General features: G+C 72.5%; 48 protein-coding genes (1 of these 48 running past the window's edge). 23 read left to right on the forward strand and 25 right to left on the reverse strand.

All coding sequences use genetic code 11. The annotated features are described in order from the left end of the window. Together AB0H64_RS19745 and AB0H64_RS19750 are read right to left on the reverse strand one after the other, a co-directional pair. A partial coding sequence (locus AB0H64_RS19745; RefSeq protein ID WP_357626223.1) for an FtsX-like permease family protein occupies positions 1–2,353 on the reverse strand: 2,353 nt, incomplete at its 3' end. Between the two features lie 17 nt (positions 2,354–2,370). Beyond that, on the reverse strand, positions 2,371–3,102 hold the full coding sequence (locus tag AB0H64_RS19750) for an ABC transporter ATP-binding protein (RefSeq protein WP_357626226.1): 732 nt from the start codon (positions 3,100–3,102) through the stop codon (positions 2,371–2,373). 98 nt (positions 3,103–3,200) lie between these two features. Here AB0H64_RS19750 and AB0H64_RS19755 point away from each other — a divergent pair, with 98 nt between their 5' ends. Then, on the forward strand, positions 3,201–3,809 hold the full coding sequence (locus AB0H64_RS19755; protein ID WP_357626227.1) for a response regulator transcription factor: 609 nt from the start codon (positions 3,201–3,203) through the stop codon (positions 3,807–3,809). Positions 3,810–3,816: 7 nt separating this feature from the next. On the opposite strand, the gene AB0H64_RS19760 is transcribed toward AB0H64_RS19755, so the two are convergent. Together AB0H64_RS19760 and AB0H64_RS19765 are read right to left on the reverse strand one after the other, a co-directional pair. Then, complete coding sequence (locus AB0H64_RS19760; protein WP_357626229.1) at positions 3,817–5,889, reverse strand: histidine kinase; 2,073 nt, start codon at positions 5,887–5,889, stop codon at positions 3,817–3,819. 65 nt (positions 5,890–5,954) lie between these two features. Then, entirely contained in the window at positions 5,955–6,749 is a 795-nt protein-coding gene (locus AB0H64_RS19765; protein ID WP_357626230.1) for a universal stress protein, read from the reverse strand. Between the two features lie 190 nt (positions 6,750–6,939). Here AB0H64_RS19765 and AB0H64_RS19770 point away from each other — a divergent pair, with 190 nt between their 5' ends. Beyond that, positions 6,940–7,488: a phosphatase PAP2 family protein gene (locus tag AB0H64_RS19770; RefSeq protein WP_357626232.1), complete on the forward strand. Its 549-nt coding sequence runs from the start codon at positions 6,940–6,942 to the stop codon at positions 7,486–7,488. Here the strand turns inward: AB0H64_RS19770 and pip are convergent. From pip to mscL, 3 genes are all read right to left on the reverse strand, one after another. After that, a complete protein-coding gene (gene pip / locus AB0H64_RS19775; protein ID WP_357626235.1) occupies positions 7,442–8,413 on the reverse strand; it encodes a prolyl aminopeptidase in 972 nt (323 codons plus the stop codon). The two genes, AB0H64_RS19770 and pip, sit on opposite strands and share 47 nt — an antisense overlap. Before the next feature lie 19 nt (positions 8,414–8,432). Then, a complete protein-coding gene (locus tag AB0H64_RS19780; protein WP_357626238.1) occupies positions 8,433–9,023 on the reverse strand; it encodes a hypothetical protein in 591 nt (196 codons plus the stop codon). A gap of 159 nt (positions 9,024–9,182) precedes the next feature. Then, the gene (mscL, locus tag AB0H64_RS19785; protein ID WP_357626239.1) at positions 9,183–9,617 is read right to left on the reverse strand and encodes a large conductance mechanosensitive channel protein MscL; all 435 of its coding nucleotides are present in this window, start codon (positions 9,615–9,617) and stop codon (positions 9,183–9,185) included. A gap of 157 nt (positions 9,618–9,774) precedes the next feature. Between mscL and glgX the strand changes: the two genes are divergently transcribed. From glgX to AB0H64_RS19805, 4 genes are all read left to right on the forward strand, one after another. Then, entirely contained in the window at positions 9,775–11,868 is a 2,094-nt protein-coding gene (gene glgX, locus AB0H64_RS19790) for a glycogen debranching protein GlgX (RefSeq protein ID WP_357626242.1), read from the forward strand. After that, entirely contained in the window at positions 11,861–14,083 is a 2,223-nt protein-coding gene (treY, locus tag AB0H64_RS19795; RefSeq protein ID WP_357626245.1) for a malto-oligosyltrehalose synthase, read from the forward strand. Before glgX ends, treY begins: the two co-directional genes overlap by 8 nt. Continuing rightward, complete coding sequence (gene treZ / locus AB0H64_RS19800) at positions 14,073–15,815, forward strand: malto-oligosyltrehalose trehalohydrolase (protein ID WP_357626247.1); 1,743 nt, start codon at positions 14,073–14,075, stop codon at positions 15,813–15,815. Before treY ends, treZ begins: the two co-directional genes overlap by 11 nt. A 293-nt stretch (positions 15,816–16,108) precedes the next feature. Beyond that, on the forward strand, positions 16,109–17,203 hold the full coding sequence (locus AB0H64_RS19805) for a hypothetical protein (protein ID WP_357626250.1): 1,095 nt from the start codon (positions 16,109–16,111) through the stop codon (positions 17,201–17,203). Between the two features lie 268 nt (positions 17,204–17,471). Here AB0H64_RS19805 and AB0H64_RS19810 read toward each other — a convergent pair whose 3' ends face one another. Then, positions 17,472–18,461 (reverse strand): winged helix-turn-helix transcriptional regulator, encoded by a 990-nt coding sequence (locus tag AB0H64_RS19810; protein ID WP_357626252.1) that lies wholly within the window; start codon positions 18,459–18,461, stop codon positions 17,472–17,474. A gap of 68 nt (positions 18,462–18,529) precedes the next feature. On the opposite strand from AB0H64_RS19810, the gene AB0H64_RS19815 reads away from it, so the two are divergent. The 3 genes from AB0H64_RS19815 to AB0H64_RS19825 are packed head-to-tail and all read left to right on the forward strand — an operon-like array spanning position 18,530 to position 21,162. After that, positions 18,530–19,321, forward strand: a complete 792-nt coding sequence (locus tag AB0H64_RS19815) for an ABC transporter permease (protein WP_357626255.1) — start codon at positions 18,530–18,532, stop codon at positions 19,319–19,321. Then, positions 19,322–20,266, forward strand: a complete 945-nt coding sequence (locus tag AB0H64_RS19820; RefSeq protein ID WP_357626258.1) for an ABC transporter ATP-binding protein — start codon at positions 19,322–19,324, stop codon at positions 20,264–20,266. It abuts the gene before it with no gap. After that, positions 20,263–21,162: an ABC transporter permease gene (locus AB0H64_RS19825; protein ID WP_357626260.1), complete on the forward strand. Its 900-nt coding sequence runs from the start codon at positions 20,263–20,265 to the stop codon at positions 21,160–21,162. Before AB0H64_RS19820 ends, AB0H64_RS19825 begins: the two co-directional genes overlap by 4 nt. A gap of 179 nt (positions 21,163–21,341) precedes the next feature. Here AB0H64_RS19825 and AB0H64_RS19830 read toward each other — a convergent pair whose 3' ends face one another. The 8 genes from AB0H64_RS19830 to AB0H64_RS19865 form a co-directional block, all read right to left on the reverse strand. Next, complete coding sequence (locus AB0H64_RS19830; RefSeq protein ID WP_357626262.1) at positions 21,342–22,940, reverse strand: FAD-dependent monooxygenase; 1,599 nt, start codon at positions 22,938–22,940, stop codon at positions 21,342–21,344. Between the two features lie 157 nt (positions 22,941–23,097). Then, complete coding sequence (locus AB0H64_RS19835) at positions 23,098–23,388, reverse strand: MTH1187 family thiamine-binding protein (protein ID WP_357626264.1); 291 nt, start codon at positions 23,386–23,388, stop codon at positions 23,098–23,100. An 80-nt stretch (positions 23,389–23,468) separates the two neighbouring features. Further along, a complete protein-coding gene (locus tag AB0H64_RS19840; protein ID WP_310710546.1) occupies positions 23,469–23,792 on the reverse strand; it encodes a hypothetical protein in 324 nt (107 codons plus the stop codon). Positions 23,793–23,802: 10 nt separating this feature from the next. Further along, on the reverse strand, positions 23,803–24,480 hold the full coding sequence (locus AB0H64_RS19845) for a uracil-DNA glycosylase (protein WP_357626268.1): 678 nt from the start codon (positions 24,478–24,480) through the stop codon (positions 23,803–23,805). A gap of 131 nt (positions 24,481–24,611) precedes the next feature. Beyond that, on the reverse strand, positions 24,612–25,514 hold the full coding sequence (locus AB0H64_RS19850) for a carbohydrate ABC transporter permease (RefSeq protein WP_357626271.1): 903 nt from the start codon (positions 25,512–25,514) through the stop codon (positions 24,612–24,614). Next, positions 25,511–26,896, reverse strand: coding sequence for an ABC transporter permease subunit (locus AB0H64_RS19855; protein WP_357626274.1), 1,386 nt, complete (start codon positions 26,894–26,896; stop codon positions 25,511–25,513). The genes AB0H64_RS19850 and AB0H64_RS19855 overlap by 4 nt, the downstream gene beginning before the upstream one ends. A gap of 12 nt (positions 26,897–26,908) precedes the next feature. Further along, a complete protein-coding gene (locus AB0H64_RS19860; protein WP_357626276.1) occupies positions 26,909–28,234 on the reverse strand; it encodes an ABC transporter substrate-binding protein in 1,326 nt (441 codons plus the stop codon). Positions 28,235–28,242: 8 nt separating this feature from the next. Further along, positions 28,243–29,490, reverse strand: a complete 1,248-nt coding sequence (locus AB0H64_RS19865; RefSeq protein WP_357626280.1) for an ABC transporter substrate-binding protein — start codon at positions 29,488–29,490, stop codon at positions 28,243–28,245. 130 nt (positions 29,491–29,620) lie between these two features. Between AB0H64_RS19865 and AB0H64_RS19870 the strand changes: the two genes are divergently transcribed. From AB0H64_RS19870 to AB0H64_RS19880, 3 genes are read left to right on the forward strand one after another with little or no spacing between them, the layout of a single operon-like run. Then, on the forward strand, positions 29,621–30,127 hold the full coding sequence (locus tag AB0H64_RS19870; RefSeq protein ID WP_175594099.1) for a PadR family transcriptional regulator: 507 nt from the start codon (positions 29,621–29,623) through the stop codon (positions 30,125–30,127). Further along, a complete protein-coding gene (locus tag AB0H64_RS19875; RefSeq protein ID WP_357626283.1) occupies positions 30,124–30,852 on the forward strand; it encodes an ABC transporter ATP-binding protein in 729 nt (242 codons plus the stop codon). The genes AB0H64_RS19870 and AB0H64_RS19875 overlap by 4 nt, the downstream gene beginning before the upstream one ends. Then, complete coding sequence (locus tag AB0H64_RS19880) at positions 30,849–33,164, forward strand: FtsX-like permease family protein (RefSeq protein ID WP_357626285.1); 2,316 nt, start codon at positions 30,849–30,851, stop codon at positions 33,162–33,164. The genes AB0H64_RS19875 and AB0H64_RS19880 overlap by 4 nt, the downstream gene beginning before the upstream one ends. Before the next feature lie 66 nt (positions 33,165–33,230). On the opposite strand, the gene treS is transcribed toward AB0H64_RS19880, so the two are convergent. Beyond that, a complete protein-coding gene (treS, locus tag AB0H64_RS19885; RefSeq protein ID WP_357626287.1) occupies positions 33,231–34,919 on the reverse strand; it encodes a maltose alpha-D-glucosyltransferase in 1,689 nt (562 codons plus the stop codon). Positions 34,920–35,180: 261 nt separating this feature from the next. Continuing rightward, positions 35,181–36,821 carry an asparagine synthetase B family protein gene (locus AB0H64_RS19890; RefSeq protein ID WP_357626289.1) on the reverse strand — a complete coding sequence of 547 codons (1,641 nt, stop codon included), beginning with the start codon at positions 36,819–36,821 and terminating at the stop codon, positions 35,181–35,183. A 68-nt stretch (positions 36,822–36,889) separates the two neighbouring features. On the opposite strand from AB0H64_RS19890, the gene AB0H64_RS19895 reads away from it, so the two are divergent. The 6 genes from AB0H64_RS19895 to AB0H64_RS19920 all read left to right on the forward strand — a co-directional run bounded on the left by AB0H64_RS19895 (position 36,890) and on the right by AB0H64_RS19920 (position 43,061). Next, the gene (locus AB0H64_RS19895; RefSeq protein ID WP_357626292.1) at positions 36,890–38,737 is read left to right on the forward strand and encodes a hypothetical protein; all 1,848 of its coding nucleotides are present in this window, start codon (positions 36,890–36,892) and stop codon (positions 38,735–38,737) included. Between the two features lie 31 nt (positions 38,738–38,768). After that, entirely contained in the window at positions 38,769–39,401 is a 633-nt protein-coding gene (locus tag AB0H64_RS19900; protein ID WP_357626295.1) for an anticodon-binding protein, read from the forward strand. Between the two features lie 121 nt (positions 39,402–39,522). Then, positions 39,523–40,905 (forward strand): diaminopimelate decarboxylase, encoded by a 1,383-nt coding sequence (lysA, locus tag AB0H64_RS19905; RefSeq protein WP_357626297.1) that lies wholly within the window; start codon positions 39,523–39,525, stop codon positions 40,903–40,905. Then, positions 40,902–42,191: a homoserine dehydrogenase gene (locus AB0H64_RS19910; RefSeq protein ID WP_357626300.1), complete on the forward strand. Its 1,290-nt coding sequence runs from the start codon at positions 40,902–40,904 to the stop codon at positions 42,189–42,191. The genes lysA and AB0H64_RS19910 overlap by 4 nt, the downstream gene beginning before the upstream one ends. A gap of 290 nt (positions 42,192–42,481) precedes the next feature. After that, entirely contained in the window at positions 42,482–42,814 is a 333-nt protein-coding gene (locus tag AB0H64_RS19915) for a DUF6247 family protein (RefSeq protein ID WP_357626302.1), read from the forward strand. Position 42,815: 1 nt separating this feature from the next. Beyond that, the gene (locus AB0H64_RS19920) at positions 42,816–43,061 is read left to right on the forward strand and encodes a hypothetical protein (protein ID WP_357626305.1); all 246 of its coding nucleotides are present in this window, start codon (positions 42,816–42,818) and stop codon (positions 43,059–43,061) included. Between the two features lie 119 nt (positions 43,062–43,180). Here the strand turns inward: AB0H64_RS19920 and AB0H64_RS19925 are convergent, their stop codons facing one another. The 6 genes from AB0H64_RS19925 to AB0H64_RS19950 all read right to left on the reverse strand — a co-directional run bounded on the left by AB0H64_RS19925 (position 43,181) and on the right by AB0H64_RS19950 (position 50,344). Next, positions 43,181–43,528 (reverse strand): VOC family protein, encoded by a 348-nt coding sequence (locus tag AB0H64_RS19925; RefSeq protein WP_357626308.1) that lies wholly within the window; start codon positions 43,526–43,528, stop codon positions 43,181–43,183. A gap of 39 nt (positions 43,529–43,567) precedes the next feature. Then, the gene (locus AB0H64_RS19930; protein WP_357626311.1) at positions 43,568–44,479 is read right to left on the reverse strand and encodes a helix-turn-helix domain-containing protein; all 912 of its coding nucleotides are present in this window, start codon (positions 44,477–44,479) and stop codon (positions 43,568–43,570) included. Between the two features lie 121 nt (positions 44,480–44,600). Next, positions 44,601–46,427 carry a glycosyltransferase gene (locus AB0H64_RS19935; RefSeq protein ID WP_357626313.1) on the reverse strand — a complete coding sequence of 609 codons (1,827 nt, stop codon included), beginning with the start codon at positions 46,425–46,427 and terminating at the stop codon, positions 44,601–44,603. A gap of 31 nt (positions 46,428–46,458) precedes the next feature. After that, complete coding sequence (locus AB0H64_RS19940) at positions 46,459–48,405, reverse strand: glycosyltransferase (RefSeq protein WP_357626316.1); 1,947 nt, start codon at positions 48,403–48,405, stop codon at positions 46,459–46,461. Continuing rightward, positions 48,402–49,910, reverse strand: coding sequence for a glycosyltransferase (locus AB0H64_RS19945; RefSeq protein WP_357626318.1), 1,509 nt, complete (start codon positions 49,908–49,910; stop codon positions 48,402–48,404). The genes AB0H64_RS19940 and AB0H64_RS19945 overlap by 4 nt, the downstream gene beginning before the upstream one ends. Then, the gene (locus AB0H64_RS19950; protein ID WP_357626321.1) at positions 49,907–50,344 is read right to left on the reverse strand and encodes a hypothetical protein; all 438 of its coding nucleotides are present in this window, start codon (positions 50,342–50,344) and stop codon (positions 49,907–49,909) included. The genes AB0H64_RS19945 and AB0H64_RS19950 overlap by 4 nt, the downstream gene beginning before the upstream one ends. A gap of 260 nt (positions 50,345–50,604) precedes the next feature. Between AB0H64_RS19950 and AB0H64_RS19955 the strand changes: the two genes are divergently transcribed. Continuing rightward, positions 50,605–51,762: a glycosyltransferase family 2 protein gene (locus AB0H64_RS19955; protein WP_357626323.1), complete on the forward strand. Its 1,158-nt coding sequence runs from the start codon at positions 50,605–50,607 to the stop codon at positions 51,760–51,762. Beyond that, positions 51,759–53,378: a glycosyltransferase gene (locus AB0H64_RS19960; RefSeq protein WP_357626326.1), complete on the forward strand. Its 1,620-nt coding sequence runs from the start codon at positions 51,759–51,761 to the stop codon at positions 53,376–53,378. The genes AB0H64_RS19955 and AB0H64_RS19960 overlap by 4 nt, the downstream gene beginning before the upstream one ends. 36 nt (positions 53,379–53,414) lie before the next feature. Here the strand turns inward: AB0H64_RS19960 and AB0H64_RS19965 are convergent, their stop codons facing one another. After that, entirely contained in the window at positions 53,415–54,932 is a 1,518-nt protein-coding gene (locus tag AB0H64_RS19965; protein WP_357626329.1) for a glycosyltransferase, read from the reverse strand. A gap of 157 nt (positions 54,933–55,089) precedes the next feature. Here AB0H64_RS19965 and thrC point away from each other — a divergent pair, with 157 nt between their 5' ends. The 3 genes from thrC to rho form a co-directional block, all read left to right on the forward strand. Then, on the forward strand, positions 55,090–56,148 hold the full coding sequence (gene thrC / locus AB0H64_RS19970; RefSeq protein ID WP_357626331.1) for a threonine synthase: 1,059 nt from the start codon (positions 55,090–55,092) through the stop codon (positions 56,146–56,148). Between the two features lie 30 nt (positions 56,149–56,178). After that, positions 56,179–57,192, forward strand: coding sequence for a homoserine kinase (locus AB0H64_RS19975; protein WP_357626334.1), 1,014 nt, complete (start codon positions 56,179–56,181; stop codon positions 57,190–57,192). A gap of 457 nt (positions 57,193–57,649) precedes the next feature. Further along, positions 57,650–57,671, forward strand: partial view of a transcription termination factor Rho gene (gene rho, locus AB0H64_RS19980; protein WP_357626336.1) — the 5' end (the start) only. 2,033 nt of this gene lie beyond the right edge of the window; only the first 22 of its 2,055 coding nucleotides appear in the window; the start codon lies at positions 57,650–57,652; its stop codon lies beyond the right edge, outside the window.

Genomic DNA, 57,671 nt, shown 5'->3' on the forward strand with positions numbered 1-57,671 from the left:
CCGCCACCGCGCCGGCCACGGCCAGGTACACCGGCACGGGCACGGACGGCGCCGCCGAGCCCGTCATGCCCGCGGCGAACGCCGTCAGCGTCACCAGCGCGATCACCGTGCCCGCCCCGACCGACACGAGCACCGCGGTCAGCGTCTCCAGCCGCAGCACGCGCAGCACCTGCCGCCTGGTCGTGCCCACCAGCCGCAGCAGCGCCAGCTCGCCGGCGCGGTCCGAGGTGGACATGGCCAGCGTGTTGACCACGGCGATCGCGGTGAAGGCGATGACCAGTCCCATGGCCACGTAGTTCACCTCGGCGTCGGGGGCGCCCACCTCGGCCGCCTCGGCGCGGTCGAGCACCCGCAGCCCGGGCAGGGCCGCGGCGAGCCGGTCCCGGGTCAGCGTGGGTGCCGACACCAGCAGCGTGCCCGACGGGTCGTCGACGTGCGCGGCGACGAGCGCGTGGTCCAGAGTCATATCGCCGAACCCGAGGCCGCGGGCGTAGAGGGCGGCGACCCGCGGCGCGACCGGCGTGCCGTCGCCGAGCGTCAGCTCCAGCCGGTCGCCCACCCCCACGCCGAGCCGGGAGGCCGCGGTCCGGCTCAGCGCGACCGAGCCGGGGCCGAACCCGTCCAGGGACCCGGCCACGACTCCCAGGTCCACGGTACGGGCGTCCGGCGTGAGGCCCTGCGCGCCGTACCGGTCGAGCCCGGCCCTGACGGAGGTGCGCACCACCTCGGTGACGGCCTCCACCCCGGGCACCCGGCGCACCCGGGCGGCGGGCGTGCCCTCCCGGAGCGCCGGGCCCGTCACGGCGGGCAGTTCGCGGCCGGACAGGACGAACCCGGCGTGGATCCCGGCGTCGGCCTGCTCGCGGGCCGCCTGGCCGAGGGTGACGGGGACGAACAGGATCGTGCACGTCATGGCGACCATGAGGGTGAGCGGCGCGATGACCGAAGCCGTCCGCCCGGCGCGGGAGCGCAGGTTGCGCGCCGCGAGGTGGCCGGCGGCGCCGAGTGCGCCCAGGGGCGCCCCGAGCGCCGTGACCGCCGCCCGCGCCAGCAGCGGACCGAGCAGCGCCACGGCCGCCGCCCACACCAGCGCGGTGAGCATCGTCACCGGGCTCGCCGCCGCCTCCGTCTCCAGCCCGGACAGCACCACCGCGAGCGCCGCGCCGCCGGCGGCCAGCACCGCTCCCGCCACGATCCGGCCCGTCGCCGGCCGGCCGCTCTCCAGCGCCGCCTCGCCCAGGGCCTCCACCGGCCTGATCCGGGTCGCGCGCCGCGCCGACACCAGGGCCGCCACCCAGGCCGCCGCCACGGTCGCGACGAGCGCGGCCAGCGCCGGGAACGGGCTCACGACCAGCTCCAGGTTCTCCGGCATCGCGCCGAGCGCCACGAACCTCGACCGCAGCCAGAACCCCAGTCCCATCCCCGCCGCCGAGCCGAGCGTCCCGGCGGCCAGCCCGAGCAGCACCGCCTCGCCGCCCAGCAGCCGGCGCACCTGCCGGGGCGTGGCGGCCACGGCGCGCAGCAGCGCGATCTCCCGCTGCCGCTGCTGGACCGACAGGGCGAACGTGCCGGCCACGACGAGGATCGCCACCAGCAGCGAGGTGCCGCCGAGCGCGCCGCCCAGGCTCACCAGCCGGGTCCGCGCCTTCTCCGCGTCCAGGAACTCGACCGCCCCGCGCTCGTCCCCGGTGTAGGCGACAGGAGCGGCGTTCCGCTTGTCGCCCGCGTGCGCGGCCAGCACGGCGGAGACGTCCACCCGGGGGAACACCCCGATCGCGCTCACCAGCCCCGCGTGGCCGGCCAGCCGGCGCGCCTCCGCCGTGGAGAGGAACACCGTGTCCTGCCCCGGCAGCGCCTGCGCGGTCACGCCGACGACCCGATGACGGCCCAGCCGCGCGCCGACGGCCAGCCCGGCGCGGGCGTCGACCACCACCTCGCCCGCCGTCCGCGGCTGCCGTCCCGACGCGATCGTGAACGGCGTGAGCGCGGCCGACTCCCACCCGTGCCCCAGCGCCTCGCCGAACGGGAACGTCACCTCCGGGACCACCCGCGACACCCCGGGCGCGGCCCGCAGCTCGCCCGCCAGCCCGGCGGGGATCCACGCCCGCTCCGCTAGCGGCTTGGCCTTGGTCTTCACCTTGTCGCCCGAGGCCACCGTCTGCCGCACGAAGCGGTCACCGGCCACGATCAGCGGCGCCCCCGCGTAGCGCTGCGGCGCGACCGTGCCGCGCAGGCCCGTGTCCAGCAGCATCAGGCAGGCGCACACCAGCGCCGCGGCGCAGAGCAGCGCCACGAAGGCCCCCGCCACCCCGGCCTTGCGATGCCGCAGCGAGCGGACCGCGAACCCCGTCATCCCCTGGGACCTCGCCATCACGTCCACGCCCCCAGCCGCGTCATGCGCTCGGCCACCTTCTCGGCCGACGGCGCGCCCATCTCGTCCACGATCCGCCCGTCGGCCAGGAACAGCACGGTGTCGGCGTACGAGGCGGCCACCGGGTCGTGGGTGACCATCACCACGGTCTGGCCCATGCCCTCCACCACCTCGCGCAGCAACGTCAGCACACCCCGGGCCGTCATCGTGTCCAGCGCCCCGGTCGGCTCGTCGCCGAAGAGCACCTCCGGCTTCGTCACCAGTGCCCGGGCGATCGCCGCCCGCTGCTGCTGGCCGCCCGACAACTCCGCCGGCCGCCGCCCGGCCCGACCGTCCATGCCGACCCGGCGCAGCAGCTCCGCCGCCCAGAACGCGTCCACGCGGGCCCCGGCCAGCCGCAGGGGCAGCGCCACGTTCTCCGTCACCGTCAGCGACGGGACCAGGTTGAACGACTGGAACACGAACCCGACCCGCCGCCTGCGCAGCTCGGTCAGCCGGGTCTCGTCCATGCCGGCCAGCTCCGTGCCGCCCAGCCGGACCGAGCCCGAGGTCGGGACGTCCAGCCCGGCCGCGCAGTGCAGGAACGTGCTCTTGCCCGATCCGGACGGCCCCATCACCGCCGTGAAGCTCCCGCGCGGGATCGCCACGGACACCTCGCGCAGGGCGGCCACGGCCCCCTGCCCCTTCCCGTACACCTTGCTCACGGCGTCGAGCCGCACCACGTCCGTCATGCCCTCAAGCCTGCTCAGCGGGCCGCCCCCGGACCAGAGACGCGATCACCGGTCGACCATGACGCCATCATGAACCGGACACTGATAGACATGTCCCCGTGATTCGCGTACTGCTGGCAGAAGATCAGCACGTGGTCAGGGGCGCGCTGGCGGCGCTGCTGGGCCTGGAGGCCGACCTGGAGGTCGTGGCGGCCGTGGACTCGGGCGACGCCGCCGTGGCCGCCGCCCCGGCCCACCGGCCGGACGTGGCCGTCATGGACATCGACATGCCGGGCCGGCTCGACGGCCTCGACGCGGCGAGCGAGATCCGCGCCCGCGTCCCGTCGTGCCGCATGCTCATGCTCACCGGGTACGGCAAGCCGGGGCACCTGCGCCGGGCGCTGGCGGCCCAGGTGGACGGTTTCCTGCTGAAGACGGCGCCGCCGGAGGACCTGGTGGCGGCCATCCGCAAGGTCGCGGCGGGGGAGCGGGTGCTGGACCCCTCGCTCGCGGTGGCCGCCTGGGGGCTGGCGGAGAACCCGCTGACCGGCCGCGAGGCGGACGTGCTGCGCCTGGCAGCCGGCGGCGGCGACGCCACGGACATCGCCGCCGAGCTGCACCTGACGGCGGGCACGGTCCGCAACTACCTGACGGGCATCGTGGCCAAGCTCAACGCCCGCAACCGCACGGACGCGGTCCGGATCGCCACGGAGGCCGGCTGGATCTGACGCCCGCTCACGCCGCCGGGCTCGGGCAGGGCGTGGCGAGGAGGGGGGTCACGGCCTCCAGCTCGAACCAGCCGTCCTCCGCGGCGGTGGTCAGGCGGCCGTCGAGGGCGGCCAGCCGGGTGGTGAGGTTGCCGATGCCGGACGAGCCGTGCCGGGCCCGCGCGCCCCGGGCGCCGTCGTTGCGGACGCGCAGCCGTACCGCGCCGTCCTCCAGCGCCGTGGAGACGGCGCAGGTGCGTGCGGAGCTGTGGCGCAGCACGTTCGTCACGGCCTCGCGCAGGACGGCGCTCAGCACGGTCTCGGCCTCGGCGGGCAGCGGCGGGTGGTCGAGGTCCACGGTGACCTCCACCCCCGCGGCCGACAGCACCGAGCGCGCCGAGGCCGCCTCGGAGGCCAGCGACAGCTCGCGGTGCTCGCCGGAGACCGAGCGCAGGTCCGCCTCCGCCTGCTCGGCCAGGGCGATGACTCCCGTCAGCTCCGCACGGGCCCGCGCGGGGTCGAGCCGCCGGGCCAGCTCGCACTTCAGCAGGATGGCGGCCAGGCTGTGGCCGAGGAGGTCGTGCAGGTCACGGGCGGCCCGCAGGCGCTCCTCGACGACGGCCGCGCGGGCCAGCTCCTCGCGGGCGGCCTGGAGCTCCTTCACCTGCCGGGCCAGCCGCACCAGGCCGTACACGACGAGACCGGTGACGAGGGTGCTGACGGTGAAGTTCGCTGTGACGGCGGAGGGCAGCCCGAAGGCCGTCCCCGCGACGGCCACCGCGGCGAGCACGCCCGCCACGAGCGGCCAGGCCACCCGCCACCGGAACGCCAGCAGCACCGGCCCCGCCACGAACCCGGCCACGCCCAGCCAGATCGGCCCGAACACCGGCACGGGCGCGACCGCCAGCACGGTCATCACGCCCAGCGCCGCCATGTGCCGGCCGTTGACGGACCGCAGCTGCATCGCGACGATCACGGCCAGGACCGCCGCCGCGGGCGCCACCATGCCCGCGGGCAGCGCCAGCAGGGCCTTCACGCTGAACCCCACCAGCACGGCCGCGAGCAGCCCGAGGACCACGCCGTACGACTCGCCGTACGTCGCCCTGCCCGTCTCCGCCTCGCCTGCGCCGGCGGCCTGGTGGGGCAGCGCGGCCTCGACGACGTAGCGGCCGTCCGGGGCGAGCCCCGCAGACAGGACGCCGCCCGCCGCCTCCACCTGCGCGGCCGTCGCGCCCGGCCCGCCGTCCTCGGCGGTCCGCCGGCCGTCGTCCGTGACGCGCAGCCGCACCGTCCCGTCCGTCTCCAGGGTCTCGATCAGGCACGTACGGGCGGCGCCGCGCCGGACGACGTCCGTCACCGCCTCCCGCAGCACGGCGGCGAGCACGGCGCCCGCCGGTCCCAGCGGCTCGGCGTGCCCTTCGCGCACCTCGGCGCCGATCCCGGCGGCGGCCAGCAGGGCGCGGGCGGTCGTCAGCTCGGGGCCGAGGGACATGGCCCGGTAGCCGGCGGCCGCCTCCCGGGCCGTGGCCAGCGACTCCCGCGCCGTCCGCACCACCTCGCCCAGCATGTCGGCGCCCGCGAGGGCCCGCCGCACGCCCTCGACGATCACCGCCAGGCCCCGGCCCAGGCCGTCGTTCAGCTCCGCCGCGATCCGCAGCCGCTCGTCGGCCGCCGCGCCCGCCGCCAGCGCCGCCCGGCTCGCGTGCAGCTCGCCGGCCCGGTCCACCAGCCGTCCCATGCCGTAGATGAGCAGTGACAGCAGCGCCGTCGTGATCGTGGCGTCCAGGGTGGTCCGCACGTCGCCGTGCCGGGCGTGCTCGATCACCGCCGCCTCCAGCACCGCCATGGGCGTCAGCGCCCACCACCGCGACAGCAGCAGCGCTCCGCCCAGGAACCCGATCACCCCCACGGAGGACCCGAGCCCGGCCGACAGCCCGGTCACCAGCGCGGCCTGCGCGGTGAGCAGCCATCCGGCGCGCCGCCACAACACGTACGCGACCTGGACGCCGAAGACCGCCAGCGCCCCGGGGAAACCCGCGATCACGTACACGCCGGCGAATCCGGCCAGCACCACGACCACGATCAGCCGCGCCTGACGCACCCTTGCCCCCCTGTGACCTGTGAGGGCACCAGCCTAGGAGGGGCGGCGCGGCGGTCGAACTCGCGTCAGCCGAACCCGCGCGGCAGCACCGTGACCGGGCACGGCGCCGCCCGCAGCACCTTCATGGCCAGCTCCCCGAGGAAGACCCGGTGCGGCTGCGCGTCCTCGCTGGCCGCGCACACCAGCAGCTCGCCGGGCGTCCACTCCAGCGTCTCCAGGGCCGAGGCCACGTCGTGCCCTTCGGCGATCTCCGCCTCGGCCTCGATGCCGGTCGACTCCCACGCCAGCCGTACGGCGAGGGCCAGGTCGTCGCCGAGCCGGCCCGGGTCGTCCGTACGGAGGTCGAGCGTGATGAGCCGCAGCGGCACGCCCAGCCGCAGGGCCGTCTGCGCCACCCGCTCCACGGCGGCGTCGCACTGGGGCCGGTGGACGTAGGCGAGCGTGAGCCGCCCCGCCTCCTCGGACGGGCGGTACCCGGCGGGCGCCAGCATCACCGCCTCCGGCGACAGGTGCAGCAGGTGGTCCGAGGTGGACCCGATCGCGATGCGCCCCCGCTGTCCGCCGTCCGCCGAGCCGGCCACGACCAGGTCGGCCCGGATCCGGCTGGCCAGGACGGACAGCCCGCGCCCCACGCCCCGGCTCTCGTAGGTGATGTACTCGGCGGGCATGCCGTCCAGCTCCTCGGCGGCGTGCGCCAGGTTCGCCTGCGCCTCCACGGCCTCGCCGGGACTCCCGGGCGGGTAGACCGTCGCCACGGTCAGCTCGCCGCCGGTGACCCGCGTGATGGCGGCGCCGAGGGCGAGAGCGTCACGTCCACCCGCGTCGGCGGTGTAGCCGACGATCACGTGCTCTCCGATCACGCATGCCTCTCTACCCGGCCAGAACTCCGCCTACGCCGCCGATCCGGCGTGCCGCGCCCTGACCTTCGTCGAGTGCGGCCCTCGGCCGATCGGCCGATCGGCGACACTCCGGGATCGGCCGGGAGTCCGACGCGAAAGCGGGTGATCTTCCGTAAAGTCGTGTCACTGCTCGTTCACCGATTGGACACGTGTGTACCGCGACATCGTCGACTTCGCCCTCGGCACGCCCGCATGGCTCCACACCCTCGCGGAGGTGGGCACCGACGCCGGCTTGTTCCTGTTCGCCGCGTTGTTCGTGCTGTGCTGGTGGCGGACCCGCAACGGGGCCGCGCGCGACCTGGCGATCGCGATCGCCGGCCCCGCCGGAGTGGTGTGCGCGTACGTCGTCAGCGAGGTCGTCAAGACCGTCGTCAGGGAGGACCGGCCGTGCCGGGGCGGCGTGGCGACGATCACCGCGTGCCCGCCCCCGGACGACTGGTCGTTCCCCAGCAACCACGCCGTGATCGCCGCCGGCGCGGCGGGCGCGCTGGTGCTGGCCTGGCGCGCCCTGGCCTGGGTGGTGCTGCCGCTGGCGGCGGTCATGGCGTTCTCGCGGGTGTTCGTCGGCGTCCACTACCCGCACGACGTGGCGGCGGGCTTCCTCATCGGCGTGACGCTGGCGCCGCTGTGCACGCTGCTGCTGGTCGGCGCGGTCACGCCGGTGGTACGGCTGGCGCGAAGCCGTCTGTCGCCGCGATGAGCCGGTCCACGATGCCCGGCTCGGTGGCGGCGTGCCCCGCGTCGGCCACCACGTGGAACTCCGCCTCGGGCCAGGCCCGGTGCAGGTCCCAGGCCGTGACCATGGGCGTGCAGGCGTCGTAGCGGCCCTGCACGATGACGGCCGGGATGTGGCGGACCTTGCCGACGTCGCGGATGAGCTGCTCGGGCTCGAACCAGCCCAGGTGGGTGAAGTAGTGGTTCTCGATCCGGGAGAAGGCCACCGCCATGCGCTCCTCGCCGAACTCCGCGACCAGCTCCTCGTCCGGCAGCAGCGTGATCGTGGAGGCCTCCCACTGCGCCCACGCCCGCGCCGCCGCCAGCCGCGCCTCGGGGTCGTCGCCCTCCAGCCGACGGCGGAAGGCGGCGATCAGGTCGCCGCGCTCCTCCTCGGGGATCGGCGCCAGGTACGCCTCCCACCCGTCGGGGAACAGGTACGAGGCGCCCTCCTGGTACATCCAGCGCAGCTCATGCGGCCGCAGCGTGAAGATCCCGCGCAGCACCAGCTCGGTCGTGCGCTCCGGGTGGGTCTGCGCGTACGCCAGGGCGAGCGAGCTGCCCCACGACCCGCCGAACACCTGCCACGTCTCGATGCCGAGATGCTCGCGCAGGCGCTCCATGTCGGCGACGAGGTGCCAGGTGGTGTTGTGCTCCAGCGACGTGGCGGGGTCGCTCGCGTGGGGGCGGCTGCGCCCGCAGTTGCGCTGGTCGAACAGCACGACCTTGTACAGGTCGGGGTTCCACTGCCGGCGGTGCTTGTCCGTGCAGCCACCGCCCGGGCCGCCGTGCAGCATCACGGCGGGCTTGCCGGCGGGGTTGCCGCACAGCTCCCAGTAGATCTCGTTGCCGTCCCCCACGTCCAGGAAGCCGGAGTCGTAGGGCTCGACGGGCGGGTAATGGGTTCTCATCCCGCCGATCCTGCCACCGTCAGGACCACTCGTGCCGGCTCAGGAAGGACCGGTCGCCGGTGGCGTACTCGTGGAACGCCTGCCGCACCTCGTCGAGGCGCGGCATCAGCGTCCGCACCATGCGTCCTTCCTTGTACTCCACCTCGTACGCGGGCTCGGCCTGCTCGGCGGGGGACACCTGGATGAAGTGGTGCCCGAAGGTCACCAGGGCCGCGAACGGGTTCTGCGCCGACAGGGTGGCCAGCACGTCGTGGACCAGTCCGAGGTCCGGGTCGTGCACCACCATGCCGTCGCCCGTGTGGAGCTGCATGCCCTGGTGGACGCCGAGCGGGCCGACGTTGTGGACGAGGTCGCGCTGCGGGTCGTAGCAGACCAGCCCGTGCGCCCGCGCGACGGTGAACACCTGGCCGGACATCTCGTCCATCGAGTCCAGGTCCATCGTCACCAGCACGTGCCCGGGGAACACCGTGACGAGCCCCGGCAACTCCTTGGCGACCTCCGGCAGCGCGCCCTGGACCGGCTTGCCCTTCTTCGCGGCCAGGTACGCGGCCCGCGCCTGATCCCTGGAGATCGGCACGGGCTCGTCCCAGACCATCAACTCAACGCTCACCCGCCCATCCTGCCCAACCCTCGGCCCCTTTGAAGCCCACAACCTGCCAAAACCCCACACCCCATGCGTACGGGGCACCTCGGCGGCTTCCGTCGGCCGCTGCCCCTTCCACCCCAAGCCTGGCCCAATGCCGGGGATGCTCTTGCCCGTCCCGGCCGCTTACCGGGGTTCGGTGACGGTGGGCTTCTCGGAGTCGGGGACCAGCGGCGAGGTGCAGTGTGCGCACCGGCGCGCCTCCGTCGGGACGTCGCTCAGGCACTCCGGGCACTGCCGGGTCGTGGCCTGCTGGTCCCGGTCGAACAGGCTGACCAGCCGCGTCATCGGCAGGACGACCAGCCAGTACACGACGGCCGCGATGATCAGGAAGGTGATGAGATGGTTGAGGAAGTCGCCGTACTTGAACTGGCTGCCGTTGACGGTGAAGGAGTACTGAGCGAAGTCCGGCTTCCGCCCGCCGGTCACGGCACCGATCAACGGGGTGATGAGATCGGCCACGAGCGCCTGTACGAGCCCGCTGAACGTCGCCCCCACGATCACCGCGACGGCCAGCTCCACGATGTTGCCCCGTAAGAGGAACTTCTTGAATCCACCCATGGAACGCCTACGTGACCGGGGAACGGCCGGTCAAACGCGACGCGGGGACAGGCTAAGGGGCCGATCTGGGGGAAGGACCTGATCCGTCCACGGGGAGCCGGCCTTGTCCGGTGGAGCGGGGGAACGGAACATGGGGAAGAGCCGTAAGGGAGCCTTGATGATCGAAGTCTGGCCGGGAGACCCCTATCCGCTCGGGGCGACCTATGACGGCGCGGGCACCAACTTCGCGTTGTACACCGAGGCCGCCGACAAGGTGGAGCTGTGCCTGTTCGACGAGAAGAACAAAGAGACACGGGTGGCTCTGACCGAGGTGGACGGGTTCATCTGGCACGGCTACCTGCCCGGTGTGAACCCCGGCCAGCGTTACGGCTACCGCGTCCATGGCCCGTACGACCCGGCGAAGGGCATGCGGTGCAATCCGAACAAGCTGTTGCTCGACCCGTACGCGACGGCGATCGAGGGTGACGTCAAGTGGCACGAGGCGGTGTACGGCTACCGGTTCGGCCAGCCCGACTCGCGCAACGACATGGACTCCGCCCCGTACATGCCGCGGTCCATAGTGATCAACCCGTTCTTCGGCTGGGGCCACGACCGGCCGCCGGCCACGCCGTACCACGACACCGTGATCTACGAGGCGCACGTGCGCGGGCTCACCATCGCGCACCCGAAGATCCCCGAGCACCTGCGCGGCACGTACGCGGCGCTGGGCCACCCGGAGATCCTCGACCACCTGACCAAGCTCGGCGTCACCGCCATCGAGCTGATGCCGGTGCACCAGTTCGTCACCGACCACATCCTGGAGGAGCGGGGGCTGGCGAACTACTGGGGCTACAACTCGATCGGCTTCTTCGCCCCGCACAACCGCTACTCCAGCCAGGGGCAGCGCGGCGGGCAGGTGCCGGAGTTCAAGGCCATGGTGCGCGCCCTGCACGAGGCGGGCATCGAGGTCATCCTGGACGTCGTCTACAACCACACGGCCGAGGGCAACCACCTGGGGCCCACGCTCGGGTTCAAGGGCATCGACAACGCCAACTACTACCGGCTGGTCGACGGCGACCCGCGCTACTACATGGACACCACCGGCACCGGCAACAGCCTGCTGATGCGCTCGCCGCATGTGCTCCAGCTCATCATGGACTCGCTCCGGTACTGGGTGACCGAGATGCACGTCGACGGCTTCCGCTTCGACCTCGCCTCCACCCTGGCGCGCGAGCTGCACGAGGTCGACCGGCTGAGCGCCTTCTTCGACCTGGTGCAGCAGGACCCGGTGCTGTCGCAGGTCAAGCTCATCGCCGAGCCGTGGGACGTCGGCCCGGGCGGCTACCAGGTGGGCAACTTCCCCTCGCGCTGGACCGAGTGGAACGGCCGCTACCGCGACACCATCCGCGACCTGTGGCGGGGGCAGGCGGCGACGCTGCCGGAGTTCGGCTCCCGGCTCACCGGCTCCAGCGACCTCTACCAGGACGACAGCCGCCGCCCCGCCGCCTCGATCAACTTCGTCACCTGCCACGACGGCTTCACCCTGCAGGACCTCGTCTCGTACGACCACAAGCACAACGAGGCCAACAAGGAGGGCAACCGCGACGGCAGCGACGACAACCGGTCCTGGAACTGCGGCGCCGAGGGCCCGGCCGACCTGGCCATCGAGTCGCTGCGCGAGCAGCAGAAGCGCAACTTCCTGACCACGCTGTTCCTGTCGCAGGGCGTGCCGATGCTCTCGCACGGCGACGAGCTGGGCCGCACCCAGCGCGGCAACAACAACGGCTACTGCCAGGACAACGAGCTGACCTGGGTCGACTGGTCCGACGTGCGCGAGAACTGGCTGCTGCTGGAGTTCACGCAGAGCCTGGCCGCGCTGCGCAAGAAGCACCCGGTGTTCCGGCGCAGGAGGTTCTTCTACGGCCGGCCGGTGCGCGGTCTGAGCGACATCGCCTGGCTCACCCCGGCCGGGGATGAGATGACCGACGCCGACTGGAACGTCGGATACGCCAGGTCGCTGGCCGTGTTCCTGAACGGCGACGCCATCACCGAGCCGGACCGGCGCGGCCGGCCCATCCGCGACGACTCGTTCCTGCTGCTGTTCAACGCCCACCACGACACCATCAAGTTCACGATCCCCAAGGACTACGGAGAGATGTGGCAGACCGAGATCGACACGGCGATGCCGATCAGCCTGGACATCCGGATCTGCCGGGCCGGTGAGAAGGTGGCCGTCCCCGGCCGTAGCGTGAGAGTGCTGCGCCGTGTCTAGGCCCCTGTCGACCTACCGCGTCCAGCTCACCCCCGACTTCGGCTTCGCCCAGGTGGCTCAGATCGCCGGCCACCTGCGCGACCTGGGGGTCACCCACGTCTACCTGTCGCCGATCCTCCAGGCGACCCCCGGCTCGCTGCACGGCTACGACGTCACCGACCACTCGCGCATCCGCGAGGAGTTCGGCGGCGCCAAGGGCTTCAGGGAGATGGCCGAGCAGCTCGCCGCCCACGACCTCGGCATCGTGGTCGACATCGTGCCGAACCACATGAACACCACCAACGCCCAGTTCTGGTCGGTGCTGCGCGACGGGACCGCCTCGCCGTACGCCCGCTGGTTCGACATCGAGTGGGAGGACGGGAAGGTGGCGCTGCCCGTGCTGGGCGACGACACCGAGCCCGTCGTGGACGGCGACGTGCTGCGCTACCACGAGCACGAGTTCCCGTACCCGGGGCACTACCGGCTCGTGGACTGGCGCGAGGGGCCCGGCTACCGGCGCTTCTTCGACGTCTCCACGCTGATCGGGCTGCGGGTCGAGGACCCCGAGGTGCTCTTCGCCACCCACGAGGTGATCTTCTGGCTGCTCGACGAGGGGCTCGTCGACGGGCTGCGGATCGACCACCCCGACGGCCTCGCCGAGCCGCGCGGCTACCTCGAACGGCTGCGCGCCAGGACCGGCGACACGTGGACCGTCGTGGAGAAGATCCTCATCGGCGGCGAGCGGCTGCCGGAGGACTGGCCGTGCGACGGCACCACCGGCTACGAGGTGCTCAACCGCGTCAACGGCCTGTTCGTCGACCCGGCGGGCGCGCCGCCGCTGCTGGAGCTGTTCACCCGCCTGACCGGACAGCCCGCCGACTACCGGGAGGTGGTGGCGCGCTCGAAGAGCGAGGTCCTGGACCTGTTCTTCGGCGCCGAGGTCAGGCGCCTGGCCAGGGCGACCGGCACCGAGCCGGAGACGGTGGCCGAGCTGCTGGCCGCGATGCCGGTGTACCGGGCGTACGTCGTGCCGGGGGAGCCGCCGCCGCCCCTGTCGATCGAGATCGTCGAGCGGGCCGCCGCGGCCTGCTCCCCGGCCGCGCAGCGGCTCGCCCAGCAGGTCCTGTACGGCCCGCCGGAGGTCGTCACCCGCTTCCAGCAGGCGTGCGGGCCCGTCATGGCCAAGGGCGTCGAGGACACGGCGCTGTACCGGTGGTTCCCGCTGTCCTGCCTCAACGAGGTGGGCGGCGAGCCGGACGTGTTCGGTATCCCGGTCGAGGAGTTCCACGCGTTCTGCGCGGAGATGCCGCCCCACTCGATGACCACGCTGTCCACGCACGACACCAAGCGGTCGGAGGACGTGCGCGCCCGGCTGTCGGTGCTGTCGGAGCTGCCCGAGGAGTGGGAGGAGGCCGTCACCGCCTGGTCGTCGGCGGTCTCCCACGACCCCCACCTCGACTACCTGGCCTGGCAGAACCTCATGGCGGCCTGGCCGATCTCCGCCGACCGGTTCGCCGGCTACCTGCTCAAGGCGGCGCGGGAGGCCAAGACCGCCATCTCCTGGGTCAACCCGGACCCCGGCTACGAGCAGCGGCTGCGCGACTTCGCCGAGGCCGCCGTCAAGCTGCCCGTCGGGGAGTTCACCTCGCGGATCGACCGCCACGCCATGTCCAACTCCCTGGGCGCCAAGCTGGTGCAGCTCATGATGCCGGGCGTCCCGGACGTCTACCAGGGCAACGAGACGACCGACTTCTCCCTGGTGGACCCGGACAACCGGCGGCCCGTCAGCTACCCGCGCATCCCCGAGTCGGAGTGGGACGCGGCCAAGCTGCTGGTCACCACCCAGGCGCTCCGGCTGCGCCGCCGCCTGGGCGCCGACGCCGCGTACACGCCGCTGGCGGCGGACGGCGAGGCAGCCGAGCACGTGATCGCCTTCGCGCGGGGCGGCGGCGCGTTCGCCGGCCCCGTCACGGACGGCGCGCTCACCACCGGCGGCCCGGCGGCCGCGGGCGGCACCGGCGCCCCGGGCGACGAAGGGCGGGCGCGGGCCGTCGCCGTCGCCACCCGCCTCCCGGTGCGCCTGGCCCGCCGCGGCGGCTGGGGCGCCACCACGCTCACGCTGCCGCCCGGCTCCTGGCGCGACCTGCTCACCGGCGCCGTCCACACCGGCCGAGTCCCGCTCGCACACCTGCTCAACCGGCATCCCGTCGCACTTCTGGAGAGACATGACCTTTAGCGACAAGACCTTCGAGGTCTGGGCACCGAAGGCCACGGCTGTCGAGATCGACGTCCTCGGCGGCAGGCGACCCATGCGGCAGCGGCCGGACGGCTGGTGGACTGCCGACGTGCCGGAGGCCACCCACGGGACGCGGTACGCGTACGTGGTGGACGGCGGCGGGCCGTACCCCGACCCGCGCTCGCGGCGGCAGCCCGACGGCATCTTCGGCCCGAGCGCCGTCTACGACCACGGCCGCTTCACCTGGTCCGACGACGAGTGGACCGGCCGCGACCTGCGCGGGTCGGTCATCTACGAGATGCACGTCGGCACGTTCACCCAGGAGGGGACGTTCGAGGCGGCCGTCGAGCGCCTCGACCACCTGTCGGAGCTGTGCGTCGACTTCGTGGAGGTCATGCCGGTCGCACCCGTGCCGGGCGGGCGCAACTGGGGCTACGACGGGGTGGACCTGTACGCGGTCAACGAGACGTACGGGGGGCCCGACGGGCTCAAGTCCTTCGTGGACGCCTGCCACCGCAAGGGCATCGGCGTCATCCTCGACGTGGTCTACAACCACCTCGGCCCGTCGGGCAACTTCCTGCACCCGTTCGGCCCGTACTTCTCGGGCTTCGCCGGGAGCTACTGGGGCGAGGCGGTCAACCTCGACGGGCCCGGCTCCGACGAGGTGCGCCGCTACTTCATCGAGAACGCGTTGCAGTGGCTGCGCGACTACCACATCGACGGGCTGCGGCTCGACGCCGTCCACGCGCTGCACGACAAGCGCGCCACGCACCTGCTGGCCGAGCTGTCGGCCGAGGTGGACGCGCTGGCCTGCGCCGTCGGCCGGCCGCTGTCGCTCATCGCCGAGTCGGACCTGAACGACCCGCGCATGGTGCGCTCACTGGACGCCGGCGGCCTCGGCATGACCGCGCAGTGGAACGACGACGTCCACCACGCCCTGCACACCGCGGTCATCGGCGAGACCCACGGCTACTACGCGGACTTCGCCGGCCTGGACGCCCTGGCCAAGGCGCTGACCTCTGGCGTCGTCCACGACGGCGGCTACTCCACGTTCCGGGGCCGCACGCACGGCAGCCCGTACACGGGGGTGCCCGGCCACCGGCTCGTCGCCTGCCTGCAGAACCACGACCAGATCGGCAACCGGCCGGCGGGCGACCGGCTGCCCGTTCCCGCGCTCAAGCTGGGGGCGGGGCTGCTGCTGACGTCGCCGTTCACGCCCATGCTGTTCATGGGGGAGGAGTGGGGGGCGCGCACGCCGTTCCCGTTCTTCTCCGACCACGTGGAGCCGGAGCTGCGCGAGTCGGAGGACGACCGCAGGGAGCGGGAGTTCGAGGGCTTCGGCTACGCGTGGGAGGCGCCGCACCCGTCGGACGAGCAGACGTTCCTCAACGCCAAGCTCGACTGGGGGGAGCTGAAGGAGGAGGCGCACTGGTCGCTGCTGTGCTGGTACCGCGACCTGATCGCCCTGCGCAAGGCGCTGCCGGAGCTGTCGGACCCGCGCCTCGACCGGGTCCGCGTCGAGCACGACCCGGGAGGTGACTGGCTGGTCATGTGGCGCGGCGAGTCGGTGTGCGTGGCGGTGAACTTCGGCGCGGACGCGGTGACGCTGCCGGTGCGGGTCGCGACGGTGCTGCTGGCGGCGGACGACAACGTGACGGCGGGCGAGGACGGCCTCCGCCTCCCGTCCCAGAGCCTCGCCATCTGCCGCACAACGCAGGTCCCGGCCGCCTGACCCGCCCTGCCGGTGCGCCCTCGCCCGTACGTACCGGCAGTGCGTACCGTCCTGATCCGCAGGATGCCGCCCACGGAGCCTGTACGTCAGCTTGCCCAGCCCCTCCCCTGCCGTCCACGGAGCCGCCCGCCCAGCCTCTGCCGTCCACGGAGCCTTGTGCGTCAGCCTGCCCCGGCCCCGTCATCCACAGTCGCCCTGTGCCCCACCCCACCATCCACAGAACCGCATTCGGCCGCACCCCCCACCCACCTTCTTCGCCAACCTGAGGGCCTCACCCCATCCCGGAGGCCCCCATGAAGATCACCCTGCCGCTCCCCACCGCCCTGACGTGCCTGTTCGTCGTCGCCATCGAGCGCCTGCCACGCCCGGTCCCGGAGCTGGTGCCCTGGCGCGTCGGCCGCCCGTTCCGCAAGGCCGCGATGACCGCCTACGGCACACCCGGCCTCGAAGTGACCGCCCAGACTCCCCTCCCCTCACACCTCGCGCCATGGAGAGATCCCCACCCCAACCCCTGGAGACCGGTGGCCGCCACGCTGCACCACGACGAGCGGCAGCTGCTACGCCGAGCGAAACAACACCTCGTCGTCTCCTCGACCGCGCCACCGCACGCACTCCCCGGCAACGCGCAGGTCGCCCGCGCCACGGCCAGGGCCCTGGCCCGCCAGTGCGGCGGTCTGGTCATCGACCCGCTGACGGGCACGACGGTGCCCCACTGCGACCGGTGCCCCGACGAGCCCGCCGAGTTCCGGCCGGCCGACGACTGGCTGGGCTGGGACATCCAGGTCCACGACGACGCGACGTGCCCGCCGTGGGACCCGGCCGACACGGCGGCGTGCGACTGCCTGCGGGTGACCTCCCGGGGCCTGCGCCGCTTCGCCCTGCCGGAGATCACCATCGACGGTGCGGCTTGCGCGCACACGCTGTGCGCCACCAACCTGCTCCGCACGGTGGCCCATCGCCTGATGGCGGACCACCTGACGTTCCTGGCCGCGCATCCCCGGGCCGACGTCCGGCTGATCGACGATCACCTCCACATCGACGCCCCCGCCGACGCGGCCTACCCGCCCCACCACGCCGGAGCCGCCCCACCAGCCGCCCTCGCGCCCTCCACCACGCCTTCCGCCTCCCCTGCCATCACCGGCAGCCCTTCCTTCGGCGTACGCCTGACACCCTGCGAGCCGGAGCCCTCGGCCACGGGCCGGCCAGGCAGCATCCGCCGCCTCAAGGTCGCCCCGGTCCCCGGCACAGGGCAGGCGACGTGCCTCAAGGTCGGCCCGCCCTCCGGCTTCACCGGCTCCCTCAACGCCTGGCTCTGCGCCACCCAGGAAATACGCCCCACCCAACCGGCCTGCTTCACCACCACCCGACCCCACCCCCTCGCAGCCTGATCATCGGCCCCATGGGTTGTCACCTCGGGGTTGCGACCACAACACCACGTGCCGTCCCCGCGCCTACGGACCGAGCAACTGCCACGAACAGGGGGTATCCAGCACGGTCAGCCGACCACCATGCACTCGGGCACGCAACAGGTCATCTCAGAACATCGTCGGCTGCCCTTGTGACATGGCGGGCGCTTCCCCTCAGACGGCATGGCTCTCGCCAGAGGCATGGCGTCATGGCCCGATGCCGGTCCGGTCAGGTGGTCTACGTGGTGGTCTACGTGGTGCTCTCCGCGACGGAGACGGCGACCTTGAGGGACTCGGCCACGGACTCGGGGATGTCCAGTATCGGGAAGATGGCATGGCGTACGACCCGTTGGCGGTCGATCACGAGGATCACCCGCTTGAGCCGCAGCGCCTGGCCGGCCCGGAACGTCGGCAGCCGGAGGGCCGCCGCGAGCCGTAGGTCCATGTCCGAGAGCAGCGGGAACGGGATGTCCTCGGCGGCGGCGAAGGCGGCCTGCTCGTCGGGGCGCTGGGTGCTCACCCCACGCACGGCGATCCCGTGCGCGGTGAACTCCGGCAGGTGGTCCCTGAACAGCCGGTTCTCCAGCGTGCAGCCCGCCGCGCCCGGCACGTTGTCCCAGCCGGGCGGCAGGGGCGCGGGCATGCCGGTCGCCGGGTAACCGAACACGACGGTGGCCGCCGCGTCCGCCACGACGTCGATCTGCCGCGTCACTGGAGCCGGCGTGCCCTCCGGCAGTGGGGCGTGCGCCGGAGGTGAGGCCGCGGTGGGCGGTAGAGGGAGGGATGAGCGGAGAGGAAGGCCGGGGGAGAGGAGGGTGGCGGGGAGAGTCAAGGGCGACGGCAGGCGGGTGGACAGGAGGGCTTGGACGCGGGCCGCCTCCGGGCCGGCCGGGCCTGCCGTACCCGTGAGTGACCCGTCCCCCAGGAGCCAGCGGTCCGCCCAGTCCTGCATGGTGATCAGCATCGGCGTCAGCGCCCATCCCGCGTCCGTCAGCACGTACTCGTGCCGCACCGGCCCCGTCCGGTACGGCTCCCGGGCCAGCACCCCGTGCTCCACCAGGTGCTTGAGCCGTTCGGTCAGGACCTTGCGTGAGATGCCCAGCTCGCCCAGCAGCTCGTCGAAGCGGCGGTGGCCGCGTGCCACCTCACGAATGACGAGCAGGCTCCACCAGTCGCCGACGACCGCGGCCGCCTGGGCGATCGAGCAGTGGGCGTCCTGTGCGCGCAGCTCCCTGACCATGACGTGACTTTACCCCCGAGTGAGTCTCTGATAGAAACCAACTCAGTTCCCAAAGGAGACTTATGTTGGTGGCATGGGCGACCCTGAGACGGTCGTGGCTGGTGACCAGGCGGGCCTACCCCTGGTCGTACTTCGTCGGCACCCTCTTGACGGGCGTCCTCACGATGGGCCTGGCCTATTTGGGGCTGCGGGCCGTGGGCGGTGACCAGGTGTCGGCCGAGTTCGCCGGCAGGGCGGGCACCGGCGACTACCTCGGCTACGTCGCCGTGGGGGCGGCGGCGTTCATGTTCGTGGTCCACGGCATCCTCTGGACCGGCAAGGCGATGATCCAGGAGCAGCGCGAGGGCACCATGGGTGCGCTGGTCGTGGCGCCCGCGCGGCGGCTGCCGTACCTGCTGGGCTTCGCGATGTTCGCCTTCACGGCCGTCGCCGCCGAGGTGGCGGTCCTGCTCGGGTGCGCCGCGCTGCTGGGGGTACGGCCCGCGGCGACGGGCGTGGTGGACGCCGTGCTGGCCGTGGCGGGGCTGGCCCTGGCCGTGTTCGGGATGTCCGTGGTGCTGAGTGACGTGATGATCGTCGCCGGTGAGGCGCACATCACGCAGAACACGGTGTTCTCCGCCGTCGCCCTGCTGTCGGGGTTCACGTTCCCGAGGGACTACCTGCCGGAGGCGTTCCAGTGGCTCGGCGAGCTGGTGCCGGTGACGCCCGCCATGGACGTGGTCCGCGGCGTCTTCACCGGCGGCGCCGGCCTGCCGCTCGACCGCCTCGGCGTGACCGTGCTCGTCAGCCTCGCCTACACCGCCGCCGGACTGCTCGCGATGCCCTGGGCGGAGCGCAGGGCCATGGAACGGAGCTACTAGATGATCGAGACCAAGCGCCTGCGCAAGGAGTTCGGCGGCAAGGTGGCCGTCGAGGACCTGAGCCTGACCATCCCGCGCGGCGCCGTCACCGGGCTGCTCGGCCTCAACGGCGCGGGCAAGACCACCACCATCAAGATCCTGGCCACCCTTCTCAGGCAGACCTCCGGCTCTGTCACCGTGGGCGGCCTCGACCCGCTCACGAACCCGCACGCCGTACGCAGGAGGATCAACCTCATCGCGGGCGGCGAGCGCATGGTCTACGCGCGGATGACCGGCCGCGAGAATCTGTGGTACTTCGGCCAGCTCTACGACGTCCCCGGCAAGGTGCTCAAGGCCCGCATCGGCGAGCTCCTGGAGCTCGTCGGCCTGACCCACGCCGCCGGCACCCGGGTCGAGCAGTACTCGCGCGGCATGACGCAGCGCCTGTCGATCGCCCGAGGCCTCGTCAACGATCCCGACTACCTGCTCCTCGACGAGCCCACCCTGGGCCTGGACGCGCCCATCGCCCGCGACCTGCGCAAGGTGGTGGCCGAGCTGGCCGGGCGCGGCAAGGGCGTGCTCCTCACCAGCCATTACCTGGCCGAGGTGGAGCAGCTCTGCGAGCACGTGTACGTGATCGGCGACGGCCGGCACCTGGCCGAGGGCACGCCCGCCGAGCTGATGGCCCAGACCGGCTGCCACCGCAGGGTGCGGATCACGGTCGCCGAGCTGACGCCCCAGGTGCGGGCCGCGGCGGTGGCGTTCGACGACCGGGTACGCCTCACGCCCGCGCCCGAGGGGGCCGGCGGCGTGGTCGAGCTGAGCCACCCCGGCGACGTCGCCGGGGCGCTGACCACGGCGGTCATCGGGGCGGGCGGCGCGCTCGCCGGCCTGGAGATCGCGGAGCCGTCCCTGGAGGACGCCATCCTCGCGCTGAGCGACCGGTCCGTGGCGGTGGTCGCGTGACGTGGCCGGCGTCCCGGCGGAGCGGCGCGGCGGGCGCGCCGAGCAGGGCGGACCGGCGTACGGGAAGGGACGCGGTGCGGCACGCGGTGAAGGTCTTCCGGGCCGAGGCGCTCAAGCAGCACCGGCAGATCTTCGGCAGCAAGCTGGTCATGTTCTCGATGCTGATCTGGCCGTTGCTGACCCTTGCCCAGACGTACTACACGCTGCACCCGCTGGCGGCGACGCCCGGCATCGCCTCCCGCTGGCCGGTGGCGGCCGACCCTGAGCGCCTGCTCGCCTTCCTGGCCACCGGGACGCTCGGGTTCACGTTCTTCTTCTCGCTCGTCCAGTCGGCCTGGCACTTCTCGATGGAGCGCCAGACCGGCACGCTGGAGTTGCTGTTCCTGTCGCCGGCCGATCGGCTGGCCGTGGTCGTGGCCAACGGGTTCGGGGCGCTGGTGCAGAACGTGTGGCTGTTCGCCTGCTTCTCGGCGGCCATGTTCACCCTGCTCGACGTGGTGAACGTGGCGCATCCGGGGATGTACGCGGTCGTGTTCCTGGCCATGCTGGTGCCGGCCGTCGCGTGGGGTGCGTTCCTCAACAGCCTGCTGATCTTCTCCAGGGACGCCGCGTTCCTGTACACGCTGCTGGACGACCCGATGTGGTTCGCGGGCGGGGTGCGGCTGCCGACGTTCGCCTTGCCGGGATGGCTGCGGGCGGCCGGTTCGGTGCTGCCGCTGACCGGGAGCCTCGTGGTGGTGCGCGGCGCGCTCCTCGACGGGCAGAGCGTCCGGGACCTGGCCGGGCCGCTGGCGTGGCTGGCGGGGCTGTCCGGGTTGCTGCTGCTCGCGGCGGTCGCCGCGCTGAGGGTGGGGGAGGCGCGCGCGCAGCGCACGGGGCAGCTCCGGCTCTTCTGACGGCCACCCCCGCGGGTCGGTGGCCTTGCCGCCCCGGCTTCTGGCGGCCCCCACGGGTCAGTGGTCCTGCCGCGCCAGCTCTTCTGACGGCCACCCCGCGGGTCAGTGGCTCGGGTGCCCCGGTTCTCCGCCGCCCCGCGGGTCAGCGGTCCTGCCGCCTCGGCTCTCCGCCGCTCCCATCAGCGGCTGAGGAGCCGGCGCAGTGTGCGCTCCAGCGTGGCCGCCGGTGCCGGGTCCGCTCCCGGTGAGCGCCAGGCGACGTATCCATCGGGCCGTACCAGCACGGCGCCGCTCCCGCCCACGCCGTACCGCTCCTCGAAGACCCCGTCCACGTCCTTCAGCTCGTCGCCCACCATGACGCGCGTGAGCTGGATCCCCAGCAGGTCCTGCACCCGGCGCCCGGCGTCCGTCCACGCCCTGCCCTTCGGCCCGGTCATCAGCACGAACCCCGACGCGAACAGGTCGATGGTGGAGATGTGCCGGCCGTCCCAGTCGAGGACCACGTGCGGGGCCCTGCTGCCGGGACGGCCGCTGGGCACGCGCGGGTCCTCCAGCAGCGAGCCGTCGTCGCCCGGCTCGTCCAGGACGGCCGTCGAGTGGTAGCGGTAGCCGATGAGGACCGCGGCCGGGTCCTCCAAGGGCTCCGGGTAGTCGACGCGCTGGGCGGGCGGCATCCGCACCCCCAGGTTGGCGAGCTGCGCGTCGGCGGTCAGGGCGCCGATGGGTCGGCGCTCGGCGTCGTACGTGTCGAGGAAGTCGGGCCCGGCCTGGCCGGTGAGGACGAGCCAGAGCCGCCAGGCGATGTCGCAGCCGTCCTGGAGCGCCGTGCTGCCGCCCTGCCCGCCCGTGGGCGGCATGGTGTGGGCCGCGTCGCCGGCCAGGAACACCCGCCCGTGGCGGTACCGCTCCGCCAGGACGTGCGCCATGGTGAACGAGGCCGTGTCGAGCAGCCGCACGTCGAGGTCGGGCACGCCGGTGGCCATGCGTACCAGCTCCACGCAGCGCTCGGGGGTGAAGTCGGCGTCGCTCTCGCCCTTGGCCGGGTCGTAGTTGACGCCGACCACGTGCGCGCCGACGCCGGTGCCGGTGATGATCACACCGGTGAAGACGTCGTTCCGCAGGTACCACAGCGTGACCTCGCGCTCGCGCACGAGCCCGGTGAGATCGGCGTCGAACATGATCGAGTACATCCGCCCGAGCTCACCCTTGCCCATGGTCGGGATGCCGAGCGCCTGGCGCAGCGGGCTGCGGTAGCCGTCGGCGGCCACCACGTAGTCGGCCCGGACCACGCTCTCGGCGCCGTGGGTCCGGATGACCGCCGTCACGCCATCGCCGTCCTGGTCGAGCGTGACCAGCTCGGTGGAGAAGCGCAGGTCGGCGCCGAGCTCCTCGGCCTTGGTCCGGAGCAGGCGCTCCACCTCCGCCTGCGGGGCGCCGACCCTGACGGCCGGGGTGAGGTCGTAGATGAAGCCGAGCGACTCGTCCTCGCTGTCCATGATCATTTGCGGGTCGGGCGCGCTGAGGTTGGGAGCGATGGCGATGCGCATGCCGTCGGCGATGCCCTCCGAGATCTGGCCGAGAAGGTGCTCGACGCCGGGTACGGGGCGCAGCAGCTCCACGGCGCGGGGCATGACGCCGAACGCCTTGGGCTGGATCGAGGTGCTGGGGTGCCGCTCGACGAGCATGACGGGGATGCCCCGCCAGGCGAGCAGCAGGGCCGCGCTGAGCCCGGCGTAGCCGCCGCCGACGACCAGGACGGGCACTCGCTCGTGCTTCATGTCCACCTCTCAGAAGGACCGGGGCGCGCGTAATATCGCGTTCGAGCAACACGATATGTCGCGTCCACGAGCGGGTCAAGACATATCGCGTTTGCGCGCGTACTGCTCCCGGGCTTCCGGGTGCCTGATGCCCCCGGGGCTTCCGGGGGCCGGCCCCTCAGGGCAGGTGGCGTTCCAGGGACTCGATTTTGCTGTTCATCCCGTCCGTGACGCCCTCACGCAGGTCGGCCTTGAGGACGAGGCTGACCCGGGGCGCGACCTCCGCCACCGCGTCGACGGCCCGCTTGACGACGGCCATCACCTCGTCCCACTCGCCCTCGACCGTGGTGAACATGGCGTCCGTGCGGTTGGGCAGTCCGCTCTCCCTGACCACCCGGACGGCGCGGGCCACCGGCTCGGCGACCCCTTCGCCGACGCCCAGCGGGGTGATGGAGAATGCGACGATCACGCTGTGCCCCTTCGTGAACGGTCTCGGCTGGACTGGCGGCGGGCCACGGCGCAGGTCAGCGCCGTGGCCCCCGCCGCACATCAGGCGTGCGCATGCTCCTCGTCGCCCTCTTCGTCATCGGGCGCCTCCGACGGCTCGACGCCCAGCATCGCCTCGCGCGGCTCGATCTCGTCGATGTGGTCGACGAGCTGGAGCACGTGGTCGGGCTCGATGAGCCACTGCAACGCCGAGGCGCCGGTCTCGTCGGAGGAGACCAGCTCCGCCTGCTCGGCCCGCTCCTCGTCGGACAGGTCGGCGTCGGGATGCCGGATCTCGGCGAGCGCGGCGGCCTGCAGCGCGTTGACGTCGAGCACCTCGACGGTCAGCTCGACCGTCAGGCGCAGGAATTTCTCGTTATCGCTCATGGCGACGATGCTAGGGCAGCTTCCACTCGACCGGGGTCGCGCCTTGCTGGATGAGCAGCTCATTGGCCCGGCTGAACGGCCGCGACCCGAAGAAGCCGTTGCGCGCCGACAGCGGGGACGGGTGGGCCGACTCGATGCGCGGCACCTTGCCGAGCATGGGCGCGAGGTTGCGGGCGTCGCGGCCCCACAGGATGGCGACGAGCGGCTTGTCGCGGGCCACGAGCGCGCGGATGGCCTGCTCGGTGACCTCCTCCCAGCCCTTGCCGCGGTGGGAGGCGGGCTTGCCCGGCATCACGGTGAGCACCCTGTTGAGCAGCAGCACGCCCTGCTCCGCCCACGGGGTCAGGTCACCGTTGGCGGGGCGCGGGAGCCCGAGGTCGGACTCCATCTCCTTGTAGATGTTGAGCAGGCTGCCGGGAATGGGCCGCACGTCGGCGGCGACGGAGAAGGACAGCCCGATGGGGTGTCCGGGCGTGGGGTAGGGGTCCTGCCCGACGATCAGCACCTTGACCTCGTCGAAGGGCTGGCTGAAGGCGCGCAGCACGTGGGCCCCGGCGGGGAGGTACTGCCTGCCTTCGGCGATCTCGTTGCGCAGGAACTCGCCCATGTGGGCGATCCGCTCGGAAACGGGCTCCAGTGCCTGGGCCCATCCGGCTTCGACGACTTCGTTCAGGGGACGACCGGCCATGGCCGATCAGCCTATCCAGGTCTGGAACGACCCGCGCCCGAATCGGACGCTCCGGCCGTACCGGAATGATCACAGAGCGGGCGCCCGCAGCCCCTGTGAGATGCGAGCGCCCGCTTCCGGGAGACCGGCCGTTACTTGACGGAGCCGGCCATCATGCCCTGGACGAAGTACCGCTGGAAGGCGAAGAACAGGATCAGCGGGACGATCAGCGACAGGAACGCACCCGAGGACAGGATGTCCACGTTGGACCCGAACTGCCGCATCTGCGACTGGAGGGCCTTGGTCATCGGCTGGTTCTCGGTGTTGGCGAACACCAGCGCGATGAGCATGTCGTTCCACACCCACAGGAACTGGAAGATGCCCAGCGAGGCGATCGCCGGCTTGCCCAGCGGGAACACCACCGAGACGAAGATCTTCCACTCCGGCGCGCCGTCCATGCGCGCGGCCTCCAGCAGCGAGGCCGGGATGCCGACGAAGAAGTTACGGAGCAGGAAGATCGCGAACGGCAGGCCGAACGCCGTGTGGAACAGCACCACGCCGGGGATCGTGCCGAAGATCCCCATGCCGCCGTACATGGCGGCGACCGGGATCAGCGCGATCTGGATCGGCACGATGAGCAGGCCCACCACGACGAGGAACAGCGTGTCGCGGCCCTTGAACTCCATCCACGCGAACGCGTAGGCGGCCATGGCGGCGATGCCGATCACCAGGATCGTGGTCGGCACCGTGATGGCCACGGTGTTCCAGAACGACGCGGTGAAGCCGCTGGACAGCAGGCTGGTGTAGCTCTTGAAGGTCAGCTCGGCGGGCTTGGTGAAGACCGTCCACCAGCCCTCGGCGTTGTTGACGTCCACCGTGCGCAGCGAGACGACGAACAGGCCGATCGTGGGCACCAGCCAGAACAGGCCGAGCAGCACCATGACGACCTGGACGGCGCCGCTGCCGATGCGGTCCACGATCTTGCTGGCCAAGCCCCTGCGCGGGGCCCCCGCGTGCAGGCCGGCGGGAGCGGCCGTGGCGGTCGCGGTCGTCATGCGTTCTCCCTCCTGAACCTGCGGATATTCATGATCATGAAAGGCAGGACCAGAATGAGCAGGAAGATCGCCAGCGCGCTGCCGAGCCCCTGGTTGTTGCCGCCGCCGAAGGCCACGCGCCACATCTCCAGCGCCACCACGTTCGCCTGCGGCTGGACCGAGGACGGCGCGATGATGAAGACGAGGTCGAAGACCTTCAGCGTATTGATGATCATGGTGACGAAGACGACCAGCAGCACCGGAGACAGCAGCGGCACCGTGATCCGGCGGAACACCTGCCATTCCGTCGCGCCGTCGATGCGGGCCGCCTCCAGCGCGTCACGCGGGATGGCCGCCAGGCCCGCCGCGATCAGCACCATGGCGAACCCGGCCCACACCCAGACGAACGCGCCGATGATCGCCGGTGTGATGAGCGTCGGGCCGAGCCAGGTCAGGCCGTTGTAGGCGGCCTTGAAGTTGTCCTGCGGCAGCCGTACGACGTAGGAGCCGGCCGGCAGACCGTCGAAGCGGAACGAGCCGTCCTCGGCTGTCGTGGCGGTCCCGGCGACCTTGCCGTCCTTGACCGCCTCCACGGTCATGCCGGGCAGGCCCTTCTCGCCCGAGTCCACCTGGTTGGGGGCGCCGCCCCCGCCGGGGGTGAAGTCGAACCACACGGTGCCGGTCAGGCCGCTGCCGCCCGTGGGCGCCTTGGCGGACTGGGCGTTCGTCGGCATGGCCGCCGGCTTGACGCCCACGATCGGGATCAGCACCGGCTGTCCCGCCTGTACGGGCTGCGTGGTGACGACCGCGCCGTCCTTCGCGGCCACCGGCGACTGGCCGCCCTCGCGGGGGCGCGCCTCCGGGTAGCCCTGGGAGGAGGAGAACGTGTCGTGCACGGTCGTGAGGATGGCGTTGGCCACGCCCTTGTCCGGGCTCTCGTCGTACACCAGACGGAAGATCACGCCGGCGGCCATCAGCGAGACCGCCATCGGCATGAACACGATCAGCTTGAACGCCGTCGACCATCTGATCCGCTCGGTGAGCACCGCGAAGATCAGGCCCAGGGTGGTGACCACGATCGGCGCCACGACGACCCAGATCAGGTTGTTCCTGATCGTCGTGAGCATCCCGTTGTCGGTGAAGATCGTCGCGTAGTTCCCCAGTCCCACGAACCCCGTGCCCGAGGCGTCGAAGAGGCTGCGGAACAACGAGTAGACGATCGGGTAGACCACCCAGACGCCCAGCAGCACCGCCGCCGGGAGGAGGAAGGCGATGGCGACCGCCGGGGAGGGGCCGAGGCGTAGTTTGGTGTGGGGGGTATCAGCCGGTCCGGATGCGCCGCCGCGCGAGGTCTCCTCCTCGCGCGGCGCCACCGGGGCCGGGCCGTCCAACCGTTCGGTCACGGCCTTACCTCTTTACTTCCAGGCCTTCTTGGCTTCGGCCTCGAGCGCGGACTGCGCGCCCTTGATGTCGGTGGGCTTGCGGAGGAAGTCCTGCAGGATCTTCCACTCACCCTTGCCGTCGGTGCCGCCGAAGGCGCTCGGCGCGAGGTCCGACATGTCGTAGCGGACGGTGTCACCGGCGGAGACGATCGTCTGGCCGAGCTGCTTGGTCAGCGGGTCGGGGTAGTTGTCGGGGGAGACGTTCTTGTTGGGCGACAGGTAGCCGGGCAGCTTGGCCCAGATCTCGCCGCCCTCCTTGGAGGCGAGGAACTCGAGCAGCGCCATGGCGCCGGGGGAGTCCTTCATCGCGACCGCGACGTCGCCGCCGAGGATGACGGGGGCGGTGTCACCGGCCTTCGGGAACGGGATGGCCTTGGCGTCCTCGCCCACCTTGGCCTTGGCCTGGGCGATGGAGGTGGCCACGAAGTCGGCCTCGATCACCATGGCGGACTTCTTGGTGGAGAAGACCTTGTTGGCGCAGGTCGGGAAGTCGGTCTGCATGGTGCCGGAGGTGCCGTCGACCATGAACTCCTGCTTGCCGGCGATCTGCGCGATCTTCTCCAGCGCGGTGGCCACGCTCGGGTCGGTCCACGGGATCTCGTGCTTGGAGAGCTGGTCGTACTTCTCGGGGCCGGCCGTCGAGAGGTAGATGTTCTCGAACAGGTCGGTCAGGGTCCAGGCGGACGCGCCGCAGAGGGAGAACGGCGCGGTGCCGGAGTCGGCGATGGTCTGCGCGGCCTTCATCAGGTCGTCCCAGGTGGCCGGCTCCTGGACGCCGGCGTCCTGGAACGTCTGCGTGCGGTACCAGACCAGCGACTTGTGGGCGGCCTTGATGAGCACGCCGTACAGCTTGCCGTCGGCGGAGCCGAGGTCCTTCCAGTACGGCGTGTAGTTGGCGTCGATCTCCTTGGACACGGCGTCGGTCAGCGGCTTGAGCGCGCCCTGCTTGGCGTACTGCTGGACCAGGCCCGGCTGCGGCAGGATGGCCACGTCCGGCGGGCTGCCGCCCTGGATGCGCGGGCCGAGGTAGGCGCCGGTGTCCTCACCGGTGGAGGCGTAGGTGACCTTGGCGCCGGTCTTGTCGGAGAAGGCCTTGAGCACCTGCTCGAAGTTCTTCTGCTCGTCACCGGTCCACTTGGCGGCGACCTCCAGCTTGACGCCTTCGAGGGTCTTCGCGCCGCCACCGGGCGCGCTCGCCGAACCCGACGCCGCGGGCTCCGACGCCGTCGGCGCGTTGCCGCAGGCGGCGACGGCTACGGCGAGCCCTGCCAGGATGACTGCTGCTCTGGCTTTTGCCATGACTTCCCTCACTGGGTTCTGATGATCTCTTCGAGTTCGGATCTCATCGAGGCCGCGACGTCGTCGGCGGACTCGGTGTAAGGAGGGCTGAGCACCTTGGCGACCGAACTGGCGATCACCAGGCTCAGCTGGTTGTAGGTGGCGCTCGCCGGCCGGAGCTTGGCGGCGAGGATGCTCTCCTTGAGCACGGGCAGGTACGGGTAGCGCCTGATCAGCTCCGGATCGTCGTACAGTTCGGTCCACACCGGCGGGAAGGACCCCTCGGTGAGGACCCGGCGCTCGTTCTCCAGGCCCGTGAAGTAGCGGATGAACTCCTGTGCGGTCTGCTGGTGCTTGGACGAGGCACTGACGGCCAGATTGGTGCCGCCGAGCGTGCTCGAGCCCGGCCCGTCCAGACCTGGCAGGCGCGTGACGCCGACCTTGGAGCCGAGCTTCGCCCTGGCCGGCCCGTAGGCGTGCGGCCAGTTGCGGGCGAAGGCGAGCCGGCCGTCCTGGAAGGCCAGCCGCGTCTCCTCCTCCTTGTAGGTCAGTGACTCCTTGGGGATCCAGCCTTCGCGCAGCCCCCGCTGGAGGAACTTCAGCGCGGTGCTCGCCTTGGCCGGGTCCAGGGCCACCTTCGTGCCGTCCGGGCTGACGATCTGCCCGCCGGCCGACTGGAAGGCCTCGATGAAGTTGACGGTCAGCCCCTCATAGGCGAGGAACTGTCCGGCGTAACCGTCTATCTCGTGCTTTTTCGTGACCTCTTGCGCCTGCTCGCGAAGCTCCGCCCATGTTCTGGGCGGCTTCTTCGCCAGGTCGGTGCGGTAGTAGAGCAGCCCCGCGTTGGTCGTGTACGGCACGGCCCAGAGCTTGTCCTTGTAGACCGCGGTCTCCACGGCCGTCGGCAGGAACCTGTCGAGCGGGAAGAGCCCGCGCTCCAGGGGGATGATCCAGCCGTTGTCCGCGAACTCCGCGGTCCACACAACGTCCAGTCCGAGCACGTCGTACCGGCTGCTGCGGGCCTGGAGGTTGGCCACCACCTGCGCGCGCTGCTCGTCGGCGGCCTCGGGCAGTTCGAGGAGCGTCACCTTCTCGGCCGGGTGGGCCTGGTTCCAGCGATCCAGCAGGGGTTGCAGGTACGCCGTGGTGTCGCGTCCGGTGGCGAACGTGATGGGGCCTGTACCGCCGGTCCCGGTCTCGCCACCGCCCTCGTCGCCCGTCCCGGCGCATCCGGCCGCCAGCAGGACGGCCAGGACAAGCGGAACAGAGCGAAGCACCCTGTTACCTCCACGTTTCTCGGGATTACATACGTGTTAGGTAGATGCATTCATGTTATGCACACAGGTAATGTGTCGGTCAACGGATGACCTAGTAACGCTCACGTAACGCAAGGGAAGGGGGTGAGGCGTGCGGCCTCATCTGCTCGCCCTGCTGGCCAAGGAGCCGGCGCACGGATACGAGCTGAAGCAGGCTCTGGAGCAGACCTTCGGGTCCGCCTACCCTTCCCCCAACATCGGCCAGATATACGTGACGCTCGGCAGGCTGGAGAAGGACGGCCTGGTCAGGGCGGTGGATGTCGAGCAGTCCAACCGACCGAACAAGAAGGTTTACTATCTGACTGCCAAGGGCAGGGAATCCCTCACCGCTTGGGTCGAGGAGCCCACCGAGGGTCCACGGGTGCGCGACGAGTTCTTCATGAAGCTCGTCCTGGCCCCGCTCACCGGCATCGCCGACCGCATGGCGCTCATCAGTCGTCAGCGGCGGCACTATCTTTCCCTCATGGCGGATCTCAACGACCTGCTCTCGCGCACCGACCCCCGCGACCGGGTGGCCGGGCTGCTCATCGAGGGCGCCATGCTGCACCTGCAGGCCGACCTCGACTGGCTGGAGCGCTGCCAGGAGGATCTGGCATGAGCGCCGTGCTGAAGGCGGTCAACCTGGTCAAGATCTACTCCGGTGGCGCGGTGCCGGTGCCGGCCGTGCGGGGCGTGGACCTGGAGGTCGAGCCGGGCGAGTTCGTCGCCATCATGGGGCCGTCCGGCTCCGGCAAGTCGACGCTCGTCCACATGCTCGGCGGCCTCGACACCCGTACCAGCGGCGAGATCTGGCTCGACGGCAAGCGCGTCGACACCCTCTCGGAGAGCGCCTGGGCGATGCTGCGCCGCAAGAAGGTCGGCTTCGTCTTCCAGTTCTTCAACCTCGTGGCCAACATGACCGTGGCCGACAACGTTGAGCTGCCCGCGCTGCTGGCCGGCGTCTCCCCCAAGGAGGCCCGCGAGCGCCGCGAGAGCCTGCTCGACGCGCTCAACCTGGGCGACCGGGCCGACGCCGCGCCCGCGCAGCTCTCCGGCGGGGAGCAGCAGCGGGTGGCGCTCGCCCGCGCGCTGGCCAACAAGCCCAGTGTGCTGCTGGCCGACGAGCCCACCGGCAACCTCGACAGCCGCAACACCCGCGACGTGCTCCGCCTGCTCGGCGAGGTCCACAAGCAGGGCCAGACCATCGTCATGGTCACCCACGACGCCCGCGTGGCGAGCCTGGCCGACCGCCTGGTGTCGCTGTTCGACGGCCAGATCGTCGACGACGGCCGCATCGCGCGCCGGCGCACCGGAACGGCCGGCGAGGTCATCGACCTGCGATGAGCACCGGGACGAGCAGCGGGACGAGCAGCGGGATGAGCACGGGGATGAGCACGGTGCGGGCCGGGAGCCGGTGGATCGCCGCCGACCTGCGGGCCAGGAAGGGCCAGGCGGCGCTGACCGTGCTGCTCGTGGCCGGCATCGTGGCCGCCCTCATCGCCGCCGTCACCCTGCTGGAGGACGGCACCAACCCGTGGCGCAGCCTGTTCGCCCAGACCAACGGCGCCCATGTGTGGCTCTACACCAAGGACAGCCCGCCGGACGAGATCGGGGCCATCGACGGCGTCACCCACGTCGCCGGGCCGTACCGGTCGGCGCCCGTCACCGTCGCCCGCGACGGCAAGAAGGAGCCGGCGGCGCTGCGCGCGCTGCCCTCGGCCGTCACGCAGGTCGCCCACCCCGTCGTCACCGAGGGCCGGTGGCTCGACCAGTCGCAGGTCGACGGCGTCGTGGTCGAGCGGTCCTTCGCCACCGCGCTGCGCCTGACGACCGGCTCGCCGCTCACCGTCATCGCGCTCAGCGGCGAGCGCCACACCCTGTACGTGCGCGGCATCGCCGACTCGGCCGAGCAGGGCTTCTACCCCGAGTGGACCCCCGGCCTGGCCTGGGTGCTGCCGTCCATGCTCGACCGGATCGAGCCGATGCTGGGCCGCAGCGAGTGGGTGACCGGGCTGCGCCTGTCCGACCCGGAGGCCGCCCAGATCGTCTCGCAGCGCGTCGTCGTCATGCTGGAGGACCAGCTCCAGCGCGTCTACACCTGGCGTGAGGTGCGGGCGGCCATGGAGCTCGACAACCGGCTGCTCGGCACGCTGCTCGCGCTGTTCGGGGTGGTCGGCATGGTCGCCGCGGCCCTCGCCCTGGCCAACGCGGCCGGCGGCCGGGTGCTCGGCCAGCTCCGCGACCTGGCCACGCTCAAGTCCATGGGGTTCACCGGCGGCCAGGTGACGCTGCTCCTGCTGGCCGAGCACGGAGCGCTCGGCCTGCTCGGCATCGCGGTCGGCGCCCTGACCGGCTGGGCGGGCACCGTGGCCGCGCTGGGCACCACCTCCGTCGCGCCCGTGCCGGTGCTCACCATCGTCGGCTGCACCGCGCTCGGGGTGCTGGCCGCCGTCGGGCTGCCCGCCTGGCGCGGCGGACGCACCCCGCCCATCCCCGCCGTCCCGGCGGCCCCGCCGCGCGGCCACCTGTCGCGCCTGGCCCGCCTGGCCCTGCTCGTACGGCTGCCGCCCGCCCTGATCCTCGGCACCCGCGACGCCTTCACCCGGCGGCTGCCCGCGTTCCTGACCGCGTTCGGGCTGGCCGTACCGATGATGATGATCACGATCGGGCTGGGCGTCTGGTCCACCCTCGACAACTTCCTCAGCCATCCCGAGCAGGTCGGCCAGCACGCCTCCCTGTACGTGCGCCCCGGCAAGCTGGAGTCGGCCGAGGCGCGGCGCATCGCGGCCGGCGACCCCGGCGTGCGCGCCCTCTATCCGGGCACGGACGTCAACGCCCTGGCCCCCGGCGAGGCCCGCTCCGTGCGGGTGCGGGCGCTCGGCACCACCGCCGAGCCGTACCCGTTCCCGGTGGTCGAGGGCCGCACGTTCACCCAGCCGGGCGAGGCCGTGGCCGGGCAGGGGCTGCTCGACCTGCTGGGCGTCCGGATCGGCGACCGGGTGCGGCTGACCGTGGGCGGCTCGCCGCTCATCGTGCGCATCGTGGGCCGCGCCGTGGAGCCGGACCTCGACGGCGAGGTGCTGTCCGTGGGGCTCGACACCCTGGCGGCCAAGGACTCGGTGCCGCCGGAGTACTACGCGCTGGCGCTGCGTCCCGGCGCCGACCCGGCGGAGGTGCGGGCCAGGCTGCTGGCCGAGTCGGGGGAGAGCCTGAACGTGCAGCGGGTGGTCAACCCGGCCGACCGGCTGTCGGTCATCCGGGTGGTGATCGTGGCCCTGATCGCCGTCCTGGCGCTGATCGGCCTGGCCAACCTGCTCACCGCCAGCGCGCTCGGCCTGCGCGACCACGCCTTCGACCTGGCCGTGCTCAAGGCCATGGGGCTGACGCCACGGCAGGTGATGGCCACGCTCGTCACCGGCACGGGCCTGCTCGTCGTGGTGGGCGTGGCGGTCGGCGCGGCGACCGGGATGTCGGTGGTGACGGGCCTGATCGATCTGCAGGGGCACACGAGCGGGGTGGGGGCCGGCATCGGCCGCTCGCCGTCGCCGCTGACGATGACGCTGGCCGTGCTCGTGGCGGTGGGGGCGTCGCTCGCGGTGGCGCTCATCCCGGCCAGGCGGGCCGCACGCGCGCAGGTGCCGGTCGCCACACGGTGACCGGCACCTGTCCCCTCCTCGCGTCCCTGAGCGGCGCTGGCGGCCGCTCAGGGCGAGACAAGCAGGTCAGCCCTTCAGGGCGAACCAGTAGAAGCCGTGACCCGGCAGGGTCAGGGTGTACGACGACTCGCCGATCAGCGGGAACGACACCCCGCCCCGCGCCTCGACCGGCGTCTTCCCGGCGAAGCGGCGCAGGTCCAGCTCCACCGGCTGCGGGAACTTCGACAGGTTGTTCACGCACAGCATCACGTCGTCGCCCTCCTCGCGCACGAACGTCAGGACGCACGTGTTGGAGGACCACATCTCGGTGTACGCGCCGGTGCCGAACACGGGGTGCTCGCGCCGGATCTCCAGCATGCGCTGGGTGAAGTGGAGCAGCGAGCCGGGGTTGCGCAGCTGCGCCTCGACGTTGACCGCCTGGTAGCCGTAGATCGGGTCCATGACGGCCGGCAGGTAGAGGCGCCCGGGGTCGGCCGAGGAGAACCCGGCGTTGCGGTCGGGACTCCACTGCATCGGCGTGCGGACCGCGTCACGGTCCTCCAGCCAGATGTTGTCGCCCATGCCGATCTCGTCGCCGTAGTACATGACGGGCGAGCCGGGCAGGCTCAGCAGCAGCGCCGTGAACAGCTCGATGCGGTCGCGGTCGTTGTCGAGCAGCGGCGCGAGCCGGCGGCGGATGCCGAGGTAGGCCCGCATGCGCGGGTCCTTGGCGTACTCCGCGTGCATGTAGTCACGCTCCTCCTCCGACACCGTCTCGAGCGTCAGCTCGTCGTGGTTGCGGAGGAAGATGCCCCACTGCGCCTTGTCGGGCAGCTTCGGCGTGCGCGACATGATCTCGGAGATCGGCTCGCGCGTCTCCTTCTTGACCGACATGTAGATGCGCGGCATCAGGGGGAAGTGGAAGGCCATGTGGCACTCGTCGCCACCCGTGGTGGGGTCGCCGAAGTACTCGACGACGTCCTCGGGCCAGCCGTTGGCCTCGGCCAGCAGCACCCGGTCGGGGTAGAGGCGGTCCACCTCGGCGCGGATCTTCTTCAGGTACGCGTGCGTCTCCGGCAGCCCGGAGCACGCGGTGCCCTCCCGCTCGAACAGGTAGGGAACGGCGTCCAGACGGAAGCCGTCGATGCCGAGGTCCAGCCAGAACCTCAGGACCTCGATCATTGCTTCCTGCACGGCCGGGTTGTCGTAGTTGAGGTCCGGCTGGTGGTGGAAGAAGCGGTGCCAGTAGTACTGCTTGCGCACGGGGTCGTAGGTCCAGTTGGACTCCTCGGCCCCGATGAAGATGATCGGCGCGTCCGGGTAGCCGGTCGGCTCGTCGGCCCAGACGTAGAAGTCGCCGTAGGGGCCTTCGGGATCGTGCCGGGACGCCTGGAACCACGGATGCCGATCGCTCGTGTGGTTCATCACGAGGTCGGTGATGATGCGCAGGCCACGCTCGTGGGCCGACTCGATGAGCTGGACGAAGTCCCCGAGATCCCCGAAGTCGGGCAGGATCTTCATGTAGTCCGAGATGTCGTACCCGCCGTCACGCAGCGGTGACTCGTACAGCGGCAACAGCCACAGGCAGTCGACGCCGAGCCATTCGAGATAGTCCAGCTTCTCGATGAGACCGCGAAGGTCTCCGGTGCCGTCGCCGTTGGAGTCCTTGAACCCCCGGACGAGAACCTCGTAGAACACCGCCCGCTTGTACCAGGAGGGATCTTCTGAGACGAACGTCTCGGAAACCGGCTCCGGCGATGGGGATGCGTTGATCATGTGTCGCTCACAGAAGGAGATGTGGGCAGGACGGAGTCACCGGTTCCCCGGCGTTGTTATCTGGTGACTGCGCCGCCTGAGGTCGTCATCCCTGCGAACCCCATGCCCTTGACGGGACCGGATTTGTGATCCGGTGCCCGCTTGTGCGGCGCTTACGGGCCGAACACTACCAGCCCGATGGCTTTCCGGAACCCGGTTGTGCCGTGATCTCGTCGTACCCCCGGAGATCCATATGTAATCGTCCTGTTACCATGAGTTCATCTAGAACGGCGGAGCGACCTCGCCGAGATCGTTCTCGAAGTCGTTCAGCCACAGGCCCAGCAGCACCAGCCCGCGCACCCAGAACCTGTCGTTCCAGCCCCCGAAGCGCGTGAGCGCGTCCGGGCCGCCCCACACGACCTCGTGCAGCTCCTCCGACAGCAGGGCCGGAACCCGCTCGGCGACCGTCTGCAGCATCCCGTGCGCGTACGCGCGCGCGGGCGCGGCGGTGGAGCGGAGCGGGACCCGCCGCAGCGGCTGCTTGACCACGTTCGTGGACGGCAGCGCCGCAACGCGCGGGTCGGCCGCGTGCAGCAGCTCCCGGTAGAAGCGGCCCTTGTCCTTGCGGGCCACGCCCACCGACAGCGCCGCGTCGAAGAAGTCCGGGTGGACGAACGGGGCCGCGAACGACGCCTCCGGCCCCACCAGGTTGACCGCGGAACGCGCGATGCCCCGCACGGTCCGCGTGTGCAGCACCGACAGCGGCAGCTCCGCCCGGTGCCCGTGGAACATCGAGGTGGCCGCGGCGAACTGCTCCCTGACCGCCTCCTCGATCCACTCGCGCGCCCCCGGCGACAGGAACGGCTGCGACGGCTCGCCCAGGCTCAGCGACCGCAGCACGGCCGCCGACCGCTCGGCCTGCGACCTGGCCTCCAGCGCGGCGCCGCTGACCATGAAGTTCTTCAGCAACGGGCCGCCCGCCAGGCCGTCGACCAGCACCCGGCCGGCCCCGTGGACCTCCTTGGCGAACGGCGCGTACCAGGCGTGGTGCGGCGTCAGGTACTCCAGCCGGCGCGCCACCTCACGGGCGTCGCCCGGGTACGCGGCGGCGTCCTGCGTGATCACCCGGTGCGGGACGCGCAGCTCCCGCGTGATGGCCCGCGCGAACGCGATGTCGGTGTCGGTGCCGTCGTCGGGGCTCGTCGTCCACGACTCCACGTCGGCGCCCCGCGCCACGGCCACCGCGCACAGCAGCCGCGAGTCGTAGCCGCCGCTGACCGGCACGAGCAGCCTGCGCCCCTCGTAGTCCTTGTAGACCTCGTGCAGGATCTCCAGCAGCTCGCCGGCGCTGATCCACGTCTCGTACGGCTCGCCGCGCAGCCAGCGCGGCAGCCGCCGCTCGGTGGCCAGCCGGTCCTGGTCGTAGACCAGCGCGCCCGAGCCCGGCAGCCGGCTGACCCCGGCGAACGGCGTCGCCTCGCCCAGCGGGAACGTCACCTGGAGGATCGACGCCCACGCCGCCCAGTCGATCTCCACCGGCACCAGCGCCAGCAGCGGCTGGATCAGCGACGAGAAGTAGACGGCCTCGCCCAGCCGCACGTAGTAGACGTCGACCAGGCCCAGCGCGCCGGCGTGCAGGGTGACCCGCTCGCCCTCGCCGATCAGCCCCGGGGTCTCGTACGTCTCCGCCACCGTCATCCAGCCGCCCTCCAGCGAGCCGGACGGCCTGCGCTCGCCCCAGGCGAACGCGAACGAGCCCTCCGCCCGGTGGTACGGCGGCAGCGGGGCCGAGCTGAACAGCGCGGCGCCGGGCACCTGGAGGGCGGGGCGCACCCGCGGCCCGGCGCCCGTGAGCTTCCCCAGCACGACGGGGTCGATCCGGCCGAGAGCGCCGCAGACGTAGGGCCGCACGTTGAACTGCACCGGATCTCATCCCTTCGAGACGCTTCCGCAGAAGAGTATCCTTTGCCGGGCTGGCGAACGGAGGTCTGGTGAGCACGGAGCTGGAGAGCACGAGGCGCGCGCTGCGTGACGCGATCGCGCAGGCGGAGCACGCGGCCGAGCTGGCCCGGCTGCTCGACGCCGCCCAGGCGCGCCTGGCCGAGGCCGAGCGGAGCACCGAGGAGGCCAAGGCGCTCGCCGAGCGGCTGGCCGAGGCCGAGGAGCGGCTGGAGGACGAGCGCGCCGCCGCCGAGAAGCTCCGCAAGGACCTGGCCGAGCAGCGCTACCAGGCCGAGGTCGCCAACTGGAAGCTGTCCTCCATCAAGGTCGCCCGCTGGAACCGCCTCGGTGACGCCATCCGGAGCGGTAAGAGCAACCCCGTGCTGCTGGCCAAGGGCCTCAAGGGCGCCGCTAAGCCGGTCAAGCGGCCCATCGCGCCCAAGCGCCGGCCCGTCGCCGTCCAGCGGGCCAAGGACGAGCGGCCGGGCGCCGCCTACCAGGCCACCACCTCCACGCGGACACTCGGCGGCCACTCCTTCAAGCTCAAGCCGTACCGGATCCCCACCGGCCCCAACACGCGGCCCCACCTCACCGCGGCGGTCGTCGCCGACCCGCACGCCGAGGCGCTGCTGCGCTACGAGTGGCGGCAGACGACCGGCTTCACCCCGCGCGACTTCGCCCGGGTCCTGCCGCAGGAGGTCCCGCACCTGCTCGTCGTGGAGTCCGTCAGGAGCGGGCCGTGGGCCGAGGAGATCACCGGCGAGCCCGGTGACGGCCTGCGCGCGCTGCTCGCCTGGTGCGCCGAGCGGGGCATCCGCACGGTGTTCTGGCACACGGGCGGCGACGTGGCCCCCTACCGGGCCGCGGCCGGGCTGTTCGAGCACCGCTTCAGCACCGACCCCGCCACCGGGTGGCCGCGCCTGTCCTTCGGCGTCCAGCCGCGCGTGCACAACCCCATCCCGCTCTCCGGCGGGCGCATCGACCGGGTGCTCACCCTGGAGCAGCTCCTTCCGGGCCACCTGACCTACCCCGACGTGCTCACCTCCTACCGCTGGCCCGCGGCCGTCGACTGCCCGCCCGGCACCCCGCCGTGGCGGCTCGCGGAGCTCGCCGCCTGCGGCACGTCGATCGGCGACGAGCCCGACTCGCGCCGCGCGCACGTCGCCATGCGCCGCGCCTACGACGGCGGCACGATGACCGAGCGGATCGACGACCTGCTGGAGGTGATCGGCCTGCCCAGCGCCCGCGCCACGCTGGAGGTGTCGCTGCTGCTGCCGGTCCTCGACCGCTTCCTGATGGAGCACGCGCTGGCCCAGGTCGCCCGGCAGTCGGTACGGCCCGCCCAGCTCATCGTGTTCGGGCCGCCCGAGGCCGAGCAGCGGGCCCGCGACGTCATGCCCGGCACCGAGGTGCTCTTCCGCCACCTCGACCCGTCGCTGTCCGCCGGGGCCATGCTCGGCCGCGGCCTCGACCTGTGCGAGGCCGACCTGGTGGGCGTCATGGACCCGCGCGACGTCTACGGCATCCACTACCTGGCCGACCTGCGCCGCGCCTTCCTGTTCAGCACCGCCGACATCGTCGGCAAGGCCTCCTACTACGCCCACCTGCGCAAGCCCCAGGCCACGCTGCTCAAGCGGCCCGAGGCCGAGTACTCCTACCTGCCGGAGGTGGCCGGCGCCACGCTGCTGGCCCGCCGCAACACCCTGCGCCAGCTCGGCTTCGCCGACCTCACCGAAGGCTGGGACGACGTCCTCATGCGCCGGTGCCGGGCCGACGGGATCAAGGTCTTCTCCGCCGACCGGTTCGGTTACGTCCGCGTGCGCGACGAGGACCGCTGGCTGCTGGGCGCGGCCCACCTGGTGGAGTACGGCTCCGCCGAGCCGCACGCGCTCATCTGAGCGGTCTTTCGGGGCCCGTAGGGTCGGTGGCATGACGCCCGAGCAGCGGGTCGCCGAGGTGCTGGGGGAGGCGCCGGCGCCCGAGGGGACGTGGGAGCGCGAGGCCGCCTACCTGTCGGCCGCCGCCCGGCGGCTCGGCGTGCCCGCCGCCGGGCTGGCCGCGCGGGTGCGGGCCGTCGCCGGGGTGGCGGCCGTGGAGGAGCGCCCGAACGGGTTCCTGCGGATCACCGTCGAGGTCCCCGGGGCACTCGTCGAGACCGTCCGGCCGCTGTCCCTGCCCGACCCGTGGCCCGACTTCCCGCGTACCTGGGACAACCCCGGCTTCGCCGTGCGCTACGCCCACGCGCGGGCGGTGGCGGTGCGGCGCTGGGCGCGCGATCTCGGCGTGCCGGAGGAGGGCTTCCGGCCGGAGCTGCTCGACGACCCGCGCGACCGGGCGGTGCTGCGGGTGCTCGCGGAGCTGCCGGGCCGGCTGGCCAGGCCCGCGCGGGGCTCGTCCTTCTGGGCGTCCTACGCGGTGCGGCTGGCGACGGCGTACCACGACGCGCACGAGCTGGCCCCGGCCGTTCCGGTGGGGGACGAGGCGCCGTCGCCGCTGCACACGGCCCGGGTACGGCTGGCGCGGGCCGTGGAGGACGTCCTGCCGGGGCCCGACCGTCTATGATCCAGAAGATATCCGGCCAAAAGGAGAAAAGTCGTAAAAATATCCCTTCTGAGGGTTGATCGCGTCTCGATACGTGGTCAACGGGTCCTGGTGGTTGGACTGTTCCGATAGCCTCGATCGGGTGAGTCGATTCGCCCATCCCGCAGGGGACCGGCACGCCGAGATGCTGCCGCACGAGCGCCCGCCGCTCCCGCCCGCCGACCTCAACCGGATCAACCCCGCGATCTGGCCCCGAACGTCGGGCCGGACCGATGGCGCGCTCACGATCGGTCACGTCGACGTCCGCGACCTCGCCCGCGAGCACGGCACGCCGCTGTTCGTCCTCGACGAGCACGACGTCCGCTCGCGCATGCGCGACTACGTCACCGCGTTCGCCGGCTCCGACGTCCACTACGCCGGCAAGGCGTTCCTCTGCAAGGAGATCGTCCGCTGGCTCGACGAGGAGGGCCTCGGCCTCGACGTCGCCAGCGGCGGCGAGCTGGCCGTGGCGCTCAGCGTCGGCTTCCCGCCCGAGCGCATCACCATGCACGGCAACAACAAGTCCGTCGCCGAGCTGACCCGCGCCCTGGAGGTCGGCGTCGGCCGCATCGTGGTCGACTCCTACGAGGAGATCGCCCGGCTCGGCCATCTCGCCGCCGAGCGCGGCAAGCGGCCCAAGGTGATGATCCGCGTCACCACCGGCGTCGAGGCGCACACCCACGAGTTCATCGCCACGGCCCACGACGACCAGAAGTTCGGCCTGTCGCTCAGCGCCGGCGCCGCCGCCGAGGCTGTGCGCCGCATCCTCGCGCTGCCGTCCCTGGAGCTCGTCGGCCTCCACTCGCACATCGGCTCGCAGATCGTCGACACGGCCGGCTTCGAGGTGGCCGCCCGTCGCCTGGCCGGCCTGCTCGTGCAGATCAAGGACGAGCACGGCGTGGTCCTGCCCGAGCTCGACCTCGGCGGCGGCTACGGAATCGCGTACGTCGAGGAGGACGAGGCCCCCGACGTCAAGGAGATCGCCGACGGGCTGCGCGAGATCGTCGCCAAGGAGTGCACGGGCGCCGGCCTGCCGGTGCCCCGCCTCACCGTGGAGCCCGGCCGCGCGATCGTCGGCCCCGGCGGCGTCACCCTCTACGAGGTCGGCACCGTCAAGGACGTCGAGGGCCTGCGCACGTACGTGAGCATCGACGGCGGCATGAGCGACAACATCCGCACCGCCCTGTACGGCGCCGACTACACGGTCACGCTCGCCAGCCGGGACAGCACGGCCGAGCCCATGCTCAGCCGCGTCGTCGGCAAGCACTGCGAGAGCGGCGACATCATCGTCCGCGACTGCTTCCTGCCGTCCGACCTCGCCCCCGGCGACCTGCTGGCCGTCGGCGCGACCGGCGCCTACTGCCGCTCGCTGGCGAGCAACTACAACTACCTGCCCAGGCCCGCCGTGGTCGCCGTCGCCGACGGCGAGGCCCGCGTTATCGTGCGGGGCGAGACCGAGGACGACCTGTTGAGGGGGCAGCTGTGAAACCGCTGAAGGTCGCGTTGCTGGGCTGCGGCGTCGTCGGCTCGCAGGTCATCCGGCTCCTGCACGAGCAGGACGGCGACCTGACCGCCCGCGTCGGCGCCCCGCTGGAGCTGGCGGGGGTGGCCGTGCGCCGCCTGGGCCGCAAGCGCGACGTCGAGGTCGCCCCGGAGCTGCTCACCACCGACGCCGAGGCGCTCGTCACCCGCGACGACGTCGACATCGTGGTCGAGGTCATCGGCGGCATCGAGCCGGCCCGCTCGCTCATCGTGGCGGCCCTGAGCCGGGGCAAGTCCGTCGTCACCGCCAACAAGGCGCTGCTCGCCGAGGACGGCGCCACCCTGCACGAGGCCGCCCGCGCCGGCAACGGCGACCTGTACTTCGAGGCCAGCGTCGCCGGGGCCATCCCGCTGCTGCGCCCGCTGCGCGAGTCGCTGGCCGGCGACCGGGTGCGGCGCGTGCTCGGCATCGTCAACGGCACCACCAACTACATCCTCGACAAGATGGACTCCACCGGCGCGTCCTTCACCGACGCCCTGGAGGAGGCCCAGACGCTCGGCTACGCCGAGGCCGACCCCACGGCCGACGTCGAGGGCTTCGACGCCGCCGCCAAGGCCGCCATCCTCGCCGGGCTCGCCTTCCACAGCCGGGTGACGGCCGCCGACGTCCACCGCGAGGGCATCACCGAGATCAGCGCCACGGACGTGGCCTCGGCCAAGGCCATGGGCTACGTCATCAAGCTGCTGGCCATCTGCGCCCGCTCCGACGACGGCCGCTCCGTCGGCGTGCGGGTCCACCCGGCCATGATCCCGAGGTCCCACCCGCTGGCCGGGGTGCGTGAGGCGTACAACGCGGTGTTCGTGGAGGCCGAGTCGGCGGGACAGCTCATGTTCTACGGCAAGGGCGCGGGCGGCGCCCCCACGGCCTCGGCCGTGCTCGGCGACCTGGTGGCCGTGGCCCGCAACCGCCTGGCCGGCACCCGGGGGCCCGAGGAGTCCACGTACGCCTCGCTGAGCGTCCACCCGATGGGTGAGACGGTCACGCGCTGCCACGTGGCACTGGACGTCGCCGACAAGCCGGGCGTGCTCGCGCGCGTCGCGGAGCTGTTCGCGGCGCACGACGTCTCGATCCAGACCGTACGCCAGGAGGGCCACGGCGACGACGCCCAGCTCGTCATCGTCACCCACCGCGCCACGGACGCCGCGCTGACGGCGACCATGGAAGGGCTGCGCGACCTGGACATCGTCCGCGCGGTGGCCAGCGTGATGCGCGTCGAGGGCGACGAGTAGCCCTGTCGGTATCGGTGGACAAGAGCCTCAAAGGCGAGGTCCTCGCCGGTGACGCGCTTCGCGCGCCGGGGCTCGGGCTGTGACAGTGGGGGAGCCGAGCTCCCCCACACCCCCTTGGCAGGGGACCTCCGGCCCCCTGCACCCCCGAGCGTTGCCCGTGTGAGCAGGCGAGATGGGCTTGCTGCGGCTCCCGCTGAGCGGGAGATGGAGCGGCCGGGAATTCGTCGTGATCTCGCAGGACGTTGCCGCCGCTTGTCTGTACCCTCTACGCCATAGGAAGGGAGCAGGCCATGACCGCGCAGCCGGATGACTTCACGCACGTCGACACTCCGATGCCGGAGAAGAATCTCCGCTCCATTCGCGCCGCGCTTGTTGTTGCGCAAGACCGCGATGCCTTCGACGCAGGTCTGAAGGCGGTTCTGGACGAGGTCAAGGTGACCCTTGATCTCGGAGCACTGAACTCCTTCGTACACCGTTGGTGGATCTCGGCGTGCGATTCGGTGCGGGATCCGGAGGGGCGCCGGCAGATGCATCTCCGTGCGGAGCGGGCACTGGAGGGAGAGCCTGTCCCACGTGGCAGGTCGTGGCGAGAAGTCCTCGCTTCACGAGGATTCGATCTGTAGCGTGTACAAGATCATTTTGGATCCAGTTGTCGAGGACCGGATCGCGGATCTTCCCGATGAGGCCCTACGGCCCCTTGCGGAGCTCTTCACGTTGCTGGAGACCGCTCCGTGGAGCGGCTTGCCCTTCAAGCCGGAAAATCCTGCCGGCAACATGCTCACACATGCTTTCGGAGAGCGCGGCCTTACTACGTACGTCATCCTCGAACGGCAGCGAGAGGTCTATCTTGTCCGCATCGAGTGGCCTTAAGGCCGCACCGCCGGCTTTCCTGAGCCCAAGACCTTCGAGGACACCGAGCGCGGAACAGGCGGCCGCAGGGGCCGGGGCCGCATCATGGCCCGCCACGAAAGGGCTGTGACCAAGCAGGTTCAGCGGTGGCTCAGCACGTTGACCACGCGGCCGTTGGGGTCGCGGACGAAGAACCGGCGGACTCCCCACTCCTCGTCCTGCAAGGGGTGCACGATCTCCGCCCCGCTCTCCCGCATGACCGCATAGGCCGCGTCCACGTCGTCCACCTCGACGCTCATGTCCGGGGTGACCGGTGCGGTCCTGTCGCCGGTGATCAGGCTGATCTGCGCTGCCGGGCTGGCCGGGGAGGCGAGCGTCATGATCCAGCCGAGGTTCATGACCTCCTCGAACCCCAGCAGCCCATAGAACTCCCGGCTCTCCCGCACAGCCTCGGACTGGATGTTGGGCACGACACGGTGAACGGTCATCGACGACTCCAAGCGCTCTCGGACCGCACCGAGGGACGGTCAGTGCTGGTGTGCTGCGTCATGCGGACCATCGTCGCCCAGGGCGGCGTCCACGTCTTGTACGGATGGGAACTCCGCGAGCCACTGCGTCGCGGTGAGGTCACCCAGGGCGCGGAAGTCCCGCGCCAGGTGGGCCTGATCGACGTAGCCGCACTCGGCCGCGGTTTCGGCCAGCGAGGGCCGGGACCGGGAGCGCAGCAGGCGCCGGGCGCGCTCGAACCGGATCACCCGGGCCGCCGCCTTCGGTGACAGGCCGATCTCACGCTGGAACCGGCTGGTGAGGTGCCGGCGGCTCCAGCCCACCTCCCGGGCGAGCGCGCCGATCCGCAGGCTCCCCGCGGTCTCGGTCAGCCGCCGCCAGGCCTGCGCCACCTCGGCCGGCGGCTCGCCGCGGCCGTCGTCGGCCAGCCCGGCCAGCCCGGCCAGCCCGGCCAGCCCGGCCAGCCCGGCCAGCCCGGCCAGCCCGGCCAGCCCGGCCAGCCCGGACAGTGTGGCGTCCAGCAGCCGGAACCGGTGCCGCCATGTCGGCGCGGCGGCCAACCGCTCGACCAGCTCATCGGCCCGATCGCCGAGCAGCTCCGGCAGGCCGACCACGTCACCGGCCAGCTCGCCGGCCGGCACCCCCAGCAAGGCCCGTGCGCCTCGCCAGGTCAGATCCAGTTGCAGGCCGTACTGCAGGCCCTGGTGCGACATCACGACCGGACCGTCGTGCAACCCGCCGGCCACGGACACGAAGGACGCGGGCCGGCGTCCGACGAAGTCGAGCGTGCCGGACAGGCAGACGACGAGCGTCAGATGCGTGGACGGCAGCCCATGATGCAGCCCCGGCTCACCGGACCAGCGATATCCCGAGTACCCGGACACCAGCCCGCGCAGCTCCGGCGCCGCCCGCCTGCACACATACTCCGGCACGTGCCCAGACTAGGACCGCACGGATCGCCGCTGCCGCGGCCATGCCACCGCCCACGGCAAGCCGTGGGAGTCCACCTGCCCGCGCGGCCCACGCCGGAGCCGGTCCGGCGGCTCGCCGAGCTCAGGCTTCCGGAGAGGTGAGACCGCGGACCCGGCGCACGGCCCGTCTCAGGACGGTGCGGTTCAGGACGGTGCGGTTCAGGACGGTGCGGTCGCGGGTCCGGGAGAGGGACACGGCCTTGCGGCGCCACTGCTCGGCCTTCTCGCGCCAGCGCGCCGCGTCCCTGGCCGCCTTGCCGGCCTGCCTGCGCTGCTCCGTCAGCTCGGCGCGGAGCGCGGCCGCGCGCTTGCGCAGGAGGAGGATCTCCTTGTCACGCTCGGCCAGCCGGGCGACGTGCTCCGGGACGGGACGCCTGCGGGGCGGGTAGACCGTCGGGCGCCGGGCGAAGCCCCACGACGCGCCGTCCAGCCACTCCACGCCGAACACCTCGTCCAGGACGTCGTCCAGGTGCTCCCCGGGCCGGGCGACCAGGGCGGCGCGCGACAGGGCCGCCGTCCGCTCCAGGCGGGCGGTCACCACGCCGTCCTCGGTCTCCTCCAGCGCCAGGCACAGGGCGCCGCCGTCGGCCTCCTCCAGCCGCTGGACGAGCCGCTCGACGGCGTCGGGAGCCGGCACCCAGCCGGACGGCACGAGCAACCGGAACGGCGGCACGACCGGCGGCGGCTCGTGCCCGGCACCTGCGGCAACCACGGGTCCCACCGAACGGCCGGGGCCGGCCGGCTCTCCGGCGTCCGCGGGCGGATCGGCGGGTGCGGGCGGAGGGGCGGGTGCGGGCCAGGCGGGGTGCGGGGCGAGGCGGACCCGCGGGTCGTGCGCGAACGTGGCCTGGATCAGGCGCAGGTCCAGATCAGGATCGCGGAGCGGGGAGCGGCGGCCGGAGCCGAGGGACGTCCACGGGCCCTCGACGGTGACCCGGACGTCCGGCAGGCTCGCGCCCAGCAGCGCGTCCACACTGGCTCGTACGTCCTCGTAGCCTCCGGCCGGCACGTACGCGTCCACGTACGGCACGAGCCACTGGCGGCCGGGATCCGTGCGCAGGTAGCGGCGGTACGGCACGCGGTCGGCGACGTACGGGTCGTTGTACCGCTTGAGGGCGGCGAAGTCCCGCATGGCCGTGGGCAGGCCGACGTGCCAGGCCCGCGCCTCGGCGTCCGGGACGAAGACCGCCCCCGCCTGGGTGAGCCGGTATCCCAGCTCGGTGTCCTCCGCCAGCACCAGCGAGGTGTCGAGCCCGCCGATCGAGCGCAGCAGCCAGGCCGGGTACGAGGCCGTCGCGCCCACGTGGATCCTCGTGGCCAGCGAGCTGGGCGCGGTGCGCAGCCCGTCGTGGTCCTCGATGATCTTCTCGGCCCAGTCGTGGCGCTCCGGCGAGAGCGGGAACAGCTCGCGTTCCGCGCCCGCCCGCAGGGCCGCGACGACGTCATCGGGCCCTGGCAGCCGCTCGGCGGAGGTGAAGTCGATCCACCCCAGCACCACCAGGTACGGGGCGAGGTGGTGCCAGCGGAGCTGGGCCTCGACGTGGGTCCGGTGGGGCACCATGTCCGCGTCGAGCACGAGGACGACCTCGCCGGCGGCGGCGTCGAGGCCCGCCTGGAGCGCCCAGGCGCGCCCCCAGCCGCCGTCCGGGCTGGAGATGAGTTTGGTGCCGCCCGGCACGGCCTCGGGCAGCCGCAGCGGGACCGCGCTGCCGTCGTCCACCACGACCACGTCCATCAGCTCGGCCGGGTACGTCTGGGCCGAGAGCGCCGCGAGCGTGAGGTCGAGGGTCGCCTGGCGGTCGTGGGCGGGGATGACGACCGTCACGGTCAGCGTGGGGGTCCAGCCGCCGAGCGGCGGCGGGGTGAGCGCGCCGAAGTCCTGCCGCCGGATCCGGGGGATGAGAGTCACGATGCGCTGCTCCGGTCGAGCTCCTTGAGGGTCATGACGCGCTGCTCCGGTCGAGCTCCATGAGGGCGCTGGGGCGGAATCCCCGCCACTGCTTCTTGTTGCGTTGCAGGAACGTGCCGATCGGCTCCTGCCAGGTGTGGTTGGCGGCGGGGCCGCGGCGCAGGATGTAGCCCAGGCCGTGGGTGCGGTAGATCTGCCCGCCCGCCGCCTGCAACGCCTCCTGGAACTGCGTGTCCACCGAGCGGCGCAGCGGCCGGAACCCGCCCACCGCCTGGAACGCCGACCGCTCCACCAGGATCGTCCCGCCCGCCACGAAGCTGGTGATCTGCTCGGTGATCTGGCTGCGGTGCACGGTCACGTCGATCGAGGACAGATGGACGAACTCCGGCACGGTCCCCACCACCTGCGCCCCCGAGTAGGAGTGGGCGAGCAGCAGGTCCGACAGGAAGTCCGGGCCGTACCAGTCGTCGTCGTCCATCTTGAGCAGGAACGAGCCGGACGCCCGGGAGGCGGCGTCGTTGAGCACCTCGCCGAAGATCTGGCGTCCGTCGGCCTCGTACACGGTGAGGGGGCCGTCGTAGGCGGCGATCGCCGCGGCCACGTCGGGGTGGCCGGCGGGCACCCCGTGCAGGGCGAGGACGACCTCCAGCTGCGCGCCGCGCTGCCGGGCCGCCTGCCGCAGCGCGAAGCCGACCATGTCGGCGCGGCGGGTGGCGAGCAGGACGGACGTGAGGGGCGGCGCGGGCGCGGGCGCGCCGAGCTGCTCCCAGCGGGCGGCGACGCCGTGGGTGCGCAGGGCCCGCCGGCGCAGCCTGACGCTGTGCTCCTCGCGCCGCAGGTCGTCGGTGAGGTCGGGACGGCTGGTCAGCAGCTCGACGAGGTCGTCGCCGAGCCCGCCCGCCCAGCGCGGCACCGACTCCGCGACCAGCGGGACACCGGCCGCGGCGAGCCCGGCCAGCACCCGCACGGCCGCGAGGGGGCCGCTGTGGGCGTGCCGCCAGTCCACCTCGACGCCGCGGATCTGCCGGAGGCGCGCCACGTCGGCGTCCGTGACGCCACCCGACTCGGCGAACGTCGTCACCGCCTTCCCGTCGAGCACGACCGCCCAGCGGCCGTCGCGCTCCTCCAGCGACGCCATCCCGCGCGACGGGGTGGTGACGAAGCCCTGCGGGTTGACCAGCCGCTCGTCCACGGGCGGGATCATGGACGGCTCGGCGAGCACGTCGGGGTCGGCGAGCGGCAGCGCGGCCCCGCCGGGCCGGCCGAGCCGCTCCCAGGTGGCGGCGCGCGCCATGGGCCGCTCGATGGGCCGCTCGTCGCCGGTCCAGCCGCCGGGGCCCTCCTCGGGCGGCGCCGCGGGCCCGGAGTCGGAGGTGCGCAGGACCATGTCGCCGCCCGGCGCCCCGACCCGCTCGGGCACCGGGCCGGTGACCTCGGCGGGCGTGGCGTTGGGGTCGCCCGGCCGCCAGTCGGCCGCGCCGACCCCGGCGAGGGCGGCGGCGGGCGCGGCGATGACGTCGAGCCGGTGCCCGGCGAACGCGCGCGAGGTCGCGGTCACGGTACGGCCGGCGGGCGTCGGAGCGGAGAAGCGGGCGTCCACCACCCACACCCGGTCCTTGGGCCGGTGGACGCGCAGGTCGGACAGCGAGCGCCAGCGGTGCGCGGGCGTCGGCGTGGGCACCGGCGCCGGGTGTGCGGGCGGGGTGTCCAGGACGGCCACGACCACGCGGCGCGTCTCCGGCAGCAGCTTGTGCAGGGTGGCGGCCCGGCGCAGGTCGGCGGGCGTGCCGGCGATCACCAGCACCTCGGCCGCCTGCTCGGCGGCGGGCGGCGGCTCCAGCAGGTCCCGGTCGAGATCCACGACGTCCACCGGGTCAGGTGCGGCGGCGAGCGATGCGAGATCCGGGAGGTCGCAGGCGTCGATCCCCGCGAGGAAGACCCGGGCCTCCGGCATCTCCGCCAGCAGCTCCCCGATCATCCGGCGCTCCTCAGATGCCTGATGAGCGAGGTCAGCCGCCCCTCCTCCTCGGCGGCGGGCCCGGCCGACAGCCGCTCGACCTCGGCCGACAGCCTCTCCACCTCGCTCCGCAGCCTCTTCACCTCCGCCAGCCGATCGCCCGCCAGCGCCCGCCATCTGGCCGCGTCACCGGCCGGCGACTCCGCCTCGGCGACGGGCACGAGCCCGTACTCGCCCCCGCTCACCCACAGCGACCCGAACATCTCGTCCACCAGGTCGTCGGCCACGCCGTTCAGCCGGGCCGCCCGGGAGAACGCGGCGGTGCGCTCCAGGCGGGCCGCGACCACGCCCTCCGGCGACTCGGCGAGGGCGACGCAGACCAGGCCGAGCAGGTCCGCGTCGGCCTGCCGTACGAGCCGGGACAGCGTGTCGGCGCCCGGCGCCCAGCCGGCCGGCAGCCGCAGCAGGAACGGCGCCGGAGCCGCGGAGAGCGGCTCCTCCTCGGCGAAGGAGACGCGCGGCTCGTGCCGGTAGAGGTGGGTGAGGAGGCGGGCGTCCAGCAGCGGCTCGTCCAGGCAGGCGCGCCGCCCGTCCGTGAGCTCGCCCCACGGGCCGACGATCGTGACGGCCGCGTCGGTCAGCGTGCTCGCCAGGATCGCGTCCACCGCGCCGCACGTCTCCTCGTACGTGGTCGCGGGCACGACCACCCGCACGTAGGGCACGAGCCAGTGGCGGCGCGGATGGCCGCGCAGCCAGCGCAGGTCGGGGACGAGGTCGCCCAGGTAGGACCAGTTGTGCCGGTGGACGTCCTTCTCGCGCCGCATGACCGTGGACGGCCCGACGTGCCAGCCGCGGGCGGCCGGCTCGGGGATGAAGACCGCGCCCGCCTGCGCGAGCCGGTAGCCGAGCTCGGTGTCCTCCGCCATGTTCAGCCGGGTGTCCACGCCGCCCGCCGCGCGCAGCAGGTCCGCGCGCACCGAGCTGGAGGCGCCGGTGTGCAGCAGGTACGCGCTGGAACCGGCGTCCTTCAGCATCCGCGTCGACTCCAGGGTCTTGCTGGTGTACGCCGACGGGGCGCCGTCCTCACCCGGCGCGTCCACGAACCGGGTCTCGCCGATCACCACGGCGTGGTCGATGAGGTGGTGCCAGCGCATGTGCGCCTCGACGTGGTCATCGGCCAGGATCATGTCCGAGTCGAGCCAGTGGACGACGTCGCCGGTGGCGGCGAGCCGACCGGCCTCCCGGGCGGCGCCGCGGCCCCAGCCCTCCGTCACCCGCACCACGCGCGCGCCCGGCACGTCGAGGGGCGGCTCGCTGCCGTCGTCCGCCACGACCACCTCGACCAGCTCGGCGGGGTAGGTCTGCGCGGCCAGCGACGCCATGGTCCGCTCCAGGTCCTCCGGCCGGCCGCGGGCGGGGATCACCACGGAGACGGTCAGCTCCGGCCGCCACGCTCCCAGCTCCGGGGGCTCCAGCGAGCCGTAGTCGTTGTGCCTGACGCGCGGCACGCGTGCCGTCCCGCTCATACCGGTCCCTTGGCCAGCGCGCGGACCTCCGCGCGCAGCTCCTCCACCTCTCGGGCGCGGACCATGGCGTTCACGCGGTCCTCGCCGAGGGAGGCCAGGATCGCGGAGAGGTCCTCGTCGCGCCGGCCGGAGGACTGCTCCACGGCCGCCGTCAGCTTGTCGAGGCGTGTCTCGATCCGCCGGAGCGCGGTCAGGGTCTTCGCCAGCTCGCCCTCGTGCTTCTTCACGCGCAGGTCGATGCGATGCGCCTTGCCGTCGAGCCGGCGTACGACGAGCACGAGCAGGGCCAGGGCGGACAGAGCGATCAGGAACGCCCCCGTCGCCGCCGCCGCGCCCACGGTCACGAGGCCACCCAGGACGAGCAGCGCGAGGGCGGCGACGGCCAGGACTCCGAGGATCGCGGCGGCCGCTGCCGTTCGGCGGGGCGAGAGCATCCGCGCTTACCTTTCGTAGACATCGACTTCGTGGTCTTGGACTGCATAGACATGGACTTATCCGGCGTCAAGGATTTATTGACACCTTAATCAACATTCGCCACTACGTTGCCATAAGTTCCTGGGGACAAACTGGGAAAGATCGCTTGTGGCCTGGGGATCTCCCCGACAACCTATGACGCATCTGCCTACGTGCCAGTAAAACCGGCGTAAGGTAGGCGCCGATCTGAGTCCCACGCCGGTCGAGGAGCGCCGCACGCATGTCCGCCGTCACCCCCTGTGGCTTCACGCGCGCGCCGGATCAGGGGCTCGCCCGCCTCCACTGGAGCGAGACCGGTTGGGCGGTCGACGGCATCGAAGCCCCCGAGGACGCCCTGCCCTCCTCACCGCCTCCGGCCTCGACCCGCACGCAGCCGGCCGACATCGCCGCCCTGCGTCCGCTGCGCGGCCTGGAGGTGGACTGGCCCGCCGCGCCGGTGCCGCTCGACGGCCTCGTACGGCTGGCCGCCGGCGGCGTGCCGCTCACCGCGACGCACGCGCCCGCCTGGGCGCCCGCCGACCTCGCAGCCGTCCTCACCGACCGCGCCTGGCTCGCCCACGAGCCCGACGGCACCGTCCGCTGCCTGTCCGACCTGCGGCGCGAGGAGCACAGCGTACGGCTGCGCCGCCTCGCCCACCGCCCGGCCCGCACGCCGTCCGTCAGCGTCGTCATGGCCACCAAGCGCCCGGAGCTGGTCCCCGGCGCGCTCGCCCAGATGGCCCGCCAGCGCGGCGCCGAGGTCGAGGTGCTGCTTGGCCTGCACGGGGTGCCGTACGAGAGCGTGCGCCGGGCGGTCGAGGAGCTGCCGCTGCCCGTGGCCTGGACCGAGGTGCCCGCCGAGGTGCCGTTCGGCACGGTGCTCAACGAGGCCGCGGCGCCGGCCGGCGGCGAGTACCTCGTCAAGTGGGACGACGACGACTGGTACGGCCCGGACCACCTCGCCGACCTCGTCATGGCCCTTGCCTACTCCGGCGCCGACGTGACCGGCACCTCGGGGGAGTTCTTCTACCTGGAGCCGCTGCGCGCCACGATCCGGCGCAGCACGTTCGCCAGCGGCGCGGCGTACCGGAGCGAGGTCTGGTCCGATCACGTGGCCGGCGGCACGATCCTGGTTCCCCGTACGAAATTTCAGGAGATCGGGGGATTTCCCGCTCAGCCCCGCGCGGTCGACCGTGACTTCCTGAAAGCCGCCGCCGAGTCGGGCGCCGGCATCTACCGCACCCACGGCCTCGGTTACGTCCTGAGGCGCGGGCTCAGCGGCGACCACACCTGGCAGCTCCCGCTCGCCCACTTCCTCAAGCTGGCCTCCAGCCAGTGGCGCGGCTTCCGGCCGAGCCTGCTGATGGAGGACGGCGGCTCGCGGGCGGAGGCGGCATGAGAGTCCGGGGCAACGACTATCGGGTCCTGCGACCGGCCGAGGACTTCACGCCCCGGCTGACCGTCAGCGTGGTCGTGCCCGCGTACGGCGGCCAGGACAAGCTGGATCTCGCACTGGCCGCGCTGGCCCGCCAGACCTACCCGGCGGAGCTGACCGAGGTCGTGGTCGTCGACAACGGCAGCACGCCCCCGCTGCGACTGCCCGCCACGCGCCCGCCCGGCACCCGCCTGATCGTCTGCGACAGCCCGGGCCGGGCCGCCGCGCGCAACGCCGGGCTGGCCGAGGCCGGCGGCGACGTCGTCCACTGGCTCGACTCCGACGTGCTGCCGGCCCCCGGCGCCGTCGAGGCCCACATGCGCTGGCACCACGCCGCGCCGTACCTCGTCGTGACCGGCTACATCAGGTTCACCGACGTGCCGGTGCCGGCCGAGTTGCCCGACGACCTGGAGCGGGCGTTCGAGCCGGCCGAGCCGCACGGCTGGATCGTGGAGCTGGTCGAGCGCACCGACGGCCTCACGGACAACCCGCAGCGCCCCTTCAGCCTGCACGTCGGCGGCGCCACCTCCGTGTCGGCCCGGCTGATCGAGGCGGCCGGCCCGATGGACGAGGACCTCGTCCTGGGCCAGGACACCGAGATGGGCTACCGGCTGGCCCAGGCCGGGGCGGTGTTCGTGCCCGAGCCGCGGGCCCGCGCCTACCACCTCGGGCCCACCATGCGCATGCGCGACAAGGAGCGCATCGACCGGGTCAGCCACGCGTTCGTGGCCGACCGCATCCCCTCCTACCGGTGGCTGCGCTCCCATCCGGGCCGCCAGTGGAAGGTGCCGTACGTCACCGCCGTGGTCGACGGCACCGCCGGCTACGAGAGCGTGCGCGGGACCGTCGACGCGCTGCTCGCCGGCACCGTGGCCGACCTGAGCGTCGTCGTCACCGGCCCGTGGGAGTCGCTGGAGCGCGAGCGCCGCGCCCCGCTCGCCGACCCCGGCCTCGACCTCGTCCTGGTCCACGGCCACTACCTGCACGAGGGGCGCGTCCGGCTCTGCGACACCCCCGTGGTGGATCCCGCCGTGCCGTACGTGCTGCGCCTTCCGCGGGGATGGGCGCCCGGCGAGGACAGTCTCGCCCGGCTCCTCGACCTGTGCCGCGACGAGGGGCTGGGGCTGGTCAACGTGCTCCTGGACGAGTCGCCGCACGGAGTGGTGGCCGCCCGGCTCGAACGCACCGCCGCCTTCGCCCGCGCCCGCCTCGTGGCGCGGCCCGGAGAGGACCTCGACGACGTCGTGGACGAGGTGGCGGGCGTCACCTGGGTCGAGGGGGAGACGTACGCCTTCACCACCGAGCCCGCCGCCGTCACCGGCCGCCGCGGCGCCCTGCGCGCCCGCGCCGAGGCCCAGGCGGAGGCGGCGCGGCTGGCCAAGGAGGTCGAGCGGCTGCGCGGCCAGGTCGGCAAGTGGCGCGAGGAGGCGGGCAAGTGGCGCAAGAGCACGGTCGAGCTGCGCCGCGACGTCAGCGCCCTGCGCAGGCAGCTCGCCGCCGCCAACCGCGCCCAGCAGGGCATGCGGGCGCTGCTGTCCACCACGGTCAAGCGCGCCCTCGGCAAGCGTCCGCGAGCCTGACGCCCGCCCCCGGTGCGGCGCGACGGGTGAGGGGCGTCAGTTGGAGCGCAGGGCCGACTTCAGGCGGCCGAGCAGCGACCGCTCGGCCTCGGCGCCGACCGCGGCCGGGACCGTGACCGGCGCGGGCTTCGCCGCCGGGGTCGCCGGGGCGGGTCGCGCCTGAGCTGTGGGGGCGGCGGCCGGAGCGGGCGCCGGGGGCCAGTAGCGGTCCGGCGCCACGTGCCGTACGCCGTGGGTGGTGGCGATGACCTCGTCCAGGTCCTCGCCCGGCTCCGTCAGCAGGAGCGCGCGCCCGAGGGCGGAGGTGCGTTCGAGCCGGGCCGAGCGCCCGTCGGGCAGGTCCACGACCAGCACGCCCGTGAGGTCCTTCTGCGCGTCCTCCACCATGCGCTCCAGCGTGGCCCGGTGCAGCGGCACGTCGACCGGCCCCCGGTAGCGGAACGGGGCCGGGGCGGGAGTGGGCGCGGCCTCGTCGATCAGCCTGATCCGCTCGTCGTGGGCGAACAGGTCGCGCATCAGCCGCAGCTCGAAGCACGGGTCGCCGAGCACCGAGCGCCGCCCGTCGCGCAGCAGCGACCACGGCCCGACCAGGGTCACCGCCACGTCCTGCAGCTTGCCGTCCAGCGCGGCGGCCACCGCCTGCCGTACGACGGCCTCGGAGGTGTCCGTGACGTCCAGCACGATCTCGACGTACGGCACCAGCCACCGCCGCCCGCGGTCCTTGCGCAGGTCGCGTCGGAGGGGGACGCGGTGCGCCAGGTACGGCTCGACGGCGCGCACCGCGCGCTCCCGGTCGAGGTGCTGCGCGGGCAGCCCGAGATGGACGGCCCGCGCCTCCAGGTCCGGGACGAACACCACGCCGTGCATGGCCAGCCGGTAGGCGAACTCGGTGTCCTCGCCGCGCAGCACGGTGGGGTCGAGCCCGCCCACGGCGTGGAAGACCTCGCGTGGCAGGGCCACCGTGGGCCCCGTGCACACGTGGTACGGGTTGCGGCTCTTGCGCAGCCCGTCGGTCTTGGCGATCGTCGCCTCCGTCGAGCTGGCCACCGCCTTGTCCAGGTCGAACAGCTCTCCCAGGTCCCCGGCGCGGAAGACCTCGCCCGCCGTGAGCGGCGGCGCCTCCACGAACCGCTTCATCCCGATCGTGACCAGGTAGTCGGTCACGTGGTGCCAGCGGGCGAGGGCCTCGATGTGCTCGCGGCAGGGCACCATGTCGGAGTCGAGCCGCTGGAGGATCTCGCCGTCGGCGGCGTTGGCCCCGGTGTTGACCGCGTTGGAGATGCCCCAGCCGGTCCGCACGGGCACCAGGCGGGTGTTGTCCGGGCGGATCTCCGGCAGCCGGATCGGCGGCTCGCTGCCGTCGTCCACGACCAGGACCTCAAGAAGGTGGCCGGGGTACGTCTGCGCGGCGAGCGCGGCGAGCGTCAGATCCAGATGCGGCCCGCCGTGCGCGGGAATCACCACGCTCACGGACCGGGCGGGCGTCCAGGCGCCGAGCTCCGGTGGCTGCAAAGGAGAAAAGTCGTTCTGCGTCATGGCAGGACGCGCGTTCATGTCGGTGACCCCCCTGGCCGAAACTTTATCGGGAGATGCTGAGAATTTCCTGTAATGCGGCACACCCGATGGCAAGTCTCCCGACCCTTGGACGGCGTCCACGGCTCGCCCCGGCACCCCGTACACTCGGGCGCAACACCGCAGGCAGGGAGTCATCATGAGCAGGTCGTGGCGTGGCCTCATCGAGGAGTACCGAGAGCGCCTTCCGGTCACCACGAGGACGCCGGTCGTCACGCTTCTCGAGGGCGGCACGCCCCTGGTGCCCGCGCACCGCGTCTCCGCCCTCACCGGCTGCGACGTCTACCTCAAGGTCGAGGGCGCCAACCCGACGGGCAGCTTCAAGGACCGTGGCATGACCATGGCCATCAGCAAGGCCGTCGAGGAGGGCGCCAAGGCGGTCATCTGCGCCTCCACCGGCAACACCTCGGCCTCGGCCGCCGCCTACGCCGTGCGCGCCGGGCTCACCTGCGCCGTGCTCGTGCCCCGCGGCAAGATCGCCATGGGCAAGCTGGCCCAGGCGCTCGTCCACGGCGCCACGCTGCTCCAGGTCGAGGGGTCGTTCGACGACTGCCTGGAGATGACCCGCAAGCTGTCCTCCAGCTATCCCATCGCGCTGGTCAACTCGGTCAACCCGTTCCGGCTCCAGGGCCAGAAGACGGCCGCGTTCGAGATCGTCGACACGCTCGGCGACGCGCCCGACATCCACTGCATTCCCGTGGGCAACGCGGGCAACATCTCCGCGTACTGGATGGGCTACCAGGAGTACCTGTCCGACGGGGTGTCGTCGAAGGCGCCGCGGATGTTCGGCTTCCAGGCGAGCGGCGCGGCCCCGATCGTGACCGGCGCGCCCGTGGCCCACCCGCACACGATCGCCACCGCCATCCGCATCGGCAACCCGGCCTCGTGGCAGCTCGCCACCGCCGCGCGCGACGAGTCCGGCGGCGCCATCCAGTCGGTCACCGACCGGCAGATCGCCGCCGCGTACAAGCTGCTGGCGCAGGAGGAGGGTGTGTTCGTCGAGCTGGCCTCGGCGGCCGGCGTCGCCGGCCTGCTCCAGGCGCACGCGGAGGGGCTGATCGAGCCCGGGCAGCGGATCGTCTGCACGGTCACCGGCAACGGCCTGAAGGACCCCGACTGGGCCATCTCGGGCGCTCCTGCGCCGGTCACCGTGCCCATCGACGTCCACGCGGCCGCCGCCGCCCTCGGCCTGGCCTGACCCGCCGCGCGGAGAGGAAGACCTGATCGGATGAGCCCTGTTCGGAGGGGCACCGTGCTGATCCGCGTGCCCGCCACGTCGGCCAACCTGGGCCCCGGCTTCGACGCGCTCGGCCTGGCGCTCGGCCTGTACGACGAGGTGGAGGCGGAGCTGACCGCCGAGCCCGGCGTCCAGGTGACGGTCCGCGGCGAGGGCGAGGGGGAGCTGGACCTCGGCGAGGGCCATCTGGTCGTCAAGGCGATACGCCGGGCGTTCGACCGCATGGGCGTCGCGCAGCCGGCCGGCATCCGGGTGAGCTGCCTCAACCGCATCCCGCACGCCCGCGGCCTCGGCTCGTCGTCGGCGGCCATCTGCGCGGGCATCCTCGCCGCCCGCGCGCTCGCTTTCCCGCGCGGGTCCGACGGCGACTTGCCCGACGGCGGCTCGTCCCACGGCGACTTCTCCTACGGCGACTTCTCCTACGGCGGCTTGTCGGAGGGCGGCGGGTTCGGCGACGACGAGGTGTTCGCGCTGGCCACCGAGATGGAGGGCCACCCCGACAACGTCGCTCCTTGCCTGGCCGGGGGCCTGACCGTGGCCTGGATGGAGCAGTCCGGCGCACCGCGTATGGTGAAACTGGTCCCCGACGCACGTGTGCGTCCCGTCGTGTTCGTCCCGGCGACACGACTGGCCACGGAGAGGGCACGGGGGCTGCTGCCGAAGGACGTGCCCCACAAGGACGCCTCCTTCAACGCCGGCCGGGCCGCGCTGCTGATCGCCGCGCTGACCCAGCGGCCTGATCGGGGGTTGCTCATGGCGGCGACCGAAGACCGGCTCCACCAGCACTACCGCGCGCCTGCGATGCCGCGGAGCGCGGATCTGGTACAACGTCTGCGTGCAGTGGGCGTGCCCGCGATCGTGTCGGGCGCGGGTCCCACGGTCCTCGCGTTTTCGACACCGGATTCGCAGGATTTGATCGCGCCCGAAGTGGGTACTGACTGGCACATCCAGCAAATGGACGTCGACCAGGTCGGGGCGAACGTTCAGTTTCCCGAGACACGCTGATGCCTCTTTAGACCTCCAGGGAATAGCCGTGTGCGCTGGTGATGTTAGGCTGATAGCCGCACCAGATGCCCCCTTGTTGGGTGCGTGCTTGTCAGCCACACATCGCTGCATCATGCTTCACGTCGCGAGGCGTGAGCAGCGCGGCTGTCTCCCCGGAACCCGTCGCCTCCGGTTGGCCCACACCCGGTTGGCCCGACGTGAGGCGGCGTCGACGGGGGTCTGCGCGTTCGAATCACCTCGACATCTGGCTGGCGACAGCAATCTGGGGGGTGTCTTCCACGCGCCACCGGCCTGTGGCGGCCTGGACGAGCCTCTCCCGATGAGTGGCGACCGTCCCCAGCGGCGGCCGAAGATCGCAAAGTGCACCCCGACCCGGTCTGTTGCGCCGGATCGCAAGCACCTCCGGGACGCCCGGCAGAACGAAACCGGCGCCCGACCCCTGGGAAGGACCTTTTAGTTGAGCGACACCACCGAACTCC

It is taken from the genome of Nonomuraea sp. NPDC050733 (assembly GCF_040654215.1).
Taxonomy (GTDB): Bacteria; Actinomycetota; Actinomycetes; order Streptosporangiales; family Streptosporangiaceae; genus Nonomuraea.

What these genes read in the sequence shown, in the direction of transcription:
- thrC (WP_357626331.1), top strand. Translation starts at nt 55,090, where the DNA reads ATGAGCAGGTCGTGGCGTGGCCTCATCGAGGAGTACCGAGAGCGCCTT.
- AB0H64_RS19945 (WP_357626318.1), bottom strand. Translation starts at nt 49,910, where the DNA reads ATGAGCGGGACGGCACGCGTGCCGCGCGTCAGGCACAACGACTACGGC.
- AB0H64_RS19950 (WP_357626321.1), bottom strand. Translation starts at nt 50,344, where the DNA reads ATGCTCTCGCCCCGCCGAACGGCAGCGGCCGCCGCGATCCTCGGAGTC.
- AB0H64_RS19840 (WP_310710546.1), bottom strand. Translation starts at nt 23,792, where the DNA reads ATGAGCGATAACGAGAAATTCCTGCGCCTGACGGTCGAGCTGACCGTC.
- AB0H64_RS19960 (WP_357626326.1), top strand. Translation starts at nt 51,759, where the DNA reads ATGAGAGTCCGGGGCAACGACTATCGGGTCCTGCGACCGGCCGAGGAC.
- treS (WP_357626287.1), bottom strand. Translation starts at nt 34,919, where the DNA reads ATGATCAACGCATCCCCATCGCCGGAGCCGGTTTCCGAGACGTTCGTC.
- AB0H64_RS19860 (WP_357626276.1), bottom strand. Translation starts at nt 28,234, where the DNA reads ATGGCAAAAGCCAGAGCAGCAGTCATCCTGGCAGGGCTCGCCGTAGCC.
- AB0H64_RS19830 (WP_357626262.1), bottom strand. Translation starts at nt 22,940, where the DNA reads ATGAAGCACGAGCGAGTGCCCGTCCTGGTCGTCGGCGGCGGCTACGCC.
- AB0H64_RS19965 (WP_357626329.1), bottom strand. Translation starts at nt 54,932, where the DNA reads ATGAACGCGCGTCCTGCCATGACGCAGAACGACTTTTCTCCTTTGCAG.
- glgX (WP_357626242.1), top strand. Translation starts at nt 9,775, where the DNA reads ATGATCGAAGTCTGGCCGGGAGACCCCTATCCGCTCGGGGCGACCTAT.
- AB0H64_RS19955 (WP_357626323.1), top strand. Translation starts at nt 50,605, where the DNA reads ATGTCCGCCGTCACCCCCTGTGGCTTCACGCGCGCGCCGGATCAGGGG.
- AB0H64_RS19915 (WP_357626302.1), top strand. Translation starts at nt 42,482, where the DNA reads ATGACCGCGCAGCCGGATGACTTCACGCACGTCGACACTCCGATGCCG.
- AB0H64_RS19850 (WP_357626271.1), bottom strand. Translation starts at nt 25,514, where the DNA reads ATGACGACCGCGACCGCCACGGCCGCTCCCGCCGGCCTGCACGCGGGG.
- AB0H64_RS19845 (WP_357626268.1), bottom strand. Translation starts at nt 24,480, where the DNA reads ATGGCCGGTCGTCCCCTGAACGAAGTCGTCGAAGCCGGATGGGCCCAG.
- AB0H64_RS19805 (WP_357626250.1), top strand. Translation starts at nt 16,109, where the DNA reads ATGAAGATCACCCTGCCGCTCCCCACCGCCCTGACGTGCCTGTTCGTC.
- AB0H64_RS19925 (WP_357626308.1), bottom strand. Translation starts at nt 43,528, where the DNA reads ATGACCGTTCACCGTGTCGTGCCCAACATCCAGTCCGAGGCTGTGCGG.
- AB0H64_RS19875 (WP_357626283.1), top strand. Translation starts at nt 30,124, where the DNA reads ATGAGCGCCGTGCTGAAGGCGGTCAACCTGGTCAAGATCTACTCCGGT.
- AB0H64_RS19810 (WP_357626252.1), bottom strand. Translation starts at nt 18,461, where the DNA reads ATGGTCAGGGAGCTGCGCGCACAGGACGCCCACTGCTCGATCGCCCAG.
- AB0H64_RS19820 (WP_357626258.1), top strand. Translation starts at nt 19,322, where the DNA reads ATGATCGAGACCAAGCGCCTGCGCAAGGAGTTCGGCGGCAAGGTGGCC.
- mscL (WP_357626239.1), bottom strand. Translation starts at nt 9,617, where the DNA reads ATGGGTGGATTCAAGAAGTTCCTCTTACGGGGCAACATCGTGGAGCTG.
- AB0H64_RS19975 (WP_357626334.1), top strand. Translation starts at nt 56,179, where the DNA reads ATGAGCCCTGTTCGGAGGGGCACCGTGCTGATCCGCGTGCCCGCCACG.
- AB0H64_RS19880 (WP_357626285.1), top strand. Translation starts at nt 30,849, where the DNA reads ATGAGCACCGGGACGAGCAGCGGGACGAGCAGCGGGATGAGCACGGGG.
- treZ (WP_357626247.1), top strand. Translation starts at nt 14,073, where the DNA reads ATGACCTTTAGCGACAAGACCTTCGAGGTCTGGGCACCGAAGGCCACG.
- AB0H64_RS19940 (WP_357626316.1), bottom strand. Translation starts at nt 48,405, where the DNA reads ATGATCGGGGAGCTGCTGGCGGAGATGCCGGAGGCCCGGGTCTTCCTC.
- AB0H64_RS19900 (WP_357626295.1), top strand. Translation starts at nt 38,769, where the DNA reads ATGACGCCCGAGCAGCGGGTCGCCGAGGTGCTGGGGGAGGCGCCGGCG.
- pip (WP_357626235.1), bottom strand. Translation starts at nt 8,413, where the DNA reads ATGAGAACCCATTACCCGCCCGTCGAGCCCTACGACTCCGGCTTCCTG.
- AB0H64_RS19750 (WP_357626226.1), bottom strand. Translation starts at nt 3,102, where the DNA reads ATGACGGACGTGGTGCGGCTCGACGCCGTGAGCAAGGTGTACGGGAAG.